Source organism: Microbacterium sp. NPDC028030 (assembly GCF_040637855.1).
GTDB lineage: Bacteria > Actinomycetota > Actinomycetes > Actinomycetales > Microbacteriaceae > Microbacterium.
Genome location: NZ_JBEZXF010000005.1, coordinates 1 through 56,591 on the forward strand (window position 1 = coordinate 1; position 56,591 = coordinate 56,591).

50 protein-coding genes and 1 tRNA gene (1 of these 51 running past the window's edge) are annotated in these 56,591 nt (G+C 69.6%); 27 read left to right on the plus strand and 24 right to left on the minus strand.

From position 1 onward, the window contains the following. Positions 1-372: hypothetical protein (locus AB0E56_RS18815; protein WP_359801543.1), on the minus strand; the 372-nt coding region annotated here is incomplete at its 3' end. 109 nt (positions 373-481) lie between these two features. Here AB0E56_RS18815 and AB0E56_RS18820 point away from each other — a divergent pair. From AB0E56_RS18820 to AB0E56_RS18830, 3 genes are read left to right on the plus strand one after another with little or no spacing between them, the layout of a single operon-like run. Continuing rightward, the gene (locus tag AB0E56_RS18820; protein ID WP_359801545.1) at positions 482-1,456 is read left to right on the plus strand and encodes an acetylxylan esterase; all 975 of its coding nucleotides are present in this window, start codon (positions 482-484) and stop codon (positions 1,454-1,456) included. Between the two features lie 44 nt (positions 1,457-1,500). Then, on the plus strand, positions 1,501-2,229 hold the full coding sequence (locus AB0E56_RS18825) for a response regulator transcription factor (RefSeq protein ID WP_359801547.1): 729 nt from the start codon (positions 1,501-1,503) through the stop codon (positions 2,227-2,229). A gap of 26 nt (positions 2,230-2,255) precedes the next feature. Beyond that, positions 2,256-3,749, plus strand: a complete 1,494-nt coding sequence (locus AB0E56_RS18830) for an ATP-binding protein (RefSeq protein WP_359801550.1) — start codon at positions 2,256-2,258, stop codon at positions 3,747-3,749. A gap of 142 nt (positions 3,750-3,891) precedes the next feature. On the opposite strand, the gene AB0E56_RS18835 is transcribed toward AB0E56_RS18830, so the two are convergent. The 7 genes from AB0E56_RS18835 to AB0E56_RS18865 all read right to left on the minus strand — a co-directional run bounded on the left by AB0E56_RS18835 (position 3,892) and on the right by AB0E56_RS18865 (position 10,670). After that, entirely contained in the window at positions 3,892-4,725 is an 834-nt protein-coding gene (locus AB0E56_RS18835) for a DUF559 domain-containing protein (RefSeq protein ID WP_359801552.1), read from the minus strand. 347 nt (positions 4,726-5,072) lie between these two features. Further along, on the minus strand, positions 5,073-6,647 hold the full coding sequence (locus AB0E56_RS18840) for a flavodoxin reductase (protein ID WP_359801554.1): 1,575 nt from the start codon (positions 6,645-6,647) through the stop codon (positions 5,073-5,075). 15 nt (positions 6,648-6,662) lie between these two features. Further along, positions 6,663-7,541: an FAD:protein FMN transferase gene (locus tag AB0E56_RS18845; RefSeq protein WP_359801556.1), complete on the minus strand. Its 879-nt coding sequence runs from the start codon at positions 7,539-7,541 to the stop codon at positions 6,663-6,665. Positions 7,542-7,554: 13 nt separating this feature from the next. Next, a complete protein-coding gene (locus AB0E56_RS18850) occupies positions 7,555-8,031 on the minus strand; it encodes a hypothetical protein (RefSeq protein WP_359801557.1) in 477 nt (158 codons plus the stop codon). Positions 8,032-8,124: 93 nt separating this feature from the next. Beyond that, the gene (locus tag AB0E56_RS18855) at positions 8,125-9,159 is read right to left on the minus strand and encodes a ribose-phosphate diphosphokinase (protein WP_359801559.1); all 1,035 of its coding nucleotides are present in this window, start codon (positions 9,157-9,159) and stop codon (positions 8,125-8,127) included. Between the two features lie 7 nt (positions 9,160-9,166). Next, on the minus strand, positions 9,167-10,597 hold the full coding sequence (gene glmU, locus AB0E56_RS18860; RefSeq protein ID WP_359801560.1) for a bifunctional UDP-N-acetylglucosamine diphosphorylase/glucosamine-1-phosphate N-acetyltransferase GlmU: 1,431 nt from the start codon (positions 10,595-10,597) through the stop codon (positions 9,167-9,169). Position 10,598: 1 nt separating this feature from the next. Next, a tRNA-Gln gene (locus tag AB0E56_RS18865) sits at positions 10,599-10,670 on the minus strand. A 112-nt stretch (positions 10,671-10,782) separates the two neighbouring features. Between AB0E56_RS18865 and AB0E56_RS18870 the strand changes: the two genes are divergently transcribed. Both AB0E56_RS18870 and AB0E56_RS18875 read left to right on the plus strand, forming a co-directional pair. Then, positions 10,783-11,280: a GNAT family N-acetyltransferase gene (locus AB0E56_RS18870; protein WP_359801561.1), complete on the plus strand. Its 498-nt coding sequence runs from the start codon at positions 10,783-10,785 to the stop codon at positions 11,278-11,280. A 7-nt stretch (positions 11,281-11,287) separates the two neighbouring features. Next, entirely contained in the window at positions 11,288-11,782 is a 495-nt protein-coding gene (locus AB0E56_RS18875; RefSeq protein WP_183150484.1) for a MarR family transcriptional regulator, read from the plus strand. A gap of 24 nt (positions 11,783-11,806) precedes the next feature. On the opposite strand, the gene AB0E56_RS18880 is transcribed toward AB0E56_RS18875, so the two are convergent. Further along, positions 11,807-12,283, minus strand: coding sequence for an Rrf2 family transcriptional regulator (locus tag AB0E56_RS18880; protein ID WP_359801564.1), 477 nt, complete (start codon positions 12,281-12,283; stop codon positions 11,807-11,809). A gap of 62 nt (positions 12,284-12,345) precedes the next feature. Here AB0E56_RS18880 and AB0E56_RS18885 point away from each other — a divergent pair, with 62 nt between their 5' ends. Next, the gene (locus AB0E56_RS18885) at positions 12,346-13,095 is read left to right on the plus strand and encodes an NAD(P)H-binding protein (protein WP_359801566.1); all 750 of its coding nucleotides are present in this window, start codon (positions 12,346-12,348) and stop codon (positions 13,093-13,095) included. 102 nt (positions 13,096-13,197) lie between these two features. Continuing rightward, positions 13,198-14,145: a pseudouridine synthase gene (locus tag AB0E56_RS18890; protein WP_359801567.1), complete on the plus strand. Its 948-nt coding sequence runs from the start codon at positions 13,198-13,200 to the stop codon at positions 14,143-14,145. Here AB0E56_RS18890 and AB0E56_RS18895 read toward each other — a convergent pair. The 4 genes from AB0E56_RS18895 to AB0E56_RS18910 all read right to left on the minus strand — a co-directional run bounded on the left by AB0E56_RS18895 (position 14,132) and on the right by AB0E56_RS18910 (position 18,687). Next, on the minus strand, positions 14,132-14,791 hold the full coding sequence (locus AB0E56_RS18895) for a methionine ABC transporter permease (RefSeq protein ID WP_359801569.1): 660 nt from the start codon (positions 14,789-14,791) through the stop codon (positions 14,132-14,134). The genes AB0E56_RS18890 and AB0E56_RS18895 overlap by 14 nt on opposite strands. Beyond that, complete coding sequence (locus tag AB0E56_RS18900) at positions 14,791-15,834, minus strand: methionine ABC transporter ATP-binding protein (RefSeq protein ID WP_359801571.1); 1,044 nt, start codon at positions 15,832-15,834, stop codon at positions 14,791-14,793. Before AB0E56_RS18900 ends, AB0E56_RS18895 begins: the two co-directional genes overlap by 1 nt. Before the next feature lie 98 nt (positions 15,835-15,932). Further along, positions 15,933-16,844, minus strand: coding sequence for a MetQ/NlpA family ABC transporter substrate-binding protein (locus tag AB0E56_RS18905; protein WP_359801572.1), 912 nt, complete (start codon positions 16,842-16,844; stop codon positions 15,933-15,935). Positions 16,845-16,950: 106 nt separating this feature from the next. Continuing rightward, complete coding sequence (locus AB0E56_RS18910; RefSeq protein WP_359801574.1) at positions 16,951-18,687, minus strand: Na+/H+ antiporter; 1,737 nt, start codon at positions 18,685-18,687, stop codon at positions 16,951-16,953. 114 nt (positions 18,688-18,801) lie between these two features. Here AB0E56_RS18910 and AB0E56_RS18915 point away from each other — a divergent pair, with 114 nt between their 5' ends. Genes AB0E56_RS18915 through AB0E56_RS18925 form a run of 3 tightly spaced genes read left to right on the plus strand, consistent with a single transcriptional unit; the run spans position 18,802 to position 20,264 of the window. Beyond that, positions 18,802-19,140 carry a metalloregulator ArsR/SmtB family transcription factor gene (locus AB0E56_RS18915; protein ID WP_359801575.1) on the plus strand — a complete coding sequence of 113 codons (339 nt, stop codon included), beginning with the start codon at positions 18,802-18,804 and terminating at the stop codon, positions 19,138-19,140. 3 nt (positions 19,141-19,143) lie between these two features. Beyond that, complete coding sequence (locus AB0E56_RS18920; RefSeq protein ID WP_359801577.1) at positions 19,144-19,638, plus strand: SRPBCC family protein; 495 nt, start codon at positions 19,144-19,146, stop codon at positions 19,636-19,638. Continuing rightward, positions 19,638-20,264 (plus strand): dihydrofolate reductase family protein, encoded by a 627-nt coding sequence (locus tag AB0E56_RS18925; RefSeq protein ID WP_359801578.1) that lies wholly within the window; start codon positions 19,638-19,640, stop codon positions 20,262-20,264. Before AB0E56_RS18920 ends, AB0E56_RS18925 begins: the two co-directional genes overlap by 1 nt. Here the strand turns inward: AB0E56_RS18925 and AB0E56_RS18930 are convergent. After that, complete coding sequence (locus AB0E56_RS18930; protein WP_359801579.1) at positions 20,245-22,083, minus strand: ABC-F family ATP-binding cassette domain-containing protein; 1,839 nt, start codon at positions 22,081-22,083, stop codon at positions 20,245-20,247. The genes AB0E56_RS18925 and AB0E56_RS18930 overlap by 20 nt on opposite strands. A 110-nt stretch (positions 22,084-22,193) precedes the next feature. Here AB0E56_RS18930 and AB0E56_RS18935 point away from each other — a divergent pair, with 110 nt between their 5' ends. Beyond that, positions 22,194-23,102 carry a spermine synthase gene (locus tag AB0E56_RS18935; protein WP_359801581.1) on the plus strand — a complete coding sequence of 303 codons (909 nt, stop codon included), beginning with the start codon at positions 22,194-22,196 and terminating at the stop codon, positions 23,100-23,102. A gap of 20 nt (positions 23,103-23,122) precedes the next feature. On the opposite strand, the gene AB0E56_RS18940 is transcribed toward AB0E56_RS18935, so the two are convergent. Beyond that, the gene (locus AB0E56_RS18940; protein ID WP_359801582.1) at positions 23,123-23,842 is read right to left on the minus strand and encodes an alpha/beta hydrolase family protein; all 720 of its coding nucleotides are present in this window, start codon (positions 23,840-23,842) and stop codon (positions 23,123-23,125) included. 103 nt (positions 23,843-23,945) lie between these two features. Here AB0E56_RS18940 and AB0E56_RS18945 point away from each other — a divergent pair, with 103 nt between their 5' ends. Further along, a complete protein-coding gene (locus AB0E56_RS18945; protein WP_359801583.1) occupies positions 23,946-25,262 on the plus strand; it encodes a DUF222 domain-containing protein in 1,317 nt (438 codons plus the stop codon). Positions 25,263-25,403: 141 nt separating this feature from the next. On the opposite strand, the gene AB0E56_RS18950 is transcribed toward AB0E56_RS18945, so the two are convergent. From AB0E56_RS18950 to AB0E56_RS18965, 4 genes are all read right to left on the minus strand, one after another. Then, positions 25,404-26,522: a sugar-binding protein gene (locus AB0E56_RS18950; protein ID WP_359801586.1), complete on the minus strand. Its 1,119-nt coding sequence runs from the start codon at positions 26,520-26,522 to the stop codon at positions 25,404-25,406. Positions 26,523-26,581: 59 nt separating this feature from the next. Then, positions 26,582-27,955 (minus strand): multiple monosaccharide ABC transporter permease, encoded by a 1,374-nt coding sequence (gene mmsB / locus AB0E56_RS18955; RefSeq protein WP_359801588.1) that lies wholly within the window; start codon positions 27,953-27,955, stop codon positions 26,582-26,584. Continuing rightward, complete coding sequence (gene mmsA, locus AB0E56_RS18960) at positions 27,952-29,472, minus strand: multiple monosaccharide ABC transporter ATP-binding protein (RefSeq protein ID WP_359801747.1); 1,521 nt, start codon at positions 29,470-29,472, stop codon at positions 27,952-27,954. The genes mmsB and mmsA overlap by 4 nt, the downstream gene beginning before the upstream one ends. A gap of 271 nt (positions 29,473-29,743) precedes the next feature. Beyond that, positions 29,744-30,757, minus strand: coding sequence for a LacI family DNA-binding transcriptional regulator (locus AB0E56_RS18965; protein ID WP_359801589.1), 1,014 nt, complete (start codon positions 30,755-30,757; stop codon positions 29,744-29,746). Positions 30,758-30,937: 180 nt separating this feature from the next. On the opposite strand from AB0E56_RS18965, the gene AB0E56_RS18970 reads away from it, so the two are divergent. From AB0E56_RS18970 to AB0E56_RS19035, 14 genes are all read left to right on the plus strand, one after another. Next, the gene (locus AB0E56_RS18970) at positions 30,938-32,422 is read left to right on the plus strand and encodes an amidohydrolase family protein (protein ID WP_359801591.1); all 1,485 of its coding nucleotides are present in this window, start codon (positions 30,938-30,940) and stop codon (positions 32,420-32,422) included. Continuing rightward, complete coding sequence (locus AB0E56_RS18975) at positions 32,419-33,750, plus strand: serine hydrolase domain-containing protein (RefSeq protein ID WP_359801592.1); 1,332 nt, start codon at positions 32,419-32,421, stop codon at positions 33,748-33,750. The genes AB0E56_RS18970 and AB0E56_RS18975 overlap by 4 nt, the downstream gene beginning before the upstream one ends. A 150-nt stretch (positions 33,751-33,900) precedes the next feature. Further along, positions 33,901-35,289: a serine hydrolase domain-containing protein gene (locus tag AB0E56_RS18980; RefSeq protein ID WP_359801594.1), complete on the plus strand. Its 1,389-nt coding sequence runs from the start codon at positions 33,901-33,903 to the stop codon at positions 35,287-35,289. After that, complete coding sequence (locus tag AB0E56_RS18985) at positions 35,286-36,194, plus strand: serine hydrolase (protein WP_359801596.1); 909 nt, start codon at positions 35,286-35,288, stop codon at positions 36,192-36,194. Before AB0E56_RS18980 ends, AB0E56_RS18985 begins: the two co-directional genes overlap by 4 nt. Before the next feature lie 103 nt (positions 36,195-36,297). Beyond that, on the plus strand, positions 36,298-37,893 hold the full coding sequence (locus AB0E56_RS18990; protein WP_359801599.1) for an ABC transporter substrate-binding protein: 1,596 nt from the start codon (positions 36,298-36,300) through the stop codon (positions 37,891-37,893). 20 nt (positions 37,894-37,913) lie between these two features. Then, positions 37,914-38,912: an ABC transporter permease gene (locus AB0E56_RS18995; RefSeq protein WP_359801601.1), complete on the plus strand. Its 999-nt coding sequence runs from the start codon at positions 37,914-37,916 to the stop codon at positions 38,910-38,912. Next, positions 38,912-40,846: a dipeptide/oligopeptide/nickel ABC transporter permease/ATP-binding protein gene (locus AB0E56_RS19000; RefSeq protein ID WP_359801603.1), complete on the plus strand. Its 1,935-nt coding sequence runs from the start codon at positions 38,912-38,914 to the stop codon at positions 40,844-40,846. Before AB0E56_RS18995 ends, AB0E56_RS19000 begins: the two co-directional genes overlap by 1 nt. Beyond that, positions 40,843-41,886 carry an ABC transporter ATP-binding protein gene (locus tag AB0E56_RS19005; protein WP_359801605.1) on the plus strand — a complete coding sequence of 348 codons (1,044 nt, stop codon included), beginning with the start codon at positions 40,843-40,845 and terminating at the stop codon, positions 41,884-41,886. Before AB0E56_RS19000 ends, AB0E56_RS19005 begins: the two co-directional genes overlap by 4 nt. 19 nt (positions 41,887-41,905) lie before the next feature. After that, positions 41,906-45,241: a serine hydrolase gene (locus AB0E56_RS19010; RefSeq protein WP_359801606.1), complete on the plus strand. Its 3,336-nt coding sequence runs from the start codon at positions 41,906-41,908 to the stop codon at positions 45,239-45,241. Beyond that, entirely contained in the window at positions 45,241-46,356 is a 1,116-nt protein-coding gene (locus AB0E56_RS19015; RefSeq protein WP_359801608.1) for a M20/M25/M40 family metallo-hydrolase, read from the plus strand. Before AB0E56_RS19010 ends, AB0E56_RS19015 begins: the two co-directional genes overlap by 1 nt. Continuing rightward, entirely contained in the window at positions 46,353-47,225 is an 873-nt protein-coding gene (locus AB0E56_RS19020) for a GNAT family N-acetyltransferase (protein WP_359801610.1), read from the plus strand. Before AB0E56_RS19015 ends, AB0E56_RS19020 begins: the two co-directional genes overlap by 4 nt. Continuing rightward, on the plus strand, positions 47,222-48,328 hold the full coding sequence (menC, locus tag AB0E56_RS19025) for an o-succinylbenzoate synthase (RefSeq protein WP_359801611.1): 1,107 nt from the start codon (positions 47,222-47,224) through the stop codon (positions 48,326-48,328). The genes AB0E56_RS19020 and menC overlap by 4 nt, the downstream gene beginning before the upstream one ends. A gap of 113 nt (positions 48,329-48,441) precedes the next feature. Beyond that, entirely contained in the window at positions 48,442-50,121 is a 1,680-nt protein-coding gene (locus AB0E56_RS19030) for a helix-turn-helix domain-containing protein (RefSeq protein WP_359801749.1), read from the plus strand. A 264-nt stretch (positions 50,122-50,385) separates the two neighbouring features. After that, positions 50,386-50,847, plus strand: a complete 462-nt coding sequence (locus AB0E56_RS19035) for an Lrp/AsnC family transcriptional regulator (protein WP_359801751.1) — start codon at positions 50,386-50,388, stop codon at positions 50,845-50,847. Between the two features lie 94 nt (positions 50,848-50,941). On the opposite strand, the gene AB0E56_RS19040 is transcribed toward AB0E56_RS19035, so the two are convergent. Genes AB0E56_RS19040 through rsmA form a run of 3 tightly spaced genes read right to left on the minus strand, consistent with a single transcriptional unit; the run spans position 50,942 to position 53,828 of the window. Continuing rightward, complete coding sequence (locus AB0E56_RS19040; RefSeq protein ID WP_359801613.1) at positions 50,942-51,874, minus strand: 4-(cytidine 5'-diphospho)-2-C-methyl-D-erythritol kinase; 933 nt, start codon at positions 51,872-51,874, stop codon at positions 50,942-50,944. A gap of 7 nt (positions 51,875-51,881) precedes the next feature. Further along, complete coding sequence (mgrA, locus tag AB0E56_RS19045) at positions 51,882-52,949, minus strand: L-glyceraldehyde 3-phosphate reductase (protein WP_359801616.1); 1,068 nt, start codon at positions 52,947-52,949, stop codon at positions 51,882-51,884. A 9-nt stretch (positions 52,950-52,958) separates the two neighbouring features. After that, a complete protein-coding gene (gene rsmA, locus AB0E56_RS19050; RefSeq protein ID WP_359801618.1) occupies positions 52,959-53,828 on the minus strand; it encodes a 16S rRNA (adenine(1518)-N(6)/adenine(1519)-N(6))-dimethyltransferase RsmA in 870 nt (289 codons plus the stop codon). Positions 53,829-53,882: 54 nt separating this feature from the next. On the opposite strand from rsmA, the gene AB0E56_RS19055 reads away from it, so the two are divergent. Then, entirely contained in the window at positions 53,883-55,169 is a 1,287-nt protein-coding gene (locus tag AB0E56_RS19055) for an MFS transporter (RefSeq protein WP_359801620.1), read from the plus strand. On the opposite strand, the gene AB0E56_RS19060 is transcribed toward AB0E56_RS19055, so the two are convergent. Both AB0E56_RS19060 and metG read right to left on the minus strand, forming a co-directional pair. Then, complete coding sequence (locus tag AB0E56_RS19060) at positions 55,148-56,041, minus strand: TatD family hydrolase (protein ID WP_359801621.1); 894 nt, start codon at positions 56,039-56,041, stop codon at positions 55,148-55,150. The two genes, AB0E56_RS19055 and AB0E56_RS19060, sit on opposite strands and share 22 nt — an antisense overlap. A 3-nt stretch (positions 56,042-56,044) precedes the next feature. Then, positions 56,045-56,591, minus strand: the final stretch of a protein-coding gene (metG, locus tag AB0E56_RS19065) for a methionine--tRNA ligase (RefSeq protein ID WP_359801623.1). The gene runs 1,031 nt beyond the window's last position; only the last 547 of its 1,578 coding nucleotides appear in the window; its start codon lies off the right edge, out of view; the stop codon is at positions 56,045-56,047.

Below are 56,591 nucleotides of genomic sequence, written 5' to 3' on the forward strand. Positions count from 1 at the left end.
GGCCCCGCGTCCGCGCGGGGGGGGGGGGGGCCCGCCAACCCCCCCGCCGGCGGCCCCCCCCCCGCGGCCCCCCACGATGGTGCCCCCGCCGTCCCAGCTGGCCTGGAAGAACGTCATCCGGTGGCTCTGGCCCACGAGCTGCGCGATCTGGGTGAAGACGAGGTTCGGCTTGTCGAGCCGGCGTAGCGCATCGGCGTAGCCGCCGCCCGTCGTGGTGAGCTGCGTGGCCGCCGCCGCCGCGGTACCGGTCTGCGACCCGAGCACCGGCGGAAGCACGCCCGCGATCACCAGCATCCGCAGCACCGACCGGCGACTCCACAGCGCGGGATTGTCTTCGGCATCGTTGCCAACAATTGAATCCATGATCCACATACTGCAATCGGTATGCGATCATGTCAATGGATGATCCATCACGCGACGACTCCTGTGCTTCCCCACCGGTAACGTCGACGGCACAGAGCACTGGGAAAGGACGCACGAGGTGACGGAGGATTCTCCCGAGGAGATGACGGAGTACTTGCTGAGCACTCTCCTGATGCCGCTCGCGCCACCGCCCGAGCCCGACGACTTCGACGACTTCTGGCGCGAGACGTTCCTCGAGTTCGGTGTCGGTCCGGTCTCCTGGGAGTTCACGCAGGACCTCGCGCCGACGCCGACGCACCGTGTCGCCGAGATCCGATTCCATTCCTCCGCCGAGGAGCGGGCCGCCGCGTACGCCATGGTTCCGCACCGGATCGCCGAGACGCGTCGGGGGCTCGTGGTCGGGCACGGATACGGCGGACGCACCGCCCCCGACCTCGACCGCGTGCCCGCGGACACAGCGGCGATCTTCCCCGTCGCACCCGGCACGCATGCGGTCGCCGACAGCCGCTTCCCCGCCCCGCCGGACGACCATGTGCTGGCCGGCATCGCGCACCGCGACACCTACTCGCATCGTTTCAGCGCCGCCGATATCTGGCGTGCCGCCACCGTCCTGCTCGACATGGTGCCCGCGGTGGCGGGAGCGCTGGACTTCAGCGGAGGGAGCTTCGGCGGCGGGATCGGAGCGATGGCGCTGCCCTGGGATGATCGCTTCCGCAGGGCCGCGCTGGATGTGCCGAGCTTCGGGAATCACGACGTACGGCTGTCGCGACGCTGCACCGGCAGTGGCGAGGCGGTGCGCCGACACCTGCGCGACCATCCCGAGGTGCGCCCCGTACTCGACTACTTCGACGCAGCGACCGCGGCGCGTCGCCTGCGCATCCCGGTGCACGTGAGCGCCGCACTGCTCGACCCCGCAGTCGACCCCCGGGGGCAGTTCGCCGTCTACCACGCACTGTCCGGCCCTCGCCGACTCGGGGTGCGCGCCGGCGGTCACCTCGCAGGACCGATCGGCGAACTGTCCGATCGGCTCGCGCTTCAGGACAGCGTCGACTTCCTCGCTCTCCCGGATGAACGGCTCTCAGACAACGCATAGCGATCTCCATAGAAATCACATAGGAGATTCCGCAGAATAGACGCATGACCAGCGACCTGCCCGACCTGCGCCGCCCTGACGGCTCCCCTTTGCGCATCCTCGCCGTCGACGACGAGCAGATGCTCACCGACCTCCTCGCGATGGCTCTGCGCATGGAGGGGTGGGAGGTGCGCACCGCCTCATCGGGGATGGAGGCGCTGCAGGTCGCCCGCGAGTTCGAACCCGACGCGCTCGTGCTCGACATCATGATGCCCGACCTCGACGGGATGTCGGTGCTCAAGCGTCTCCGCGAATCGGGCAACCTGGTCCCGGTGCTGTTCCTCACCGCGAAGGACGCCGTGGGAGACCGCGTCGCCGGGCTCACGGCGGGCGGCGACGACTACGTGACCAAGCCCTTCAGCCTGGAAGAGGTCATCGCCCGCCTGCGAGCGATCATCCGCCGCACCGGCCACGCCACCGCGGACGACGGGCAGTCGATCCTCCGCGTCGCCGACCTGACCCTCAACGAGGACAGTCATGAGGTGATGCGAGACGGCACCGAGATCGAGCTCACCGCCACCGAGTTCGAGCTGTTGCGCTACCTCATGCGCAACGAGCGCCGGGTGCTGTCGAAGGCGCAGATCCTCGACCGCGTCTGGAGCTACGACTTCGGCGGCAAGTCCTCGGTCGTCGAACTGTACATCTCGTACCTCCGCAAGAAGATCGACGCAGGGCGCGCCCCGCTGCTGCACACCGTGCGCGGCGTCGGCTACATGATCAAGGCCCCGCAGTGAGCTCAGCGACGATGATGAGACGGCCGATGAGCCTCCAGACACGGCTGATGACCGCCGTGATCGGGTTCGTCTCGCTGATCCTCATCATCGTCGCCATCATCACCAGTGCGACGCTCGGGAAGACGATGGAGGATCAGCTCGACCAGAAGCTGAACACCTACGCGCACCAGCTCGCCCGGCTGACCGAGGGCTTCGCGCCGTCCTCCGCGACCGCTCAGAACATCCTCACCGGCCCGTATTCACCTCCGGTCGGTCTGGTCTTCGTCGTCTCGAGCCCGGTCACCGGCTTCAGCGGGGCCGTCGTGACGAACACGTCGGAGGACGAGCTGAACGGTTCGCTCACGAGCCTCGACGGCACGCAGATCGCCGAGATCGCGGTCGCGCTCAACGGTGCATCCGTCGCCACGGTCTCCCTGTCCGACCTCGGCTCCTACCGGATGATGGCGGTGCCGGCGGGGAACGGCGTGACCGTCGTGACGGGTCTCCCCCGCGACGAGATCCAGAACCAGCTCGCGCAGCTGCTCACCGTGATCGCTCTCGCGACGATCGGCGGCCTGATCCTGCTGGCTCTGACCACGGCGATCACCATCAGGGTGAGCCTGCGTCCGCTCAGAGCAGTGGCGGTGACGGCCACCAGAGTCGCGAATCAGCAGCTCGACCGCGGAGAGGTCACCATCACCGAGCGGGTACCGGCTTCTGAAGCCGACCCCCGCACCGAGACCGGACTCGTGGGTGCGGCATTAAACAAGCTGCTCGATCACGTGAACACCTCGCTGGCCTCGCGGCAGAAGAACGAGGAGCGGATGCGCCGCTTCGTCGCCGACGCGAGCCACGAGCTGCGGACGCCGCTCGCGTCGATCCGCGGCTACTCCGAGCTGTCGCTGCGCGCCCTCCGGCAGCAGAGCGCCGAAGAGCAGAAGCCCGAGGTCATCGAGGGCACCACGTCGTCGCTGGAGCGCATCCAGGCGCAGTCGCTGCGGATGACCCGCCTCGTCGAGGACCTTCTGCTCCTCGCCAGGCTCGACGAGGGGCAGGAGCTCGTCTACGGCACGGTCGACCTCACGCAGCTGGCGCTCGAGAGCGTCTCCGACGCCCGTCCGACCGCCCCCGATCATCACTGGAACATCGAGGTCCCCGACGAACCCGTCACGATCGTCGGCGACGCTGGCCGGATGCACCAGGTCGTGACGAATCTGCTCGCGAACGCCCGTACGCACACGCCGGCCGGCACCTCGATCACCCTGAGCGTCGGGCGGGAAGGCGACGAGGCGGTGCTGCGCGTTCACGACGACGGCCCCGGAATCGACCCCGGCATCCGTGACGAGCTGTTCGCCCGCTTCGCGCGGGGCGACTCATCTCGGGCCCGTCAGACCGGTGGCACGGGACTGGGACTCGCGATCGCGAAGGCCATCGTCGAGGGGCACCACGGGTTCATCTCCGTGACGAGCGAGCCCGGCGACACGACCTTCACCGTGCGCGTCCCGATCACCCCGGCGCAGCGCGCGGACCCCGACGCCTGACGCCCCTCCCACCTCCCGTCCCTCCCGTACGGATGTCGGGAGGGTGCACGGATGTCGGACCGTGGAGGGCCATTCCTCCCGACATCCGTCCGCACTCCCGACAAGTGTGCGCGGGGTCGGCGAGGTCGGGGCGTCCGTCACGTCAGTGGCGCTCGCGCAGACGGGCGACGGCTGCGACGACCGCCGCCTCGACCGTCGGCCACGCATGGACGATCTGCGCGTAGTCGAAACGGAGCGTCTCGTAGCCGAGCGCCGATGCCGCCGCATCCCTCACCAGATCGCGATGACGAAGGGCGGCTCCCTCATGGTTGCCCTTCCCGTCGGCCTCGAGGATCAGGCGGCCGTCGAGCACGAAGTCGACCCTCCCCACGGTCGGGATGTGCACCTGGCACTCCAGACGGATGCCGCACAGATGCAGGCGCAGTCGGAGCAGCGACTCCAGCCCGCTGTCAGCGTCCGATCGCGCCAGATCGACGAGCCAGTGAGCGCGGGACGGCAGGCGCCTGCGGATCCGGCGCAGCGCCGCGGAGGGAAGCTTCCTCTGCGCCAGAGCGGACTCCAGCCCCGCGAAGAACGTCTCGTCGCCGAGGCACCGGTAGGCGTGGATCAGCACCTCCTCCAGCGGCGCGAGCCCGACGCCTGCCCGCCCCGCGTCATGGTGGGTCACGCAGGCGCATCCCTCGTGATGTCGACGCCCGTTGCCCCCGAGCCAGACGTGCGCGGGCCCCTCGGGACGCAGAACCCAGACACCGTGCAGGAGCAGGGCGTGGGCGCAGGTGAGCGCTCCCCCGTGCGCAGCAGCCTCCACGAGAAGCGGGTCCGCGTCGGGAACCGCGAAAACCCCGGCGCGAACGCGGAGCAGCGCCCCGGTGCGCACCTCGTCCGCGCACATCCGTCGAGTGATTCCGTACGACTGGAGCAGGGTTCCCCTGACGACACCGCCATGGCGGGCGGTCATGGATGCGGCACTGGGCATCCATCGATCCTGCATCGGCGCGGACGCGCGTCAGACTCCTGAGCGTGTGTTGTGGGGCGATTCGCTCCGCCCCTCGTGATGTGCAGGAGGAGACGCCCGCACACCTGTCGGACGAATGCACGGATGTCGGACCGGATCGCGGCGATTCCCTCGACAGGTGTCCGAACTCCCGACATGTGACCCGGGGGGGGCAGGGACCGGGGCGGGGCCGGGGCGGGGTCGGGGGGCGCCGCGGGGCAGGGGCGGGGGCGGGCCGGGCGGGGCGGGGGCCGGGGCGGGCCGGACGCGGCGGGGGCGGGCCGGGCGGGACCGGGCGGGGACGGGACGGGACCCGGGCGCGGCGGGGGTCAGTAGCCGGCGAAAGCGTCGGTCGTGAGGGTGCGGGCCTTCTGCATTGCGGGCGCGAGGTCGGCGATCAGTCGCGGAGGTCCGGAGATGAACGCATGGCGCGCGGTGATGTCTGCCACGGCACGCTCGAGCGTCTCCGCATCCAGGCGGGCTCCCTGCCCCCAGGACCAGTGCGCGGGAAGATCCGCGGGTTCGTCGCGGGTGAACACCACCGTGCGCACACCGGTCGCGGCGAGCTCGTCCCGGAACGCCAGCTCGGAGGCGTCGGATGCGACGTACACGAGCACCACGTCGCGATGCTGCCCCGTCGCCTGCAACTGCCGCAGCTGCGACACGAAAGGCGTCACGCCGATGCCCGCTGCGACCATGAGCACCGGCTGATCGCCCCGCGGCAGGATGAAGTCGCCCCAGGTGCCGGTGACGGCGAAGGTCGCGCCCGGCTCCGCGGCAGCGAGCGCCCGCTTGTAGCTCGATGGATGCTTCTGATCGCCGTTCTTGTACGCGATGCGCAGGGTCGGCAGATCGGCCGGCGCCGACACGATGCTGAACTCGCGGCGGGTCCCCCGTGCATCGGGCCGGTGATGCGGAACGTCGAGCTCGAGATACTGACCGGGGAGGAACCGCACGGTCCCCTTGGCCCGGAAGGTCAGCTCCTGCGCCGTCGGAGTCACGAACTCCCTGCGCTCGAGCACGAGACGCACCGACCCGCGCAGGGCGAAGGCGAACGCGACGAGGTTGCCGATCAGGAGGGCCCGCTCCTGCCCCAGGGTGAACAGCCCGGCGACGGCGATCGGCCATCCGGCGAGCAGCCCCACCACGACCGCCACCACGAGCTGCTGTCGGCGGCGCGGCGGGAGCGTGAGCGGCTCGGAGAGCATGAAGGCCCCGAGGAACAGGAACGGCGACTGGAGCACGGCGAACTGCAGGGCCGTCAGCAGGTCGAAACCGATGTCGAACTGGGTGGCCTGGACCGCCTGCCGCACCACGGAGGTCGCGATCGCGACCACGAGGAACAGCAGCACGACGCGCACCTTCTCGGTGCGCCACAGCACCGCCAGTCCGAGGACGGCGACGGGGATCGTGAGCACGGGAGTGCCGACCCACCACGACGAGGAGGTGCCGAGCCACTCGAAGGCGCCGAAAGCCCCGAGGATGGACACGACGGCGGCCCCGAACGCGGCGGGGTTGAAGATGTGGCGACCTCGCCAGGCGATCAGGTACTTCGACACGCTCGCCACAGCTCCCGCGAGCGCGAGGCCGAGGAGGGCGCCGAGTTCGAGCCCCGGGCGCAGGACGAACAGCAGGATGAGCGCGGTGACCAGCGATGATTCGATACGCCACGGAAGACGCAGGATCCGCTGTGCTCCGGCGTCCACAGCCGAGATGACGACCGCGAGCACCCCGAACGAGGCGACGAGTTCGAGCGGGGTGGGCGAGACGATGACGCCGAGCAGTGACAGCACGAGGGCGATCACGGCCAGAACGATGAGCGCGAACAGCACGAGTCGGTACATCGAGAGCGAGCCCAGTACCGCGAGGACCCGCTGGCGCGCGGCGGCGAAGGAGGTGATCACGTCGTCCAGTCTTTCCTAGTTCGGGGCCGAGGGGCGCGTCTTTCCGGTGAGGAACAGTTCGGCGGGGCAGCCAGGCGAGCGCTGCACCCGACCGTCGGTGCTCATGCGCACCCAGTGCACGCCCCAGTCCGCGGCGATCTCGGGGCCCCCGGGGAAGAAGAGCGCGGTCGCGACGGCATCGGCGGTCATCGCGTCGGGCGCGAGCGCCCAGGTCGCGGCCCAGGTTTGCACCGGAGCTCCCGTGCGCGCATCGAGCACATGGTGCAACCCGCTCCCCCACGCACGCCGGTTCACAGCCGATGCGCACAGCGCGCCGTCACGCACCTCCACCACGCCGATCGCCTTCGTCGGATCGTATGGATGCTCGAGCCCGATCCGCACCCCCGCACCGCGCACCCTGATGTCGCCGCCCGCATCGACCACGAGATCTCCCGGCACGCCCGACAGAGCGCTCAGGACCAGGTCGACGAGGCGACCCTTGCCGAGCGCTCCGACGTCGAGGAACGCCGGCGCCTCCGCCACGACCTCGGAGCGCGTCCACGAGACCCGCTGCTCCCAGTCCGCGGGAGAGCGCACGGGCTCCCCCGGCACGAGCGAGTACTCGGCGTCGTAGCCGAGCGCTGCGAGACTGTCCGCAACGAGGGGATTGACCGCGCCGTCGGTCGCCGCCGAAAGCGCGCGGTACGCGTCGAGCATCGGCCCGGCATCGGTGGATGCGAAGGCGCCTCCCGCGGTGCCGAGACGCGTGACCTCGGAGTCGGGACGGAACCGGGACCACTCCCGGTCGAACCGCTCGACCTCGGCGCTCACGGCCCCGCGATCCGCCTCCGTCAACGTCTCCGTCGACTCGACCTCCCAGTGCGTCCCGATCGCCTCGAAGCGCCAGCTCGCCATGGGCGTCAGGCGGCTATGCGGCCGCCTGCTCCTTGATCGACTCGACCGCGTCGTTGAACCCGCCGCTCGTGAGAGACGAGCCCGCGACGCGACTGACGTTCAGATCGTCGAGCGCGACGCCCTCGACCTCGGCGGCGATGCCGTCGATGAACTGGCCCTGGTACTGCTCGGTCTCGGGGGCCTGCGGGTCGCCCGTGACCTCGACGTCGGTGACCACACCGTCGGCGAGGGTCAGCGTGACGGAGATCTGCTCCACCGTCTCCGGAGTCTGGTACGAGCCGTCGGCCGTGTAGGTGCCGTCGGCGTATGTCGCGGTGGAGTCACCGCCTGAGGATTCCGAGGAGGAGGGGGCGTCCGACGTGCCCGCGCCGTCGTTCGACGAGTCTCCGGTATCGGCTGTGCCGGAGCAGCCGGCGAGCACGAGCATCCCGGCGATCCCGAGCAGCGCGGAACCCTTGCGGACAGAGGTCGGTACAGTCGTGCGGATCATGCTGGCCTCCCGGTGCGGTGTCTGTCGACGCGTTCGCCGATGCATTCGACCGTATGCACCGCGGCTATGCGCGGGCTGTGCCGTGACGATGAGTTACGCGTCGCCGCCGAACATGCTCGTGACCGAACCGTCTTCGAACACCTCGTGGATCGCACGCGCGAGCAACGGGGCGATGGGGAGGATGGTGAGCTTGTCCCACCGGCGCGATTCGGTCAGCGGGATCGTGTCGGTGATCACGACCTCGTCGATCGACGAGTCCTGGAGACGATCGGACGCCGGGTCGCTGAAGATCGCGTGGGTCGCCGCGACGATCACCCGGTGGGCGCCGTTCGCCTTGAGCGCCTGGGCCGCCTTGACGATCGTGCCGCCCGTGTCGATCATGTCGTCGACGAGAAGACAGGTGCGGCCGTCGACAGCACCCACGATCTCGTGCACGGAGACCTGGTTGGCGACCTTCGGGTCACGGCGCTTGTGGATGATGGCGAGCGGCGCGCCGAGGCTGTCGGACCAGGTGTCGGCGACGCGCACGCGACCCATGTCGGGCGACACGACGGTGAGGATCTCGCGGTCGGCCGGAGAGAGGGTCCGCTCGAAGTAGTCGAGCAGGACCGGCTTCGCGAACAGGTGGTCGACGGGTCCGTCGAAGAACCCCTGGATCTGCGCAGCGTGCAGATCCACGCTCATGACGCGATCGGCGCCGGCGGTCTTGAGCAGGTCGGCGACCAGGCGAGCGCTGATCGGCTCGCGCCCGCGGCCCTTCTTGTCCTGACGCGAATAGGGATAGTACGGGGCGACCACGGTGATGCGCTTGGCCGATGCGCGCTTGGCGGCATCGATCATGATGAGCGTCTCCATGAGCCACTCGTTGACCGGCTCGCCGAAGGTCTGGACGAGGAAGAGATCGACGCCGCGGATCGACACCTCGAAGCGGGCGTAGATCTCGCCGGAGGCGAAGGTGCGGTGCTCGACCGGAGCGATCTCGGTACCGAGTGCCTCGGCGACGGCCGCGGTCAGCTCGGGGTGCGAGCGCCCGCCCGCGACGACGAGCCGCTTCTTGGTCTTCGCGATGATGCCGGGGGCGACCCCGTTGTCGCGATCCAGATCGACCGTCTTCTTCTTCCGGGCCATGCTCCGCCTATTCCGCCGAATTCTCCCGAGCAGCGGCGTCCGCCGCACCCGTTCCTGCTCTGTTCTTCTCGACCCAGCCCTCGACATTGCGCTGGGGTGCGACGGTCATGGCCAGGGCTCCGGCCGGGACATCCTTGCGGACGACCGCGCCGGCGCCGGTCTTCGCGCCTGCACCAAGCCTAACGGGCGCCACGAGCACCGTGTGCGAGCCGGTGTGCACCTCATCGCCGATCTCGGTGCGGTGCTTGTTCACGTCGTCGTAGTTGGCGGTGATGGTGCTCGCGCCGAGGTTCACACCGCGGCCGATCGTCGCGTCGCCCACGTAGGAGAGGTGCGGCACCTTGCTGCCTTCGCCGATCTCGGCGTTCTTGGTCTCGACGTAGGCGCCGATCTTGCCCTTCGCGCCGAGGACGGTGCCCGGTCGGAGGAACGAGAACGGGCCGACCGTGGCCTCCGCGCCGATCACCGCGAGGGTCGCATCCGTGCGGCGGACGATCGCGTCCTCGCCGACCTCGCAGTCGACCAGTGTCGTGTCGGGGCCGATGACGGCACCGGGGGCGATCACCGTGGCGCGCAGGATCTGCGTGTTCGGGAGGATCGTGACGTCGGGCGACAGTTTCGCGTCATCATCGATCCAGGTCGTCGCCGGGTCGATGATCGTGACGCCCTCGAGCTGCCAGCGGCGCACGATGCGCTGGTTGAGCAGGCGGCCGACCTCGGCGAGCTGCGCACGGTCGTTGACGCCGAAGGTGACCGAGACGTCGGAGACGACGGAGGCGGCGACGCGGTCGCCGTCGCGGCGCAGCAGCCCGGGGACGTCGGTGAGGTACATCTCCCCCTGCGCGTTGTCGACGCCGACGCGCGGCAGGTACGTGCGAAGCGTCGCAGCGCGGAACACGTACATCCCGGCGTTGATCTCACGGACGGCGGCCTCTTCGGCGCTCGCGTCCTTCTGCTCGACGATGCGGTCGACCCCACCGTCGGCGTCGCGCACGACGCGGCCGTAGCCGGTCGGGTCGTCCACCAGTGCCGTCATCAGCGTGGCCGGCGCGCCGGATGCGCGATGCTCGGCCAGGAATCCGGACAGGGTATCGACATCGGCCAGCGGGCAGTCTCCGGAGAGCACCAGCACATCGCCGTCGAAGTCGTCGGGGAGGGCGTCGATCGCGACCTGCACGGCACGGCCGGTCCCGGGCACGTCGTCCTGGTCGATGAACACGGCATCCGGGTAGTCCTCGGCGAGCGCGGCGACGACCTGGTCGCGCTCGTGACGCACGACCACCTCGATGTGCGCCGCCTGCAGGCGTGCAGCCGTGGTGAGAACATGCCCGACCAGCGGGCGTCCACCGATCGGATGCAGCACCTTGGGCAGGCGCGACTTCATGCGCGTGCCCTGACCTGCGGCGAGGACGACGATGGCGAGATTGTTCCCAGTCATGCTCCGCCGCCAGGACTCGAACCTAGACCTCACAGCTCCAAAGGCTGTCGTGCTGCCATTACACCACGGCGGACCGCGCCGCCCGTGAGAGCACCGCGGGGTCAAGTCTGCCACGTCCCGGCCCGGGTTCTGCTGACACCCGATCCGTCACCGGCCGGAAACACGGATCTGGGATGCTGGCACCCATGAGCATCGTGATCGAGAAGGTGGAGAGCGCGACCCCTGCCCTGGCGGAGTTCCTGGTCGCCCATCATGCCGAGCTGGAGCACACGGCGCCCGCCGAGAGTCGTCATGCACTGGTGTTCGAACGTCTGCTCAGGCCGGGCGTGCGACTGTTCGCGGGCTTCGTCGACGGCCGCCCCGCCGCCACCGGAGCCCTCGCGGCCGTCGCTGAAGGTCACGAGGAGATCAAGTCGATGCGCACCGACCCCGCGCTGCGCGGCCGAGGACTCGGGCGGTCGATGCTGGCCTTCCTCCTCGCCGACGCGGAAGCTCGTGGCATCTCGCGGGTCTCCCTCGAGACCGGAAGCGCGGAGTTCTTCGTGCCGGCCCGCGCGATGTACGCGGCGGCCGGATTCCGGGAGTGCGGCCCGTTCGGCACCTACCTCCCCGACCCGTACAGCACGTTCATGACGCTCGAGCTCGCCGCAGCATCCCGCGCACCCCGCCCGCGCGCGCGATAATGGGCGGATGAGCGAGGTGGATGAGGTCGATCGGATCGTCGGCGCGTGGAACACGCAGCGCCCCGATCTCGACTTCTCCCCCCTCGAGGTGCTGTCGCGGATGGACCGGCTCTCGCGGCACCTCGATCGCGCGCGCCGCGATGTGTTCCGCCGTAGCGACCTGGAGCACTGGGAGTGGGACGTGCTCTCGGCGCTACGACGTGCGGGGGCACCGTTCCAGCTCTCCCCCAAGCAGCTGCTGCAGCAGACGCTCGTGTCGAGCGGCACGATGACCAACCGGATCGACAGGCTCGTGGGCCGACGCTTCGTGCGCCGCGAGGCCGATCCCGGGGACGGTCGCAGCGTGCTGGTGATCCTCACCGATGACGGACGCATCCGTGTGGACGCGGCGATCACGCGCCTCGTCGACGTCGAAGCCGACCTGCTGCAGGCCCTCTCGCGCTCGGACAGAGACCGCCTGGCCGGGCTGCTGCGCAAGCTGAGCCTGAGCTTCGACTCCTGATCTCAGCGAGCCGATGCGCCGGTCTCAGCGAGCCGACTGCAGGAGCAGACGACGGTTCTTCTCCAGGACTTCGGCAGGAAGACCGGCGACGATCTGGGCGACGGTGACACCCGAGAGCGACTCGCGCCAGGCGTCATGCGCACGCCGCATGACCGCGGCCAGCGCGCACGGCCGGGTGCAGTCCTCCGGGCGTGCCGCACCCCGTCCCTGCTGTCGCAGTTCGCGGCAGACGTAGGGGTCGGCGGCGCCGTCGACCGCGCCGATGAGTTCGAGGATGCTGAGCTGCTCGGGCTCGCGCGCGAGTCGGAATCCGCCGCGGGGCCCCGTGCTCCCGGTGAGGATGCCCGCCCGGACGAGTTTCGCGAGCTGCTTGGACAGATAGGGTCCGGGGACGCCGAAGTGCTCGGCCAACTGCGCTCCGGAGACCGTCGAACCCGCAGGAAGCTGCGCGATCACGGCGACGCTGTGCAGCACCCACTCGGAGGTCTCGGGGAGTTTCACTTGCCCATCGTATCCGCACCGCTCTATTGTGGACATGCAATATCCATGATTAAGGAGTGAGCATGCGCATCGCAGTGGCTGGTGGGACGGGAAGGATCGGGCGCCTGGTCGTGGCGCACCTGGATCGCGAAGGCCATGAGGCGGTCTCGCTGAGTCGAGGAGAAGGTGTCGACCTGCTCACAGGTGTCGGTCTCCGCCAGCGGCTGCAGGACGTGGACGCCGTGATCGACGCGACCAACCCCCCGGTCTCCGACATCGCCGACGCCGAGCACGCCTTCGCGACGATCACCCGCAACCTCCTCATCGCCAAGGCGGAGGCGGGCGTCGGTCATCACGTCGCCCTGTCGATCGCTGCACTCGATGACGTCGCCGGCAACGCACATTACTACGGCAAACGGGCACAGGAGCGCGAGGTCGCGGCCGGAGCGGTGCCGTACACGATCGTGCGAGCGACGCAGTTCCACGACTTCCCCGCCATGATCGCGGAGTGGACGGTCGTCGACGGCGAGGCGATCGTTCCGCCGCTGCTGCTGCAGCCGATCGCCCCGGCGGACGTCGCGGCGGCACTGGTCGATGCGGCCACGGCCGGACCGGTGTCGGGATCGTTCGACGTCGCCGGTCCCCGCACCGAAGACGCGGTCGACATGGCGCGACGCACGCTCGCCGTCCGCGGACAGGACCTGCCGCTGCGCGCCGCCTGGCGCGGCGCCGCACTGGGAGTCGAGTTCGCCGGCGAGGTGCTGCTCCCGGCCGCCGGTGCGCGCCTCGCGCCGACCTCTTTCGACGACTGGCTCGCCGCCGGAGCCCTCTGACGGCGCGGGCCGGTCGACGAGAGGACGATCGCCGGTCGCTTAGGGTGGAAGGATCCCGTTCGCGACCAGCGACGCCGTTCCCCCGGAGGCCGACCGATGGGCATGCCCTCTCCCCTCCCCGTGCGCGACGGCGTCGGAGCGACACGACTGCACGTGCCGTTGCGAGGCGGGTGGCCGACCGTGGCCGCGTACATGGTCGAGCGCTTCTTCCATCTCGACCCGGAGCGACTGCTCGAGCGCTTCGACCGCGGCGAGATCGTGACCGCCGACGGATCGGCCGTTCCCCGCGACGCCCCGCTGGGCAGCGTGGAGTTCGTCTGGTACTACCGCGAGCCCGCGGTCGAGACCCGCATCCCGTTCGAGCTCGAGATCCTGCACCAGGACGACCATCTCGTGGTGGTCGACAAGCCGCACTTCCTGCCGACGACGCCCGGGGGCAAGTTCCTGCAGAACTCGGCGCTGATCCGCCTGCGAAATCTGCTCGACAACCCCGACCTCGCACCGATCCACCGCCTCGACAGGGCGACGGCCGGGCTGCTGATGTTCTCGTCGCGCCCGGCGACCCGCGGCGCATACCAGCTCCTGTTCGAGAACCGCCGGGTGCAGAAGGTGTACGAGGCGGTGTCGGCCCTCCCCGACGGGCCCCTCCCCTCGTTCCCGGTCGTGTACCGGAACCACATCGAGAAGCCCCGCAGTCAGGTGCGCGTGCAGGTCGACGACGCCAAGGAGCCGAACGCCGAGACGCTCATCGAGCTGATCGACTCGGACGACCGTGTGGTGCATACGCTGCTGCGACCGCACAGCGGGAAGATGCACCAGCTGCGCGTGCACCTCGCCGCCCTCGGCATCGGCATCCTGAACGACCGCTTCTACCCCGAGCTGCTCGACGACCTGCCGGACGACTTCGACCGCCCGCTCCAGCTGCTCGCCAGAGAACTGCACTTCGTCGACCCGCTCAGCGGCGCGGACCGGGTGTTCACCACGCGGCGCGCCCTGCAGGAGGCACCGGGTGCACCCGTGCCGGGCGACGCCACCGTCAGCGACGCATGACCTTGCGCGCGAGCCGCGCCCCCAGCATCTGCACGAGGTGCACGAAGACCACGATCAGCACGATCGCCGTCCACATGACGACCGGCTCGAACTGACGGAATCCGTAGATCTGCGCGAACGCACCGAGACCGCCGCCGCCGATCAGACCCGCCATCGCCGTCATGTCGATCAGCGCGACCACGATGAACGTGTAGCCGAGGATCAACGGTCCGAGCGACTCGGGGATCGCGACCGTGAACAGGATGCGCCACGGGCCTGCGCCCATCGCGCGCGCCGCCTCGATCACACCAGGCGAGACCGACACCAGGTGCTGCTCGACGATGCGGCCGATCGCGAACGCGGCAGCCAGGGCGATGATGAACGCGCCGGCCGTCGTGCCGATGCCCACGCCGACAACGGCCCGGGCGAACGGCTGGGCGACGGCCACGAACAGCACGAACGGGATCGGACGGAAGAAGTTGACCCCCAGGTTGGCGATGAACGCGACGGGCTTGTTCTCGACGAGCCCACCGGGTCGCGTGACGTAGAGGATCACGCCGATCGCGAGGCCCAGCACGCCGCCGAGCACGAGCGCGAACGTCGTCATGTACAGCGTCTCGAGGGCGGCCGCCCACAGCTCGGGCCACAGTTCGTTCAGACGGTCCATCAGCGCGCCTCCTCTCCGGCGACCTCGGTGACTTCGACTCGCTCGCCGATACCCGCGAGTGCGCGGTCGATCGCGGCGGCGTCGCCGCGGATGGCCAACGTCAGGTGCCCGAAGGCCCGGCCGCGGATGTCGTTGATGCCGCCGAACACGAGCTCGAAGTCGAGGCCGGCGGCGGCCAGATCGAGGAACACCTGGGCCTGGGAGGAGTCGCCGTCGCGGAACGAGAACGTGACGAGGCGACCGCGATGCCGCTCCCGCAGCACCGCGAGCTCCGACGGCGACGGCACACCCTTCACGACCGTGCCGACGAACCGCTGGGACGCGGGATTCTGCGGCGCGGAGAACACGTCGAACACCTCGCCGTTCTCGATCACGCGACCGTTCTCCATCACGGCCACCCTGGTCGCGATGGTCTGGATGACGTCCATCTCGTGCGTGATCACCACGATCGTCACGCCCTGCTCCCGGTTGACGCGTCCCAGCAGGTCGAGCACCTCGTGCGTCGTCTGCGGGTCGAGCGCGCTCGTCGCCTCGTCGGCGAGGAGGATGGCGGGCTTGGTGGCGAGGGCGCGAGCGATGCCGACGCGCTGCTTCTGCCCACCGGAGAGCTGCTCCGGATAGGCCTTCGCCTTGTCGGAGAGCCCGACGAACGACAGCAGCTCCGTCACGCGTGCCTCGATGTCGGGCTTCGACCACCCGGCGAGGGTGAGCGGGTACGCGATGTTCGCCTTGACCGTCCGCGACGAGAACAGGTTGAACTGCTGGAAGATCATGCCGATGCCCCCGCGGACCCGGCGCAGTTCGCGCTCCTTGAGGGCGGTGATGTCGACGCCGTCGACGGTGATCGTGCCGCTCGTCGCGGCTTCGAGCGCGTTGATCAGCCGCACGAGCGTTGACTTGCCCGCACCGGAGTACCCGATGATGCCGAAGACGTCGCCCTTCTCGATCGAGAGGGTGACGTCATCCACGGCGACGATCTCGGCATCGTCACGCGTGCGGGAGGGATAGGTCTTGGAGACGTTCGTCAGGGTGACGATCGGCATGTGCTGCTCCGGTCTGCTTCGGGAACGAAGAATCGGGTGACGCGTGTCGCGCCACCCGATTCTCCCTCATCGGACGGGGGTGGAGTTCCCCTCGCCCGCTACTTGCTGTCTTCGGCGTCCGCCTGGACCTTCTCGAGCGATGCGACCAGGTCCTCGACCGGCGTCTGGAGCGCGACGGCCGTGCCGCCCGACGACTCGAGCAGGCCCTTCTGGACGGCCTCGTTCGTCTGGAAGATCTCGACGAGCTTGAGGTACGTCTCATTGTCGGCGTCTTCCGCGCGGGCGGCGAAGATGTTCACGTACGGCAGCGCGCTGGGGTCCTCGGGGTCGTCCTGCGCGATCGCGTCTTCGAACGTGAGTCCTGCGTCCTGCACGAAGTCGTTGTTGATGATCGCTGCGGCGACGTCGGGCAGCGACGTCGGGATGAGCGCGGCCTCGAGCGCCTTGACCTTGACCTTGGACTTGTCGGTGTCGACGTCGGCGAGGTCGGAGTACGGGGTGCCGCCGCTCTTGAGCTCGACGAGCCCTGCCTGCTGCAGCACGTTCAGCGCACGAGCCTGGTTGGAGGCGTCATCCGGGACGGCGACGGTCTCGCCCTCGGGGATGCTGTCGACGTCGTCGTACTTCTTCGAGTACAGCCCGAGCGGGTAGATCGCGGTCGATCCGATCGGGGTGAGATCGGAACCGGAGGCGTTGTTGTACTCGGCCAGGTACACGATGTGCTGGAACTGGTTGAGGTCGATCTCACCCTCGGTGAGAGCCGGGTTCGGCTGCTCGTAGGAGCCGAAGTCGACCAGTTCGACCGTGATGCCCTCGTCGGCGGCTGCCTCGACGAAGGCCGGCCACTGCTCGTCGCCCTTGCCGACGACGCCGACCTTGACGACCTCGTTCTCGGACGATCCGTCGCTCCCCGAGCCGGTGTCGGAGGCCCCCGTGGCGCAGCCTGCGAGCGCGACGAAGAGTGGGACCGCGGCGAGCGCGGCGATGATGGAGGTGGTGCGGCGTGACATGGGAAGGGGTTCCTCTCTTGGGGGACTCGAATACGTTAGACAGGCCGTGCCGCGCACGCGGAATCGTCTGTCACACGGCGTCACAGCCGGGACGCCCCGACGAGTTTCAGTCGTATTCCTCGATCCCCTGCAGGCGTACCTGCTCGAGGTCGAGTCGGGCGGAGATGCGCCGGACGACGATGTCGTCGACCGTCCCGGCGCCGCGCAGTCCCAGCAGCACTTCGCGCTTGCGGTCGATGAGGGCGAGCTTGAGGCGCGTGTGCTCCTCGTGCCGGATCAGCGGCGAGCGCTGGGCCAGATCGACGTCGGTCGATGTCGCGATGATCTGCAGTACCGTGCCGTCGGTGGCGTCGTCGTCCGTGGCCTGCGGGGTGCCTCCGCCGCCGATGCCGTACGGGTCGGGCTCGCCGAGCATGTCGTCCAACGCCTCGGCCTCCGCGTCGACCAGAGCCTGCTCCCGCGCGAGCGTGCGCGCGTTCGCGAACTCCAGCATCTGATACCCCTCCGAGCGCACGCGGTCGCGGACCTCCTGGCCGATCCCATGCTCGGCGGCGAGGTCGTCGAGGGCGGCGAGGGCTGCTCCGGAGATCGCGCGCTCGGCGAGTTCGTACTCCTCGTCCTCCACGTGGTCGACGGGGAACCTCGCCCACCGCACGGCGGCCGGCAGCAGGGGGCCCTGCACCAGGAGGCTCAGGAGGATGACGCCGGCGGTGACGAACACGATCTCATCGCGCCCGTTGATGGCACCGCCCTCCGTGACGCTGACGGGCACGGACAGCGCGATCGCCAGGGACACCGCACCGCGCATCCCCGCGATCGTGGAGACCGCCCTCGCACGGGCGCGGGATCCGGGCGCAGGCCGCGGACCGGACTGCCGCTGGAAGATCACGTTCAGCAGCTGGAACACGTACCGCACGACCAGCAGCGTCGCCCATACGGCGAGCGTGATGAGCACGAGCCGTCCGATCGCCGCGGCCGAGATCTCGTGCGCGACGTACTGGACTTCGAGGCCGATCAGCACGAACAGCGCGCCATTGAGCAGGAAGACGCCGAACGGCCACGCCGCATCGGCCTGCCGTCGGGACGAGGCCGTCGTGACCCGAGGCGACACGTACGCGACGATGAGCCCGGCCACTACGACGGCGAGAACCCCTGAGGCGTGCACCATCTCGGCGGCGAGGAACGCGGTGAACGGGATCAGCAGCAGAGCGACGTTGATCACGATCGTCGAGGACGTGCGGCGCAGGAGCAGGTAGCCGAGACCCGCGATCACCACACCCGCCGCGATACCGCCGACGTACGAGATCAGCACATCGAGCGTGACCGACAGCGGGGTGATCTGGCCGCCGAGCGCGAGCGACACCGCGATGGCGTACAGCACGAGGGCCGTGCCGTCGTTGGTGAGGCTCTCGGCCTTGAGCTTCATGAACATGCGCCGCGGGAGCAGTCGTCCGAGCGCCGCGACGGCAGTGGCATCAGGTGGCGCGACGGCTGCGCCGAGGATGAGGGCGATCTCCCACGGCATCCCGAAGAGCACGCCGATGCCGGCGACCGCGAACGCCGAGGCGACGACGAGCACCGTGCTCATCGGGAGGATGTAGCGGAAGTCCCGGCGGATCGACCGCAGCGATGTGGTCAGGCTCTCCCAGAAGAGCATCACCGGGAGGAACAGCAGCAGCACCGTCTCGGGCGGCAGCTGGACCTCGCGCAGCTGCGGGACGAAGCCCAGCAGCAGACCGAAGATGACCAGGACGAGGGGCAGCGCGAGACGCACGCGCGGGGCGATCAGGGTTCCGACGAGAATCGTGAGTCCGAGCAGGACTGTTACTTCGAGGCCTTCCATCCCTACCTCCCAACAGCGGTGAGAGAAGGATATTCCTCCGTCAGCCGATCTCTTCCGCCCAGTCGCCCTGAGTGCCGCTGGACATACTTTCCCATATGGGTATATGTTGCTGTCATGGCACGAGCAGCGACGACCTCGGATGTGTTCAATGCGATCGCCGAGCCTCGGCGTCGGCAGATCCTGACCCTGCTGCGCGACGGCGAACGAGCAGCGACAGCGCTGTCGGAGGACTTGGGCATGTCCCAGCCGGGCACGTCGAAGCACCTTCGCGTGCTCCGAGAAGTGGGCCTGGTCCGGGACCGCCGAGCGGGCAAGCAGCGCCTCTACGCCCTGGATGCCAGCGGCCTGCGAGCGGTGCACGAGTGGTCGGGCGGATTCGAGCGGTTCTGGAGCGAGAGCTTCGACCGACTGGATGCATATGTGCAGGAACTCAAGAACGAGAGGCAGGACTAGCGGATGCAGACGACAGGACGGGTGGCGCCGACCGCCGACCGGGAGATCGTGCTCTCGAGAGTGATCGACGCGCCTCGGGAGCTGGTGTTCGAGGCGTTCACCGAGGTGCGGCACCTCTCGCGATGGTGGGGTCCCACCGGCTTCACCACCACCACGCGATCATTCGAGTTCCGCGTCGGCGGCGAATGGGAGTTCGTGATGCACGGGCCCGACGGCACCGACTACCCCGAGTGGATCGCGTGGACCGAGATCGAGCCTCCGGCGCGGATCGCCCTGCGGCACGGTGAACATCGCGACGACCCCGACGCGTTCGAGTCGGTCCTCACCTTCACTGCGGACGGGGAGAAGACCCGGATCGAGATGCTCACCGTTTTCGCGACCACGGCGCTGCGCGACGCGGCGATCGAGAAGCACGGGGCGATCGAGGGCGGTCGACAGACGCTGGTGAGTCTGGCCGGGTACGTCGGCGAGCTCGTGCGGGATGGAGGACAGCACTGATGGCCGGCACCGTGTTCTTCAGCGTCTCGATGTCGCTGGACGGCTACATCGCCCCCGACTCCCCGGAAGAGCTGATGGGACAGCAGTGGATGGAGCTCCAGAAGTGGGTTTTCCGCCAGCGGCACTTCCGCGAGAACCTGAAGCTCGGCGACGGCGGCGAGGAGGGCCGCGACAACGACATCGTGCGCGAGACTTTCGAGCGCACCGGCGCGAGCGTGATGGGCAAGCGGATGTTCGACGCCGGCGAGCACGCGTGGCCGGACGATCCGCCGTTCCACACCCCGGTCTTCGTCGTGACACACGAGGAGCGTGCGCCGTGGGAGCGCCGGGGCGGGACGACGTTCCATTTCGTGAACGACGGCATCGAGGCGGCACTCGAACGTGCGCGTGCAGCGGCCGGCCCGCGGGACGTGCGTATCGCGGGCGGCGCCACGACGATCGTGCAGTGTCTCAACGCCGGCCTGGTGGACGAATTCCACGTCGCGCTCTCGCCTGTGCTGTTCGGCCGCGGTATCCGCCTGTTCGATGGCGTGGACCCGAAGCGGGTGGTTCTCGAACTGCGAGACGCGGAGCCTTCACCCCGCACCACGCACCTTCGCTATCGGGTCAGCCGATCTCCTCGGTGAGCTCGAACCAGCGCAGCTCCAGCTCTTCGATCTCGGCCTGCTGCTCGCCGATCTTCTTCATCCGCTCGCCCAGCCCTTCGTAGTCCGACTGATCGTGGTCGGCGAGGGCGCTCTTGGCGGCGTTGACCTGCTGGGTGAGCTTCTGGATGCGTCGCTCGAGGGCCGACACCTCCTTCTGCGCCGCGCGCAGGGCCGCTCCGTCCAGGCCCGTGGCGGCCGTGCTCGATGTCGCCGTCGCTGCGGCGGTCGCGGTCTGCTTCGGGGTCGCGGCGTCCTGCCGCTCCCGCAGACGCAGGTACTCGTCCACACCGCCGGGAAGGTGACGCAGGTGGCCAGCGCCGTCCGGACCGGGAAGGATCGCATACTGCTGGTCGGTGACCCGCTCCAGGAAGTAGCGGTCATGGCTGACGACCAGCAGCGTGCCCGACCAAGAGTCGAGCAGGTCTTCGATCGCGGCCAGCATGTCGGTGTCCATGTCGTTCGTCGGCTCGTCGAGGATCAGCACGTTGGGCTGTTCGAGGAGCACGAGGAGCAGCTGCAGACGGCGCTGCTGCCCACCCGAGAGGTCTTTGACCGGCGTCGACAGCTGTGCCGACGAGAAGCCGAGACGCTCCAGGAGCTGCCCGGGCGTGAGGTCCTGCGCCTTCGAGCCGGCGCCGAGCGTGTACGAGGTGCGCAGGCCGGAGATGACCACCCGCACCGGGTCCTTCCAGTACTGCTCGAGCTCGTCGAGACGCTGCGTCAGGGTCTTCACGTTCACGGTCGTGCCGCGCTTGACGCGACCCACCGTCGGCTCGACGGTGCCCGAGATGAGCCCGAGCAGCGTGGACTTGCCTGCGCCGTTCACCCCGAGGATGCCGGTGCGCTCCCCTGGTGCGATGCGCCATTCGACATCCTTGAGGACGACCTTCTCGCCCCCGTCCGCGGTGGGGTAGGTCACTCCGACATCGAGCAGATCCACCACGTCCTTGCCGAGGCGTGAGACTGCGAGCGACTGCAGCGACACCGTGTCGCGGATCTCCGGCACGTCGGCGATGAGCTCGTTCGCCGCATCGATGCGGAACTTGGGCTTGGCCGTGCGCGCCGGTGCGCCGCGCCGGAGCCACGCGAGCTCCTTCTTGGCCAGGTTCTGACGCTTCGCCTCGGTGGCGGCAGCCATCCGGTCGCGTTCGACGCGCTGCAGGATGTACGCCGCGTAGCCGCCCTCGAAGGGGTCCACGATGCGGTCGTGCACCTCCCACGTCTCGGTGCAGATCTCGTCGAGGAACCACCGGTCGTGGGTGACGACCATCAGGGCACCCGAGTTCGGCGACCAGCGCTTCTTGAGGTGCGCGGCGAGCCACGTGATCGCCTCGACGTCGAGGTGGTTGGTCGGCTCGTCGAGGGCGATGACGTCCCAGTCGCCGGTGAGCAGCTTGGCGAGGGAGACGCGACGGCGCTGGCCACCGCTGAGCGAGCCGATCTCGGCATCCCACGGCAGATCGGTGAGGAGCCCGTCGATCACGTCGCGGATGCGCGCATCGCCCGCCCACTCGTACTCCGGGGTGTCGCCGACGACGGCGGCGCTGATCGTCAGGTCGTCGGGAAGGGTGTCGGCCTGGTCGAGCACGCCGATGCGCGTGCCGCCCCGCACCGTGACGCGGCCCGAGTCGGGCTCTTTGATCCCGGCGAGCATCCCGAGGAGGCTGGACTTGCCGTCGCCGTTGCGGCCGACGATGCCGATGCGGTCGCCCTCCTCGATCCCCAGGGTCACGGAGTCGAAGACGACTCTGGTCGGATATTCGAGGTGCAGGGCTTCGGCCCCCAGAAGATGTGCCATGTTCCCTCAAGGGTAGTCGGGGATGACGGGCGCGACGGCCGGTTCCGCGGCAGGCGGACTCCGACCGACACCGCCCGACCTAAGATCGACGGGTGCCAAGGAATCGCCGGATGTTCTCGCTCATGCTCGACGACCGCGAGGCGAAGCTGGTGCAGTCGCGGAAGCGACCCGGTCGCTACGAACTCAGCGTCGACGGAATCCCGCAGTCGGTCGTCTCGATGACCGATCCCACGGCGCTCGACTACGCCTACATCCGGCACATCGCCAGGGCGATCGATGCCGCCGCTGAGCCGAGCGCTCCGCTTTTCACGGTTCATCTGGGAGCCGGAGCGCTCACCCTGGCGCGCTACGTCGAGGCGACGCGCACCGGATCGCCGCAGCTCGTGGTCGAGTTCGAGCCCGCCCTCTACGAAGCGGTGATCGCCGCACTGCCCCTGGCCGCCACCGCCGATCTGCGAGTCATCTTCGGCGATGCGCGGACGATCGCCGACGCAGAGCTTCCGCACGAGTCCCGGCCGTCGGTGCCGGCATCCCCCTCCCCCGTTCCCGGCGCCGCGACGGTCGGGCGCACCGCGGTCGACACCGAGTGGGTGGATGCGCGTTTCACCGTCGTCGATCTCTGGGATGCCGCCGTCATCCGCCACCGTGTGGCCAGCCAGGAGTTCTACCGCCGGGTCGCCGCACGCTCCGCCGCAGACGGAGTCGTGGCCGTGAATCTGCTCGACGGGCATCCGTTCGAGTATTCGCGGCGACAGACGGCCACACTGAACTCCATCTTCGCCCACATCGCCGTCGTCCTCGACGCAGAGCCGGACGATGACGAGGGACCGCTCGGCAACGTCGTGATCTTCGCGAGCGACGAGCCGTTGGACGTCGTGGCGACACCCGACCTCCTCGGCACACCGCGACCCCACATGCTCCACGATGGCGACCTGACGACATGGATCGCCGACGCGCGCATCATGACAGACGCCGACGGCACGGACTCCCCCGACCCCGACGACCCGCTCTGGGACTAGCGCTCCTCGGCGCGGCGGGCTCAGCCTCCGCCGAACATCTCAGGGAGCGACGCCGTGAACCCGTCGAAGTGGCTGTACCAGACGGTGTGTGCCGCACCCGGGATGCTGCGGACCTCGACACCGCTCTGCTCGAACCGGCGCACATCCTCGTCGGTGACCCAGGCGCTCGGATCGGCGCGGATCACGATCGACCCCGGCGCCGCCTCCCACGCCCGGTCTGGACCGCAGGAGACGGATGCCGAGGTCGCGGGGTCGAACCGCGCGGCAGCTCGAGCCTCCACCTCGGCATCCGTCTCCGAGTAGAACGGTCGGGTCGCTCTGAGCGCGTCCGGCGACATCCGCAGGAGCCTATCCTGCGCGTACGCGGCCGTGAGCGCTTGTCTATCGGCGCCCCCGGTGAGGGCGAGGGGCGCGTCGACATAGACGGTCCGTTCGGGCCGCAGCTGCACCGCGGCGGCAGCGAGCACCGTGGCCCCGTACGAGTGGCCGATGGCCTCGACCGGCTCGTCGGGAGCCAGAGCGCGCACGGTCGCCACGACGGCCGACGCCGCCCGCTCGATCGTGAGCTCCGGATCCCGGGGAGAGAGGCCATGGCCGGGAAGGTCCAGCGCGATCACTCGATAGCCGCGGTCCACGAGGCACGGGATGACGCGCCACCAGCTCTCGCTCGAACCCATGAGGCCGTGGAGCAGGACGGCCGTGCGGGGGCCTTCGCCGACGTCGAGTGCGTGGAGGAGCATCCGGTTCAGTCAATCACGGTCGTTATCGTTTCGTGACGATCTTACGGTGGGGAGCTTATCGAATCTTTCTTCGAATGTCTGTGACCTGTGATGGGCTGTCGTCATGACCGCACTGCTCGACGCGACCGACACCCAGCTGGCAATGCTCGCCGATCTGGTCGCGTCGTTGGAGGCCGCGGAGGCGACGCTGAGCAGCATGCAGGCGGCTCGCGACGGCATGCTGGCGATGGCCGGGCGCCTCGCCGTCGACATCGCGCGCGCGGGAGCGCATCCCGATCACGGCGACATGGCGATCCGCACGGTCGCGGCCGAGATCGGTGCGGCGCAGCATGTGAGCGACCGCACGATCGAGCGCCGGATGGCGGAGGCCTCCTGGCTGGTGGAGCGGTTCCCCACCGTGTGGCAGGCACAGGGCGACGGGCGGATCACCGCCGCGCACGCGCGGGTGATCGTCGAGGCGGGAGCACATCTCGACGACGACACCGACCGTGCCGCCTACGCCGCCGAGGTGATCGAGCTCGCCGTGCACGAGTCACCCAACAGGCTGCGGCGGATGGCACGGCGCATCGCGGAGCGGTTCCAGGAGCGCAGCATCACCGAGCGCCATCGCGATGCCCGTGAGTTGCGGCGCGTGTGGGTGAAGGATCTCGACGACGGGATGGCCGAACTCGGGGCGAGAGGTCCGGCCGTGCTGCTGCACGGCATGTTCGACCGGCTGTCCCAGATGGCGCATGCGGTGCAGGAGGAGAACGCCCGAGCGGCGAGGGATGCCGCCGCCACACTTCCCACCGACGACCGCACGGTCGACCAGTTGCGCGCCGATCTGCTCGCCGACCTCGTTCTCACGGGCACGCCTGCGGGGCACGAGACCGAGGAGGGTCTGCTCGGTGAGATCCGCGCCAGGATCGAGGTCACCGTGCCGGTGCTGACGCTGATGGACGACGACGCTCCGACGACGACGACGACGCCGCCGGCCGAACTCGACGGGACGATCCCCATCGACCTCGCGACCGCTCGCACGATGGCGGGTTCCGCGACCGGCTGGGACCGTGTGCTGACGCATCCGATCTCCGGTGCGCTGCTCGCGGTCGACCGTTACCGTCCGAGCGAGCAGCTGCGGCGACATCTGCGCGCGCGGGATCAGCGCTGCAGGTTCCCGGGGTGTGGGATCGCGGCGCGGAAATGCGACCTCGATCACACTCACGCCGCCTCGACCGGTGGGGCGACGTCGGACACGAACCTCTCCGCCTTCTGCCGCCGACATCACATGCTCAAGCACCACTCCCCCTGGAACGTCGACCAGCGCCCCGGCGGAGTGTTGAAGTGGACGAGCCCGACCGGTCGCACATACATCGACCGGCCGCCATTGCAGAACACGGTGACGTTCACTGCGGCCGATCCCGCACCCGTCCCGTTCTGAGACCCGTGTCGCCACGACGGACCGCCCGAGTCGGGAGACGACGAACCGCCCGGACCCGAAGGCCCGGACGGTTCGCATTTCCGTGAGGACGGTGTCGCGGTGCGACGGTGACGTGTCGCGCTGTGACGGTGTCAGTGCGTCTTACTCGTACGACTTCACGATCTCGAGGAGGCTCGGGACGTTGGCGTAGGCCTCGGCCGCGTTCTCCTTGGTGACGATGACCGGAGGCAGCAGGTAGGAGGGAACGACCTTGACGCCGTTGTCGTACTGCTCGGTGTCGTTGACGTCGACCTCTTCACCCTTCTGCAGCTGGCCGACCATCTTGATGGCCTGCTCCACGAGCAGCGTGGTGTCCTTGTTGATCGTGGAGTACTGGATACCCTCCATGATCGACTTGACCGACTCGACCTCGGAGTCCTGACCCGTGACGACCGGGACGTCCTTGCCCGCACCCTGCACCGACGTGATGATCGCGCGAGCGAGCGTGTCGTTCGGGGAGAGGACGCCGTCGAGCGCCTCCGAGCCGTACGTCGACGTGAGGATCGAGTCCATGCGGCGCTGTGCGTTCTCGGGCTTCCACCCCTCCGTCGCCGTCTGCGAGATCTCGGTCTGACCGGAGACGACCTTGAGCGTGCCATCGTCGATCTTCGGCTGCAGCACCTCCATGGCGCCGTTGAAGAACACCGCGGAGTTCGCGTCGTCGGGCGAGCCCGAGAACAGCTCGATGTTGTACGGAGCCTCGTGACCCGCGCGCTCGGCCAGGCCGTCGAGCAGCGCCTGCCCCTGGAGCTTGCCGACCTCGAAGTTGTCGAACGCGACGTAGTAGTCGACGGCCTCCGTGTTCTCGATCAGACGGTCGTAGGCGATGACGGCGACGCCGGCGTCGCGGGCCGCTTCGACCTGCGTCGCGAGCTGCTTGCCGTCCTTGGCACCGATGATGATGACCTTGGCGCCACCGGTGACCATCGCCTGGATCTGGTTCTGCTGCTCGGCGACCGTGTTGCTGGCCGGCGCGTACTGGACGTCCGCGTCGAAGCCCGCCTTCTTGAGGCCGTCCGTGAACAGCTGACCGGCGAGGACCCAGTTCTCCGAGGTCTTGTCGGGAAGGGCGACGCCGATCGTGGCATCGGCGGCGAAGCCCGAGGTCTCCTCTTCGCCCGATCCCGAACCCGTGTCACCGCCGCGCTCCGAGGAGCAGCCGGTGAGGGCGAAGGCGCCCGCGACGACAAGCGCTGTCGCCGACAGAAGAATCTTCTTCATGTGATCTCTTTCTCTGGTGTGTGAAGGTCTCGTCACGTGTGCGGTGCGCGAATCGACCCCTACTTTCCGCGCGTCTCTTCGACGGCGGGGGCTTCGTACTTCTGACTGGTGGGATAGTTCGTCTTGGTCGGGTCGAACGTATCGGTCGCCGGATCCTGCTTGCGGGCGGACCGGCGCGTCAGGAATCCGATGATCGAGGGGCGACCCTGCTGCTTGTTCCACACATCGACGCCGACGGCGAAGAGCAGCACGAGGCCCTTGATCATCGACACCACATCGGCGCCTGCGCCGAGCAGCGCCAGACCGTTGTTCAGGAACGCCATCACGAGACCACCGATGATCGAGCCGATCACGGTTCCGATACCGCCGGACACGGCGGCACCACCGATGAACACCGAGGCGATCGCGTCGAGCTCCCACCCGTTGCCGTCTTGCGGACCCGATGCCGTGGCCCTGGCGACGTAGATCATGCCCGCGAGCGAGGCGAGGACGGACATGTTCATCATCACGAAGAAGTCGACCCAGCGGTCCTTCACACCGGAGAGGCGGGCCGCCTGCCGGTTGCCGCCGACCGCATAGATGTGGCGGCCGAACACGGTGTTGTTCGTGATGAAGGAGTAGAGGATGACGAGCGCGAGCAGGATGACGCCCGAGATCGGGAAGCTGGTGCCCTCGCGACCCGTCGCGAACAGCCATCCGGCGACGAGGATGACGGCCGAGATGAGCACGACCTTGGTGACGCTCACCCACAGCGGCGCCATGTCGGCACCCATCTTGTGCTGGATGCGGCGCGTGCGGATCTCCCAGAACACGATCCACAGGGCGCCGATGAGCGCGAGGACCATGGTGAGCACGTTGAAGGGGACGGGGATGAACGGCAGCTCAGGCAGATACCCCGCACCGATGACCTTGAAGTCCTGCGGAACCGGCACGGACTGCGAGTCGCCGACCCACTGGTTCGCGCCGCGGAAGAACAGCATGCCCGCGAGTGTCACGATGAACGCCGGTACCCCGACGTAGGCGACCCAGAATCCCTGCCAGGCGCCCACCAGCACGCCGACACCGAGCCCCAGGAGGATGCCCAGCGGCCAGGGGAGATTCCAGTCGGCCATCGCCTTCGCCACCACGATGCCCGTGAACGCGGCGACCGAGCCGACCGAGAGGTCGATGTGACCCATGATGATGACCATCACCATGCCGATCGCGAGGATCAGGATGTACGAGTACTGGTTGACGACGTTGATCAGGTTGCCCGAGGAGAGCGTGAGGCCGGTGCCCTTGATGATCCAGGTCAGCACCTGGAAGACGACCAGGATCACGACGAGGCTGCCGAGGATGCCGAACTGACGGAGGGTCGACTGGCCTCCCCCGAACATCTTCGTGATGTCCTTGAAGTGGAAGCCGCGCTTCGCGGTCGTGGTGTCGGTGGTCATGCGGATGCTTTCTGGGTCGCGGAGGTCATGCTGCGCATGAGGTCCTCAGGTGTCGCCTGATCGGCCGGGATGCAGTCGGTGACCCGACCTTCGAAGACGGTGTAGATGCGGTCGGAGATACCGAGGAGCTCGGGGAGCTCGCTGGAGATGACGATGACGCCCTTGCCCTGGGCCGCGAGCTCGTTGATGATCGCGTAGATCTCGTACTTCGCACCCACGTCGATGCCGCGCGTCGGCTCATCGAGGATCAGCAGGTCGGGGTCGGTGAACATCCACTTCGCCAGCACGACCTTCTGCTGGTTTCCCCCGGAGAGCTTGCCGACACCCTCTTCGACCGAGGGCGTCTTGATGCGGAGGGCCTTGCGATAGCGCTCGGCCACCGAGAACTCCTCCCGGGAGTCGACGACGCCGTTGTGCGCGATCTTCGACAGCTTCGCGGCCACGATCGACCGCTTGATGGTGTCGAGCAGGTTGAGTCCGAGCACCTTGCGGTCTTCGCTCACATAGGCGAGCCCGTGCTTGATGGCCGCCGAGACGTCGTGCAGGGCGATCTCCTGACCGTCCTTGATCATCGTGCCCGACAGGAACGTGCCGTACGACCGGCCGAAGATGCTCATCGCGAACTCGGTGCGCCCCGCGCCCATGAGCCCTGCGATGCCGACGACTTCACCCCGACGGACGTTGATGCTCGAGCCCTTGACGACCATGCGCTCCGAGACGGTCGGGTGCTGCACCCACCAGTCCTTGACCTCGAAGAACACATCGCCGATCTCGGGCGTGCGGTCCGGGTACCGGCTCTCGAGCGAGCGACCGACCATGCCGCGGATGATGCGGTCTTCGTTGATCTCACCGCGCGAGATGTCGAGCGTCTCGACCGTGCGGCCGTCGCGGATGATCGTGATCTCGTCGGCGATCTGCTCGATCTCGTTGAGCTTGTGACTGATCATGATCGACGCGATGCCCTTGGCCTTGAGGCCGAGGATCAGGTCGAGCAGGTGCTGCGAGTCGTTCTCGTTCAGTGCGGCGGTCGGCTCGTCGAGGATCAGCAGCTTGACGTCTTTGTTGAGGGCCTTGGCGATCTCGATCAGCTGCTGCTTGCCGACCCCGAGGGTCTTGATCTGCGCGTCGGGGTCTTCGTTCAGACCGACACGGGCCAGCAGTTCGATCGTGCGTTCCTTCTGAGCCTGCCAGTCGATGCGTCCGCCGCGCTGGATCTCGTTGCCGAGGAAGATGTTCTCTGTCACGGAGAGCTCGGGGATCAGGGCGAGCTCCTGGTGGATGATCGCGATGCCCGCCTGCTCGCTGGCGACGATGTCCTTGAAGCGCTGCTCCTCGCCGTAGAGCAGGATCTCCCCCTCGTAGGTCCCGTACGGATACACCCCCGAGAGGACCTTCATGAGGGTCGACTTCCCGGCGCCGTTCTCCCCGCAGATCGCGTGGATCTCGGCCGCGCGGACGGTGATGGAGACGTCGGCGAGCGCCTTGACACCCGGGAACTCCTTGGTGATGCGGCGCATCTCCAGGATCGGGCCTGACACGGTCGGCAACGTTGCTGTGGTGCTCACGGATCTTTCCTCGCGACGTGCGGTCACCTTCGATGTGACCGTTCACATTGGTACATCGTCGTCTTCGAGACGACCTCTGTCAAGTCGGCGCCGGCAATTCGAATCCCTACCGTGACACTGCCGAGATCCGCATGTTCTCGGGCCTCCAAGCGACAGCAAGGATCGAAAGGATTCGAAAGCACGCGTGGTCATGGAACGACCATGGAGCGGGCAGAGGATCCCGTCAGCGCATCGCGGCAGATTCGCGCGCGCGCAGCAGGGTCTGGAGCGGGCCGAAATCCGGTGCGTCCTCGCCGCGGATCTGGGCGAGCAGGATGCGCACGGCACGGCGCCCCAGCTCGGGGAAGTCCTGGTGCACCGTGCTGAGCGTCGGCGCCACGTGGGCCGCCACCGGGATGTCGTCGAAGCCGATCACGCTCACGTCGTGCGGCACCCGCACCCCCGAATCACGGAAGCCGTGCATCAGCCCGATCGCCATGAGATCGTTCGCGGCGAACACGGCGGTGAAGTCGCGTCGCAGCGAGAGCTCCTTGCCCGCGAAATAGCCGAAGTCCGCCGTCCAGTCGCCGCGGATCGGCGGGAATGTCGGCAGATCGGCCTCCCGCAGACCGTCGAGGTACCCGCGCATGCGCGACTCCGCCTCGATCCAGTCCTGCGGACCCGCCAGATGCAGGATGTCGGTGTGGCCGAGTGAGATCAGGTGCTCCGTCGCCGCCCTGGCACCCGCGACCTGGTCAGCGGACAGGCTCACCCCGTCCGAACCCGACGCGGTCTGCAGCGTCACGAACGGCATGTCGACATTCATGCCCCGAAGGACATGGAACACGCGCACCTGCGGCGCGAGCACCACGATGCCGTCGACCTGCTCCCGCGAGAGCTGACGGACGGCGGTGCCGATGGCCTCGGGAGTCGTGTCGGCGAGGTTGAGCGTCGAGACCGAGTAGCCCTCCTCGCGGGCCGCATCCTCGATCCCGGCGATCGACGACGTGGGGCCGAACTCCCCGATCGTGGCGGACAGGATGCCGAGCATGTTGGACTTGCTGGTCACCAGGGCGCGCGCGGCGAGGTTCGGCCGATAGTCGAGGACCGAGATCGCGTCGAGCACCTTCGCCTTGGTCTCCGGGCGGATGCTCGGATGGTCGTTGAGCACGCGAGACACCGTCTGGTGCGAGACCCCCGCGAGTCGCGCGACATCGCGGATACTCGGCATCCGCGCGCGCTCGGAGGCAGTGGCCATCACGTGCCTCCTCGCTTGTGCACGGTCACATCGTCTCTTCATTATGTCCCGCGGCGCGCGCGCATGCACGTCTCGGGGGCGCGGAGGGCGCCGGGAGGGTTGTGCTGTCGCACCGGAATCACCCCCGCCTTTCGTCGAGCGGCACCGGACCGCCCCTCCCCTGCATGGCATCGTGGCGGCGTGGACACTCTGCTGCGCGGCGGGCGCGTCATCGACCCGAAGACCGCGACCGACCGGGTCGCCGACCTCCTGATCGCCGATGGACGGATCGCCGCGATCGGCGACGACCTCGATGCACCGCGAGGCGCCGACATCGTGGACGCCGCCGGGCTGATCGTCGGACCGGGGTTCATCGACCTCCACAGTCACGTGCACTCGATCGCGGGACAGCGGCTCCAGGCGATGGACGGCGTCACCACGGCGCTCGACCTCGAAGCCGGGCTCATGCCCATCGCCGAAGCCATGGCTCGCGCGGCAGCCGACGGTCGGCCGGTGAACTACGGCTTCTCGGCCTCCTGGTCGCAGGCCAGGGCCTACGCGCACCTTGACCGCGTTCCCGTCGCGGACTTCACCGCCTCGATGGACCTGCTCGCCAAGCCCGACTGGCAGCGCTCCTCCTCCCCCACGGAGCGCCGCCGCTGGCTCGGCCTGCTCGAGGACGAGCTCGGCGCCGGCGCCCTCGGCATCGGCGTGCTCATGGGATACGCGCCGCGCTCCGATCCCGACGAGTACCTGGAACTCGCACGGCTCGCCGCCGCCGCGCACGCCCCGACCTTCACGCATGTGCGCGAACTGATCGAGGCCGACCCCCGCACGCCCATCGACGGCTCGGAGGAGCTGGTCAGGGCCGCCGGCGAGACCGGTGCAGCGATGCACCACTGCCACGTCAACAGCACATCGCTCCGGCACGTGGACCGCGTGCTCGCACTGCTCGACCGCAGCCGTGCCGCCGGGTCGCGGGTGACCGTCGAGGCCTACCCCTACGGCGCGGGCAGCACCGCGATCGGGGCGTTCTTCCTCGCCCCCGAGAAACTCGCGGGCCTCGGCATCACGCCGCGCTCGCTCGTGCTGGTCGACACCGGCGAGCGGATCGCCGACGAGGCCCGTCTGCGCGAGGTGCGCGCGACCGACCCCGGCGCGACCTGCATCGTCACGTTCCTCGACGAGGCCGATCCCTTCGATCGCGCGCACCTGCACCGTGCGCTGGCCTACCCCGACGCGATCGTGGCGAGCGACGCGATGCCGATCTCCTGGTCAGAGGGTGACGGACGGACGGTGTACGAGCAGCGCGACTGGCCGCTGCCCGCCGGGGGCCACACCCATCCCCGCACCGCAGGCACCTTCGCGAAGTCTCTGCGCCTGATGGTGCTCGAGAGCGGCACGTGGACCTGGCTCGAAGCGTTCCGGCGCTGCTCGCACCTGCCGGCGCGCGTTCTCGACGAGGTGTCGTCAGGGATGCGCACCAAGGGCCATCTCGGGATCGGCGCCGACGCGGACGTCGTGGTCATCGACCCCGCCACACTGACCGACCGCGCGACCTACGCCGACCCGACGCGGCCGTCGCGCGGCATCCGCCAGCTGTACGTGCACGGCACAGCGGTCGTGCACGCGGGAGAGATCGTGACCGATGCCCTGCCGGGGCGCGCGGTGAGAGGAGACGCATGATGAATGAGGAGCTGCAGGAGTTCCTGGACGCGACCGCCGCCGAACTCGGGGTCCCCGGTGCCGTGGTCGGCGTCGTCGACGGAGACCACGACCTCGTCGCGACCACCGGGGTCGCCGCCGTCGACACCGGTGCACGGGTGACCGAGCGGACGCTGTTCCAGATCGGGTCCACGTCGAAGACCTTCACCGGCACCGTCGCGATGCACCTGATCGAGAAGGGCGAGCTCGACCTCGAGACCCGCGTCGCCGACGTGCTCCCCGGCTTCCGCCTGGCCGATACGGAGGCCCTCGACGCGCTGCGGGTACGACACCTCCTCACCCATTCCGGAGGCTTCCTCGGCGACGCCGACGAACAGCCGGGCTGGGACGACGACGCGCTCGCCCGCAACATCGCGGGGTACGCGGACCTCCCGCAGTTCTTCGCTCCCGGCACGATCGCGTCGTACAGCAATGCGGGTATCCGGCTGCTCGGCCGCATCATCGAGGTGGTCACCGGCGAGCCTTTCGAGCAGGCCGTGCAGCGCGTGATCCTCGACCCGCTCGGGATGACCGAGACGTTCTTCTTCCCCTGGGACGTGATCGGCCGACCGCACGCGGTCGGCCATGTCCCCGGCGAGGACGGCGCGATGACGACGTTGCCCTCCTGGCCACTGACCCGCGACATCGGACCGGAGGGCGGCATCGTGTCGTCGGTGCGCGACCAGCTGACGTACGCACGGTTCCAGATGCGCGGCGAGAGCGCCGGCTCCGCCCCGGTCACCACGGCGACGCGCCTGTTGATGCAACAGCCCCAGCTGACCGCGGGGCCTCCCGTCGACGCGATCGGCTTCCCGTGGCTGCTCTCGCGCCACGGATCGGCCAGGGTCGTCAAGCACGGCGGGAACATCGCCGACACGCAGCTGAGCGAGTTCGTGCTCGCACCGGACGAGGACCTCGCGATCACGGTGCTGACGAACAGCGGCAGCGGCAAGGCGCTCGGCGCGAAGGTGACCGACTGGTGCTTCGCGCACCTGCGGGGCATCTCCCCCTCCGCGGAGCAGGCCGACCTGCGTCCGGTGGAGAGGCTCGACGAGGTCGTCGGTCGATACGACGCCGGTCAATGGCACTACGACGTCACGCGCGTCGGCGACGCCCTGGAGTTCAACATGGTGCTGCGGGAGGACATCGCCGCGCTCGGCATCCCGCCGCGTCCACCCCTGCGTCTGCGCGTGCGGTCGGACGGCGCGCTCGTCACGGACACGGACCAGCCCGTCGGGCGCCTCCTCGACACCACAGAGGGCGGCCCCGAGCTGCTCCACCTGGGTCTGCGAGCGGTCAGACGACGCTGAGGACCGCGCTTCGTCCGACACGACCAACGTCGAGCCAAGTCTCGTCCGGGCCGACCAACGCCCCCGCGAAACACCCGAATAGTCTCGGCCCATCGCCGTCACCCGATCGACGGCAAGCGGGACGAACCATTTCGACGAAGAGGAGCGCACGTGTCCGACCTGAACGAAATCGGCAGCTGGGTGCAGGAGAACCTGCCCACGTTGCTCGCCGACGCGCACATCCCCGCGGCATCCGTCGCGATCCTGTCCGGTGGCGAGATCTTCACCGCCGCCACCGGCATCCTGAACCGCAACACCGGCGTCGAGGCCGATGAGGACTCGGTCTTTCAGATCGGCTCGATCACCAAGACCTGGACGGCGACGCTGATCATGCAGTTGGTCGACGAGGGGCGCCTCGACCTCGACGCCCCGGTGCGCGACACGGTCCCCGCCTTCGCGATCGGCGACGACGCCGCCGCGAGCGCGATCACGACCCGACAGCTCCTCAGCCACGTCGGCGGCTTCGAGGGCGACCTCTTCAACGACACGGGTGTGGGCGACGACGCGGTGGAGAAGTATCTGGCGACGATCGCCGACGCCCCGCAGCTCTTCGCGCCAGGAGAGCGCTTCTCCTACAACAACGCGGCGTTCGTCGTCCTGGGCCGTATCGTCGAGGTGCTGCGCGATCTGCCGTACGACCAGGCGCTGCGCACGCACCTGATCGCCCCGCTCGGCCTCACCCACGTGGCCACCACCGCGGCGGAGGCGATCATGTTCCGCGCGGCGCTCGGGCACATCCCCGCGGAAGGCAGCGACGAGCCGGTCGCGGCGCCGGTATGGAGCCTGGTGCGCTCGAACGCCCCCGCCGGTTCGATGCTCGCCATGACCTCACGCGACCTCGTGACGTACGCGCGTATGCACCTGGACGGCGGTACCGCTGCCGATGGCACCCGCGTGCTCTCCGCGGAGAGCGTCGCAGCGATGCAGGAGCGGCAGGTGGAGCTTCCCGAACTCGGGCTGATGGGCGATGCCTGGGGCCTCGGCTGGGAGATCTTCGACTGGGACGGCGGGACGGTGATCGGGCACGACGGCGGCACGATCGGGCAGAACGCGTTCCTGCGGATGGTGCCGGGCGCCGGCGTCGCCGTCGCCGTGCTGACGAACGGCGGACAGACCGTCGACGCGTATCACGCGATCGTGTCGAAGGTGCTCGCGGCGCTCGCGGGCATCACGGTGCCCGCCCTGCCGACCGTTCCGGAGGCGCCCGTCGCCATCGACCTCGACCGCGTGCTCGGCACGTACTCGTCGTCCGTCTCGGACTCGACCGTGCGTGTGGACGACGACGGACGGGTGTGGCTCGAACGCACCATGAAGGGCATCTTCGCCGAACTCGGCCCTGCCCCCGAGCCCGTCGAGCTCGTCGGCTGGTCCGGCGACACCCTGCTCCCCCGCAAGGCCGAGCACGGGATGCGCATGCCGCACGCCTTCGTCGGCGATGACGGCAGCGGACGCGCACTCTACCTGCACACGGGCCGCGCGGATCGGCGGATCGACGCATGAGTGGTGCCACCGCGGTTGCTCCGGCCACCGCGGAGATCGCCGACATCTTCGCGGATGCGGGAGCGAACGGGTTCCTGCATGCGCGGGAGATCGGCGCCCCCGACGCCGCCGAGGTGACGCACGGCGCAGACGAACCGGTCGTCCTCGCGTCGGTCTTCAAGATCCTGGTGCTCACCGCCTATGTGCGGGCCGTCGCCGCCGGCGAGCTCGACCCGACCGGTCGCACGACCGTGACGGCGCGCTACCGCATCGGCGGCGTCGGCACGGCCGGATTCGCCGACGACGTCGAGGCCAGCTGGCGCGACCTGGCCCTGAACATGATGACGATGAGCGACAACGCCGCAACCGACGTGCTCTACCACCGGCTCGGCGCCGACGCCGTGAACCGGGTGATCGCCGACCTGGGGCTCGACGGCACCCGACTGATCGGCTGCTGTGAAGACCTGTTCGCCTCCGTGGTGACAGACCTCGGCGGCACACCGGACAGCGACCTGGACGAGCTGATCGGCAGTGCGACTCCGGAGCAGATCCTGGCGCTCGATGCGGTGCACCCCGTCCGCACCTCGCACTCCACCCCGCGCGATGTCACGACGCTGCTGAACGCCCTGTGGACCGACGCGGCGGCTCCTGCGGACGCCTGCCGCCAGGCCAGGGACATCATGGCCCAGCAGATCTGGCCGCACCGGCTCACCTCGGGGTTCCCGAACGGAGTGCTCATCGCCGCCAAGACGGGCACGCTTCCCACCTGGCGCAACGAGGCGGGCGTCGTCACCTACCCCGACGGCCGTCAGTACGCGGTCGCCGTGTTCACGCGCGCGACCTCCCTCGCCGACCGGCAGCCCCTGGTCGACGCCTCGATCGGCCGTGCGGGATTCGCCGCGGTCGAGCACCTGCGCACGCGCTGATCCCCTCACCCGCCGCTCGCACCCCATCGCTGTAGATCACTCATCCCAGACACTGCACTCATCCCAGACACTGCACCATCACAGACACTGCTGGAGGCTTCTGATGCGTTCTCGTACCCCGCTGGTCGCCCTGCTCGCCGTCACGGCCCTCGCCCTGACATCCTGCGCCGCGAGCGCTCCCCCCGGAGGCGGTGACAGCGCCGAGGGCGTCCTCGCGGACGGCAAGACCTTCACCTCGGTGATCTCGACCGATCCGGGCAGCCTCGACCCGTTCATCACCGTGATGTCGGTCGCCCGCTCCATCGACCGCTTCGTCTACGGGCGCCTGGTCGAGACGACGGAGGACGGCTCGATCGTCTCCGGTCTCGCCGAGTCCTGGGAGGCCGACACCACCACGGCGACCTTCACCCTGCGCGACGGCATCACCTGTGACGACGGCACGCCGCTGACCGCCACCGACGTCGCAGCCAACATCACGCACATCGGCGACCCCGCCAATGGCTCGCCGCTGATCGGCCTGCAGGTGCAGCCGGGGACCACCGCCGTCGGCGACGATGCGGCCGGCACCGTGACGGTCACGAGCGGACGCCCCGACTCGTTCCTGCTCGAGAACGTCGGCAGCGTGTCGATCGTGTGCGGCACCGTGATCGACGACCCGGACGCCCTCGCCAAGGGCGAAGGATCGACGGGCATGTTCACGATGACCGAGATCGTGCCGAACAGCCAGTACACGCTCACCCGCCGCGACGACTTCACGTGGGGTCCCGGCGACTGGGATGCGACGCAGAAGGGCCTGCCGGACACCGTCGTGTTCCGGGTGGTCCCCAACGAGACCACCGCCGCGAACCTGCTGCTCTCCGGCGAGGTCAACGCCGCGCTCGTGATAGGCCCGGACAGCGCGCGCATGGAGAGCGCCGGTCTGTACCACACCGATCTCCAGACGCCGGGCGGATCGTTCACCTTCAACCAGGCCGAAGGCCGGCCCACGGCCGACCAGGCGGTGCGCGACGCGCTCATGCAGGCCGTCGACCTCGAGCAGATGCGTCAGGTCATCGGCAGCGGCAAGGCCACGGTGCCGACCGGCCTGGTCACCGTGTCGCCGAACCCGTGCCGGGCCGACACCGTGTCGGGCCACCTGCCGGAGTTCGACGCGGACGCCGCTGCGGCCGCCCTCGACGACGCCGGCTGGTCGGCAGGCTCCGACGGGGTGCGCAGCAAGGACGGCGAGACGCTCACCCTCCGGATGATCTACTCCTCGCAGCTCGGCGACGCGGGCAACGCCGCCGCCGAACTCGCACAGTCGGCATGGAAGGACCTCGGCGTCGACATCACGGTCACCGCGGTCGACTCCCCCACCTTGAGCGAGGTGCTCTTCTCCACCGGCGACTGGGACATCTCCGCCGCGCCCCTCACAGTCAACCTGCCGAGCATGCTCGTGCCGTTCTACTCGGGTCCGACCCCGCCGAACGGCACCAACTTCGCCTCGATCGACAACGCCGACTACACGGCTGCCGTCACCGCGGCGTCGCAGAAGCCGGGCACCGAGGGATGCGACGAGTGGTCGGCCGCCGAGGTGGCGCTGTTCGAGACCACCAGCGTCGTCCCGTACGCGAACATCGTGCGCTCGACCTTCGCGCAGAAGTCGACCTTCACCGAGAGCGACGGGATCGACCCGACGTCGATCCGGATGTTCGAGTAGCAGAGAGCCGGAGGCAGCCGATGGCCAGCACCACCGCCACGCAGGCGATACTGATCAGATCCGCACGGTCGGACAACCCCTGGGTGTCCTTCCTGGTCCGTCGCGGAGGGCAGTTCGTGCTCTCGGTGTGGGTGCTGGTCACGGCTGCCTTCCTCATGATCCACCTGGTGCCGGGAGACCCGGTGCGAGCGGCTCTCGGACTCAACGCCCCCGCCGAGCTCGTGGAGGCCAAACGCGCGGCTCTGGGGCTGGACCAACCGCTCATCGTGCAGTACTTCCGCTACATCGGCGGCCTGTTCACGGGCGACATGGGGTCTTCGATGATCACCAGTCAGCCCGTGTCCGAGATCATCTCCACCCGACTCCCGGCGACGTTGCAGCTCGCCCTCCTCGCCGTGCTGCTGGTGCTCCTGGTCTCCGTGCCCCTCGGGGTCACGATGGCGGTGGCGACCCGCGGCGGCCGGCGTCGAGGACTCGAGCTCGCGTTCGCCGCCGGCTCCGTGATCCTCGCCGCTATCCCCGAGTTCCTCCTCGCCGTCGGCCTCGTCTACGTCTTCGCGGTCTCCCTGGGCTGGTTCCCGGTCGCCGGCAACACCGCGCCGTTCGCTCTGGTCCTCCCTGTGGTCGCCCTCGCCGTCGGACCCATCGCGGTGTTCTCGCGCATCATCCGCGTCGAGGTGCTGTCGGTCCTCGGCCAGGACTTCATCCGCACCGCCAGGGCGAAGAGGCTCGCCCCGCACCGCATCTACTCTCGCCACGCCCTGCCGAACGCGATGACGGCGACGCTCACCCTCACCGGCCTCCTGCTGACGGGCATGGTCGCGGGAACGGTGCTGGTCGAGAACGTGTTCGCCTGGCCGGGCCTCGGAACGATGATCGTCCAGTCGATCCTCACCAAGGACTACTCGGTCGTGCAGGGCATCGTGCTCGTGTACGGCATCGGGGTGCTGCTGGTGAACCTGGTGATCGACGTGATCCTCGCGCTCCTCGACCCTCGATCCACCATCCGGGAGGCATGATGTCGGCACGCACCGCCTGGTCGGGCATCGTCCGTTCACCCCTGGGACTGACCGCGCTCAGTCTGTTCCTGCTGGTCGCCCTCACCGCGATCTTCGCACCGATCATCTGGGGTGCTCAGGCCGAGCAGGTGAACCCCGCCGAGATCACGCAGGGGCCGAGCGCGGCGCACCTGCTGGGCACCGATACGCTCGGGCGCGATGTGCTCGCGCGGGTCCTGGTGGCGACCCGGCTCTCGGTCGTGCTCGCCGTGCTCGCGGTGATCATCGGCGTCGTCGCAGGGACCCTGCTGGGAACGGCGCCCTCCGTGCTCCCGCGGTGGGCGGGGCGGCCGATCGTCGGATTCGTGAACATCGCGGTCGCCTTCCCCGGGCTCCTGCTCGCCCTGTTCTTCGCGGTGATCTTCGGGGTCGGCACGACCGGATCGGTGCTGGCGATCGGCTTCGCGATGGCGCCGCAGTTCGCCCGGCTGACCCAGACCCTCTCGGCCGCGATCGCAGGACGCGACTTCATCTCCGCCGCGCAGGTGGCCGGGGTGTCCCGCGTCCGCATCCTGATCCGGCACATCCTGCCGAACATCGGCGAGCCGCTCATCGTCAACGCGACCGTCGCCGCCGGATCCGCCCTGCTCGCCTTCGCCGGCCTGTCGTTCCTCGGACTCGGCGTGCAGGTGCCGGCATACGACTGGGGCCGCCTGCTCGGAGAAGGCCTGAATCGCATCTACCTCAACCCCGCGGCGGCCCTGGGTCCCGCGGTGGCCGTGGTGATCGCCGGACTCGCGTTCAACCTCCTCGGCGAGACCGCAGCGGCCGCCCTCGGCGGGCGTTCGGCTCGTCGGCGGCACGCTCTTCCCGCTGTCGCGTCATCGTCCCCACGCGCCGACGCCCCTCAGCCCGCGCAGGTCGACGGCGACGACGTGGTGCTCCTCGTCGACGACCTGCGCGTCTCCTTCCCGACCCCAGCCGGATGGGTCACGCCGGTGCGCGGGGTGTCGTTCGCGATCTCGCGCGGCGAGGCCATCGGCGTGGTCGGCGAGTCGGGCTCCGGCAAGAGCCTGACCGCTCTCGCGGCCGCCCGACTGATCGAGCGACCGGGGCACATCGACGCCGCTCGCCTGGACTTCTGCGGCACCTCGCTGCTGACCTCGCCGGACCGCGCGATCCGCAGCCTTCTCGGCACCTCGCTCGCGATGGTCTTCCAGGATCCGATGACGTCGTTCAACCCGACCAGGCGGATCGGCTCGCAGTTGGCGGAGGCCGCGTCGGAGCATCAGGGCATGAGCCGCCGCGACGCCATGACGCGAGCGGTCCAACGGCTGCAGTCGGTGCGGGTGCCGGCGGCCGCCCGCCGCGCGCACCAGTACCCGCACGAGTTCTCCGGTGGCATGCGGCAGCGCGCCATGATCGCGATGGGGCTCATGAACCATCCGCGTCTGATCATCGCGGACGAGCCGACCACCGCGCTCGACGTCACCGTGCAGCGCCAGGTGCTCCAGCTGCTCGCCGGTGTGCGCCGTGACACCGACGCCGCGATCCTGCTGATCAGCCACGACATCGCGGTCGTGGCGCAGACCTGTGAGCGCGTGCTGGTGATGTACGCCGGCCGCATCGTCGAGGATCTGCCCGCCGCCGCCCTGCACACGGGGGCGCAGCATCCGTACACACGGGCGCTCCTCGAGGTGGTGCCCGAGCTCGACGCGGATCGGGATGCGCCCCTCAAGATGATCCCCGGCCGCCCACCGGCGCCCGGCGCCTTCCCACCCGGATGCGCGTTCGCCGATCGCTGCCCCCTCGCCTCGGCGGTCTGCCGCGAGCGCGACCCGGAGCTCGCCGCCGCGGGCCCTGGGCACCGCGTGGCGTGCTGGCATCCGGTGGACGACCGCGTCGCCGCTTCCGCGGCGCAGGCACAGATCGAGGAAGAGACGGTCCCCCGATGAGCGAACTCCGCTTCGATCGTGTCAGCGTCCGCTACGGCACGCACCGCTCCGGTCTCACCGCCGTGGACGACGTGGGCCTCACCGTGCCCTCCGGGTCCGTCGTGGGGCTCGTCGGCGAATCCGGGTCGGGCAAGTCCACCCTCGCCCGCGCGGCGATCGGACTCGCACCGATCAGCGAAGGGGCCATCACGCTCGACGGCGCCGACGTCCGCGGGTTCCGTCGCCGCCGCCCGATCCAGATGGTCTTCCAGGACCCGTTCTCCTCCCTCGACCCCCGGATGACGATCGGGGAGTCGATCGCGGAGGCCCTCCCCCGCGACGTGCGGGGCACCAGAGCCCGCCGGGCCGAGGTCGCACGGCTGCTCGACCTGGTGAGCCTCGACGCGGATCGAGCACAGTCGCTGCCGGCGGCCCTCTCCGGCGGTCAGCGCCAGCGCATCGCCCTCGCGAGGGCTCTTGCCGCCCGCCCGGAGGTGGTGATCGCCGACGAGATCACCTCGGCGCTCGACGTCTCGGTGCAGGGGTCCGTGCTCAACCTCGTGCGCGAGCTCCGCGGCGAGCTCGACCTGACGATGCTGTTCATCTCGCACAACCTCTCGGTCGTGCGCTACCTGAGCGACCACATCGCCGTGATGTACCTGGGGCGGATCGTCGAGGTCGGCCCGACCGAGCAGGTGCTCGCCGACCCGCAGCATCCGTACACCCGCGACCTGCTGCAGGCGGCACCGACCAGGCACGGGAACCTCCTCGCGGTCGATCCGCTCGCGCCCGTCGACGTCGAACCGGCCGACCCGCACGCCCCGCCGAGCGGATGCCGCTTCCACCCGCGGTGCCCCATCGGCCCCGCCGCGCGGCCCGATCGACAGATCTGCGTCCTCACGGAGCCGCCGCGGCCGACGGGAACGGTCGGAGCCGCATGCCACTTCGCCGGCTCCGGTCCGGACGCCGCGCTGGGGACTGTGCCCTCGCCCCAAAGCACCCTCCTGGTTTCGGCCGCCGACACAACACGCTCCCCGCACTCTGCGGACACAGTGAACTGACCATCCGATTGGAGCCCTCATGAATCGCCTCACCGTCGACGACCTGCTCTCCCTCCGCTCACCCGAGCAACCCGCACTGTCGCCCGACGGTTCCCGCGTCGCGTACGTGCTCCGCGCGACCGACCGCGACGGCGATCGCGACACCCGCGCGCTGTGGCAGGTGCCGACCTCCGGAGGCGACGCCGCCCCCCTCACGCACGGGACGGCGGACACGACTCCGGTCTGGAGCCCCGACGGCGCGCAGCTCGCGTTCCTGCGCGCACAGGACGGCCCTGCGCAGATCTGGCTGCTCCCGGCAGCGGGAGGCGAGCCGCGCGGCCTGACGACTCTTCCGCTCGGCGCCGGGACTCCGGTGTGGAGCCCGGATGGCGCGCGCATCGCCTTCGCGGCCCCCGTCGACACCGCGGCCCTCCCCGGGGAGAGCGCCGACACCATCCTCGCACGGCGTTCCGCACCGGCGGCGACCGACCGTCTGGGGTACAAGGCCGACGGCGCGGGCAACCTCGGCACGCTCGTGCAGCAGTTGCACGTGCTCGACGTCGCGTCGGGAGCGGTCACCGTGCTGACCCGCGGTCGCGCGCACGCCACCGACCCGTTCTGGTCGCCCGACGGCACGCAGCTCGCCTTCTCGTCCAGCCCGGACGACGACGCGGATCTCACCATGCGGATCCCGGTCTTCGTCGTCTCGTCGACCGACCCGAACAGCGCTCCGGTGCGGATCAGCGCCCCCGACGTGCAGGCCTCAGCCGTCGGCTGGACTCCGGATGGGAGCCGGGTGATCGCGGCGGGGCGCACCGACACCGAGGTGGGAAACGCCGACCTGCTGCTGTTCCCGCTCGACGGCGGCGAGGTGCGGAACCTCACCGGATCGCTCGACCGCAACGTGATGCCCGGCGGACCCGGATACCCGGGCGGCATGCCGCAGTTCACCGACGACGACACTCTGGTCTTCTGTCTGCGCGACAACGGGTACTCCCACCTGTACCGCATCCGCCTCGACGGGTCGGACGCCGTCCCCCTGATCGACGGCAGCGGCAACGTCTCGGGGCTGTCGGTGTCCGGGACCTCGGCCGCGGTCGTCGCCGCCTCGTCCGACTCGTTCGGCGACGTCGCCCTGGTCGACCTGGCCGACGGCACGCAGAGAACCCTCACGGCGTACGGGACCCCGGAGTTCGACCTGGTGCCCGCCGAGGAGCGGCGCTTCACGATCTCCGACGGCACGGTCGTGACGGGGTGGCTGCGCCGCGATCCCGACGCGACCGGACCCCTCCCGCTGCTGCTGGACATCCACGGCGGACCCCACAACGCGTGGAACGGAGCGGCCGATCTGATCCACCCGTACCACCAGGTGCTGGCGCGCCGCGGGTGGGCGATCCTCACGCTCAACCCGCGCGGCAGCGACGGCTACGGCGACGCGTTCTTCTCCGCCGTGTCGGGCGGCTGGGGTGTGAACGACGCGAACGACTTCCTGGAGCCGATCGATGAGCTCGTCGCCGAGGGCATCGCCGACCCGGCACGGCTGGCCGTGACCGGCTACAGCTACGGCGGCTTCATGACCTGCTTCCTCACCTCGCGCGACGATCGGTTCGCGGCGGCGGTCGCCGGCGGCGTGGTGACGGATCTCTTCTCGATGGGCGGCACCTCGGACTACGGACACTTCCTCGCCGAGAAGGAGAACGGCGGCCTGGCCTGGCGCGACGAACAGCGGATCTCGGCGCAGTCGCCCTTCACCCGGGTCGACCAGGTCACGACGCCGACCCTGATCCTGCACGGCGCCGCAGACGAGCGGTGCCCCGTCGGCCAGGCGGAGCAGTGGTTCACGGCACTTCGCGAGCGCGATGTGCCGACGCGCCTGGTGCTGTACCCCGGAGGGTCGCACCTGTTCGTGCTCTCCGGGAAGCCTTCGCACCGCGCGGACTTCTCGCAGCGCGTGATCGACTGGGTGGAGCAGTACGCACCTCCCGCGGGCAAGCCCGCCCGGGCGCGCCTCGACGCCCGGCACTGGCAGCAGCGGCTGAGCGCCCTCGCCACCGCGCACAAGGTGCCAGGGGCGACGCTCGGGATCCTCCGGCTCGGTGAGGAACCGGTATATGCGCATCACGGCATCCTCAACGCCCGCACGGGGATCGAGGCCACCGACGACTCCGTGTTCCAGATCGGCTCGATGAGCAAGGTGTGGACGACCTCGGTGGTGATGCGACTGGTCGACGAGGGCAAGCTCGACCTGGATGCGCCGATCGTGGAGTACGTCCCGGAGTTCTCCTCCTCCGACCCCGAGGTCACCCGCACCGTCACGATGCGCCACCTCCTCACACACACCAGCGGGATCGACGGCGACGTCTTCACCGACACCGGCCGCGGCGACGACACCCTGGAGAAGTACGTCGCCCTGCTCGACGGTGTGGCGCAGAACCACCCGCTCGGTGCCACGATGTCGTACTGCAACTCGGGCTTCGTGCTCGCCGGGCGCGTGATCGAGAAGATCACCGGCACCAGCTGGGACCAGGCGATGCGCGACCTGCTCATGACCCCACTGGGACTCACGCACTCGACCACCCTCCCCGAGGAGGCGATCATGTTCCGCGCGGCCAGCGGCCACACGGGCGTCGACGACGACGGAGAGCCCACCCTCGCGCCGGCATGGATGCTGCCACGGGCGATGGGACCTGCCGGACTCGTCAACTCCACGACGGCCGATGTGCTCGCCTTCGCGCGCATGCATCTGACCGGGGGGCTCGCCGCCGACGGCACACGCGTGCTGTCAGAGGAGAGCGTGCGACGGATGCAGCAGCGCGAGGTCGACATGCCCGATCCGTACTCGCTCGGCGACGCGTGGGGCGTCGGCTGGATCCTCTTCGATTGGGACGGCCGCCGGCTGTACGGCCACGACGGCAACACGATCGGACAGGCCGCGTTCCTGCGCATCCTTCCCGACGAGCAGGTCGCGGTCACGCTGCTCACCAACGGCGGGAACACGCATGACCTGTACATCGAGCTCTTCGACGAGATCTTCGCCGAGGTCGCCGATGTGCACCTTCCGGTCGGTCTCACGCCACCCGAGGAGCCGTTCGAGGACGACTTCTCCGACTACGTCGGCGTGTACGACCGTTCGGGCGTCCGCACCGAGATCTTCGCGGAGGACGGCGGTCTGCGCATGCGGACGACCTTGAACGGCCCGCTCGCCGCGCTCCTCCCCGACCCCGTGCAGGAGCATCCACTGGTGCCGGTGCGCACGGGCGAGTTCGTGATGCGGCCGGAGGGCGAACAGAACTGGAACGCCGTCGTCTTCTACTCGCTGCCCAGCGGCGAGCGCTACCTGCATCACGGTGTCCGCGCCGCGCCGAAGGTGTCGTGATGATCGTGCAGGCCGGCCAGGACCTCGACGTGGTCCTGACCGACATCGAGACCCTCGTCTCGTGCGAGTCGCCATCGGACGATCTCGCAGCCGTCGCGCGCAGCGCCGACGTCGTGGCCGCTCTCGGTGAGCGCATGCTGGGCGTCGCGCCGGAACGGATCGTCCTCGAGGGGCGGACGCACCTGCGCTGGCGGTTCGGCGACCCCGCCGTGCTGGTGCTCGGTCACCACGACACCGTGTGGCCGCTGGGGTCTCTCGACCGGCTGCCGTTCGACGTCTCCGACGGAATCCTCCGCGGGCCCGGCTGCTTCGACATGAAGACGGGCGTCGTCATGGCCCTGCACGCGGTGGCCGCGCTGCCGGACCGCACGGGCGTCAGCATCCTCATCACGGGCGACGAAGAGCTCGGGTCGCCGAGCTCACGCGGGCTGATCGAGCAGGAGGCCCTCGGCTGCGCCGCGGTGCTGGTGCTCGAGGCCGCCGCCGACCGTGGTGCCGTGAAGATCGCCCGCAAAGGGGTGTCGCTGTATCGGGTGCACGTCGAAGGCCGAGCGGCACACGCCGGACTCGAACCCGAGCGCGGCGTGAATGCCGCCGTCGAAGCAGCCCATCTGCTGCTCGCGGTCGCCGCCCTGGGCGACGCCGCCGCGGGCACGAGCGTCACACCGACGCTCCTGAGGGCCGGGAGCACCACCAACACGGTTCCCGCCGCGGCGGAGTTCGCCGTCGATGTGCGGGTGCGCACCGTCGCGGAGCAGGACCGGGTCGACGCGGCGATCCGCGCCATCGCCCCCACGCTCCCCGGCGCCGTGATCCGGGTGGAGGGCGGCGCGAATCGTCGGCCGATGGAGCCTGAGTCCTCCGCCGCGCTCTTCGCCGAGGCGGTCGCGATCGCCGAGGCCGCCGGACTCACACCGTTCGACGGCGTCGCGGTCGGCGGGGCATCCGACGGCAACTTCACCGCCGGTCTCGGCGTGCCGACCCTCGACGGGCTGGGCGCCGTCGGCGGTGGAGCGCACGCCGACGACGAGCACGTGATCGTGGCGATGATCCCGGAACGCATCGCGCTGCTGCACGGGCTGCTCTCCGCGGCTCTGCCGGGAGGGAGGGCATGAGCATGACGGACGCCGCGGCGTACAGCGCCTCACCGCAGGAGGCAGCGGATGCGGCGAGCGCTGCGGCGGCCACGGCCGGCGTGGAGATCCGCCTGCTCGGCGACGTGGACGAGTTCACGCGGGTCGCCGACCTGTTCCAGCGCATCTGGACCAAGCAGGGCGAGACCTCGCCCGTGAACGTCGAGACCCTGCGCGCCCTGTCCAAGGCGGGGAGCTACGTGGGGGGTGCGTTCGAGCACGACGAGCTCGTCGGCGCGTGCTTCGGATTCTTCGCGGCGCCGGATCAACGCGCGCTGCACAGTCATATCGCGGGTGTCTCACAGCGGATGCGCGGCCGCAGCGTCGGCTTCGCGCTGAAGGTGCATCAGCGCGCCTGGGCGCTGGCGGAGGGGCTCGACGAGATCTCCTGGACCTTCGATCCGCTGATCAGCAGGAACGCCCATTTCAACCTCGTGAAGCTCGCCGCGACGCCCACGTCGTATCACCGCAACTTCTACGGGCACATGGCCGATGCGCTCAACGGGGCGGACGACACCGACCGGATGCTGGTGACCTGGTACGTCCGCGACCCGCTGGTCGTGGCGGCATGTCACGGCGAGCCCGCCCGCCCCGACGCGCGCGTCGCGGCGGAGCCCCTGCTGAGCGTGGGCGACGACCTCGGGCCGCTCCGGCATCGCACCGACGCCAGGATCGTGCGGGTGGCGCTGCCGCGCGACATCGAGTCGCTGCGTCTCACGGAGCCGGCTCGTGCGACGGCGTGGCGCCTGGCGCTGCGCGACACGCTCGGAGCCCTGCTGGAGGGCGGAGGGCGCGTGCTCTCCTTCGACCGCTCCGGCGCGTACACCATCGACAGAGGAGAACAGGGATGAAGCTCACCGGATTCGAGCTGCGCGTGATCGAGATGCCGTTGGTGTCGCCGTTCCGGACGTCGTTCGGGGTGCAGACCGTGCGGGAGGCGCTGGTGGTCCGCGCGGTCACCGACGAGGCCGAGGGCTGGGGCGAGGGCGTGGCGATGAACGACCCGCTGTACTCGTCCGAGTACGTGGCGGCGAGCGTCGACGTGATCACCCGGTTCCTGCTGCCTGCCCTCACGCAGGTGCAGGACCTCGACGCCGCGGGGGTCGCGCCGGCCCTCGCCAAATTCAAGGGACATCGCATGTCGAAGTCCGCCGTCGAGCTGGCGGTCCTCGACGCCGAGCTGCGGGCCTCCGGCGTCCCCCTCTCGCGGGAGCTGGGCGCCGTGCGCGATCGGGTCGATTGCGGCGTCTCCGTGGGGATCATGGACTCGATCCCCGAGCTGCTCGACGCGGTGAGCGGCTACCTCGACGAGGGGTACGTGCGCATCAAGCTCAAGATCGAGCCGGGGTGGGACATCGAGCCGGTGCGTGCGGTGCGCGAGCGCTTCGGCGACGACGTGCTGTTGCAGGTCGACGCGAACACCGCGTACCACCGTAGCGACGCCCGGCACCTCGCCAAGCTCGACCCGTTCGATCTCCTCCTCATCGAACAGCCGCTCGACGAGGAGGATCTGCTCGGCCACGCCCAGCTGGCGAAGGCCATCACCACCCCCGTCTGCCTCGACGAATCGATCGTGTCGGCCCGCGCCGCCGCGGATGCGATCGCCCTCGGCGCCTGCTCGATCGTGAACATCAAGCCGGGGCGGGTCGGCGGGTACCTCGAGGCTCGTCGCATCCACGACGTGTGCGCGGCGAACGACATCCCCGTGTGGTGCGGCGGGATGCTCGAGACCGGGATCGGCCGCGCCGCGAACGTCGCGCTCGCGGCGCTGCCCGGCTTCACGCTCCCCGGCGACACGTCCGGCTCCGGTCGCTACTACGCCACCGACATCACCGAGCCCTTCGTCGTGGAGGACGGCACGCTCACGGTCCCGACCGGCCCGGGCATCGGAGTCACCCCGGATACCGACACCCTGGACGCCGTCACCGTGCGCACCGAATGGGTCACCCTCTGAGCGGGGACTGAAACCCGATCGAACCTGTCGGGCACGACGAAGAGTCGCTACGATTTCGTCGTGCCCCACAGATCCGCGACGCCCCCACGCCGCCTAGCCTGGGCCTCGTGCTCATGCCAGTGACGACGAAGCCCAGGGCCAGCCTCGGCCGGGTGATCGAAGACCTCGGCAACACGCTGCTCGAGGTCGTGAGCGGCGCGGTCGACGACGACACCGAGATCGAGACGGTCGTCATCCACGACGTCCTCGACGATGCGATGCCGATGCGCGGCGCCCTGGTCCTCGGCGTGGGACTGAGCGACCCGGAGGAGATCGCCGAGCTGCTGCGCACCCTGGCGGATCAGCATGCGTCCGCCCTCGTGCTGCGGGCACCGGTGCGCGCCGAGCAGCCCGTGCGCGAGGCCTCCGTGTCCACAGGCATCCCCGTGCTGTCGCTCACCCGCGGAGCATCCTGGGCGCAACTGGCCGCGATGCTGCGCTCGCTGATCGCGGAGGGCGACGTCGGCGATCAGGGCGCGACGACGCTCGGCGGCATGCCGTCAGGCGACCTGTTCGCGCTGGCCAACGCGATCGCGACCCTGCTGAACGCCCCTGTCACGATCGAGGACCGCAACTCGAGGGTGGTCGCGTTCTCCGGCCGGCAGCATGAAGCCGACCCGGCGCGCATCGAGACCGTGCTCGGACGTCAGGTGCCCGAGCGCTTCGCACGGCAGCTCGAGGAGCGCGGCGTCTTCCAGGAGCTGTACCGAAGCGAGGATCCGATCGATGTCGTCCCGGTGCACAACGCGGAGGGGCTTCCGTCGTTCCCCCGCGTCGCCCTGGCGGTGCGAGCCGGCGACGAGATCCTCGGATCGATCTGGGCCGCGGTCCAGGAGCCGCTCTCCCCCGATCGCGTGCAGGCGCTGAAGGACTCCGCCGGCCTGGTCGCCCTGCACATGCTGCGGCTGCGGGCGGGCGCCGATGTCGAACGTCGCCTGCGTGCCGACCTGCTCGCCACGATCCTCGAGGGCGGGCCGGGGGCCGCCGACGCCACGGCCCGATTGCGTCTCAGCGACCACCGCTGCGTCGTGCTCGCCCTGTCGGCCGTCGAGGAGATCGGCGACGAGCCATCGGCAGGAGCACGCGGCGTGGCCGAACGGCAGCGGATCGCCGACGCCTTCGCCGTGCATCTCGGCGCCGTCTACCTCCGCTCGGCCGTCGCCGTGATCGGCAACGTCGCGTACGCGGTCGTCGGCATCCGCCCGGAGCAGGGCGAAGGCGACGCGGGGGTCGAGCACAGCGATGCGGACAGCCGAGCCGCACGCGTGGCTCTCGACTTCCTCGGCCGGCTCGGCGCATCGGGAGACATCCGGATCGGGGTGGGCACGGTGGCGGACGACGCCTCGAGCATCCCCGCGTCCCGCGCCAACGCCGACCGCGCTCTCCGCGTGGTCCGCCAGGCCCCGGCACGCGAGCCGGTCGCCCGCTTCACGGCCGTGCAGATGGAGGCGCTCCTGGTCGAACTCGGCGACCTCGTCCGCGCGCGGGGCGATCAGCCGACGGGACCCGTCGCACAGCTTCTGGCGCAGGACCGGGAGCGTGGCACGCACCTCGTCGAGACGTTGCGGGCGTGGCTCGACGCGTTCGGCGACGTGGCGGTGGCCGCCGCCCGCGTGTACACGCACCCGAACACGTTCCGCTACCGGCTGCGCCGGCTGTCGGAGATCAGCGGACTCGATCTGACCGATCCCGAAGCCCGGTTCTCGGCCATGGTCCAGCTGCGTCTGCTCGTCCCCCGCGAGGGAGACGCGTAGAGGGCGACGGGTAGACGAGGGACAGCGCCCGCCCCGTCCCTCCGGGGGACGGGGCCGGGCTGAGGCTCGTGGCCCGTCGCCGTCGACACCCGACATGGGCTGCTCGTGGCCGTCCGGTCGAGTGCGCGTGATGCCCGCTCATGACCGGCATCCTGCGTATCTGACACATATCTCAACACACGCCGGTCATTCAGACCATAGAGTGGGTTCTGACTGATCGATCCGATCAATCGCGACGCGGCACAGAAGGTGACGGTGATCGAAATGGCCAACCTCGACGAGACCGACCGGAGGATCCTCGGCGTGCTCGACACCGACCCGCGTCGCCCGGTCGCGCTGATCGCCCAGGACCTGGGTCTCGCCCGCGGCACCGTGCACGCCCGGCTCGACCGGCTCGAATCGGGCGGCTACCTCCGCGCGCACAGCTCACGCATCCTCCCCCAGGCGCTCGGCCGAGGCGTCGCGGCCTCGATCCTCGTCGAGCTCGACCAGCATCAGATCACGGCGGCCATCGATGCCCTGAGCCGCGTCCCCGAGGTTCTGGAGTGCTTCGCGCCCGCGGGCGACACCGATCTGCTGCTGCGCGTCGTCGCGAAAGACCCCGACGACCTCTACCGGGTGGCCGAGGTCGTGCGCCTGTGCCCCGGCATCCTCCGCACCTCCACGAGCCTCTTCCTCCGGGAGGTCATCCCCTATCGGGTCAGCGCCCTCCTGCAGGCGGAGTGATCTGCGAGGCAGGCCCGTCTCAGCCGATGCTGCGCGCCCCGGGAACGGGACCGTGCACGTGCAACCGAGTGGTCTGCAGGGCAGGCCAGCGGTCTCAGCCGATGATGCGCGCCCCGGGAACCGGGCCGTGCACGTGCAGCGGATCGAGCCCGGTTTCGCGGAGTGTGGACTGCACGTGCTGCGCGGTCTCCGGATCGGGGCAGAGCAACGCCACCGTGGGCCCCGAGCCCGACACGATGCCCTGCAGAGCGCCGGCGAGGACGCCCTGACGGATGGTCTCGGCGAGATCGGGCCGCTCGTACAGCGCGGCAGCCTGCAGGTCGTTGAAGAGAGTGTCGGCCAGCTGCGCGGGGTCGCCGGACCTCAGCGCCTGGAGCACCGGGATCGGCACGTCGAGCGACAGGGGCGGGTCGTCGGCGAGCGCTCCCTCCTCGTCGCGCAGGATGTCCAGCCGCTCGTAGACCACGGGCGTCGACAGCCCCTGCTCGCTGGGCACCAGGATCCAGTCGAAGCGCCCCCGTGCGAGTGCCGGGTTGAGCTGATCGCCGCGCCCCGTGCCGACCGCGGTCCCGCCGTGCAGGGCGAAGGGCACATCCGCGCCGAGACGTGCGGCGAGGTCGTGCAGCCGTGCCGCCGACAGGCCTGTGCCCCACAGCGCGTCGCAGGCGACGAGAGCGGCCGCCGCATCCGCAGACCCTCCGCCCATGCCCCCGGCGACCGGGACGCTCTTGCGGATCTCGAGCGCGACGCCCCCGGGGTGCTCCACCGCGGCGGCGAGCAGCTTGGCGGCCCGCATCGCGAGGTTGCGGTCGTCGAGCGGCACTTCGCCCATGTCCTCGTATCCGGAGACCGTGAGAGAGAAGTCGTCGGAGGGACGCGCGATCACGTCTTCGTAGAGCGAGACCGCCTGGAACACCGTCGCCAGCGCATGGTAGCCGTCGTCATGCCGCCCGCCGACGCCGAGGAACACGTTGATCTTCCCCGGAGCGCGTACGTGCACGGATTCGGTGGACGCGGCCTGACTCATGATCGGGTCACAGCTCCGAGGACTTCGCCCACAGGTTCACGTCGATGGCTCCGGAGAGCTCGTCGATCCTGGCCAGTTCCTCGGCGGCGAACGCCGGACCGTTCACCGCCGCGATGTTCTCGTCGAGCTGCTCCGGTCGCGAGGCGCCGATCAGCGCGGAGGCGACGACCGGGCTGCGCAGCGTCCACTGCAGCGCGAGCTGCGCCAGCGACTGACCGCGCCCCTGTGCGACCTCGTTCAGTGCGCGCAGCGACTCGACGGCCTCATCGGTGAGCTTGCCGTCCGGCAGAGAGCCGCGCTTCTGCGCCCGCTCCGCCGTGCCGTCGCCGAGGTACTTGTCGGTGAGGAGTCCCTGCGCCAGCGGCGTGAACGCGATCGCGCCGAGCCCTGTCTGCTCGAGGGTGTCGGTCAGGCCGTCTTCGATCCAGCGGTTGAGGATCGAGTACGCCGGCTGGTGGATGACGAGCGGCGTGCCGAGCTCCTTCGCGACGGCGACGGCCTCGGCGGTGCGCTCGGCGCTGTACGAGGAGATGCCGACGTAGAGGGCCTTGCCCTGGCGGACGAGCGTGTCGAGCGCGCCCACCGTCTCGGCGATCGGGGTCACGGGGTCGACGCGGTGCGAGTAGAAGATGTCGACGTAGTCCAGGCCCATGCGGGTGAGCGACTGCTCGGCGCTCGCGAGGATGTACTTGCGGCTCGCGAAGTCGCCGTACGGTCCTGGCCACATGTCCCAGCCCGCCTTCGACGAGATGATCAGCTCGTCGCGGTAGGGACGCAGGTCTTCGGCGAAGATGCGTCCGAAGTTCTTCTCGGCAGACCCGTAGGGCGGGCCGTAGTTGTTCGCGAGGTCGAAGTGGGTGATGCCACGGTCGAAGGCGTGCCGCAGCAGCGCGCGCTGGTTGTCGAGCGGGATGTTGTCGCCGAAGTTCCACCACAGCCCGAGCGAGATGGGGGGCAGGTACAGACCGGAGGTGCCGACCTGGCGGTAGGCGAACTGCTGGTAGCGGCTCTCGTCCGCGGCGTACGGACGGTGCAGCTCGGGGACATCGGGGCGGAAGCGCGGGGAGTCGGTCACGGTGCCAGATTAGCCGCTGACGCCGGAACCCTCGATCGCCGTTGCGTGCCGGGCGATCCGCTGGTAGTCGTCGACCGTGAGGTCCTCCCCGCGCGCGGTGGGTGCCACCCCGGCGGCGGTCAGCACCTCGGTCGCAGCGGCGGAGCTGCCGAAGATGCCGGACAGCGCCTGACGAAGCATCTTGCGGCGCTGGTTGAAGGCGGCATCGACGATCTGGAACGTGCGACGCCGCTCGTCCTCCGAGCCGCGCTCCCCCTCGGAGCGGTCGAAGCCGACGAGCAGGCTGTCGACGTTCGGCACCGGCCAGAACACCTGGCGCGACACGGTGCCCGACAGCTTCCACTCGCCGTACCAGGCGGCCTTCACGCTGGGGGACCCGTAGATCTTCGAACCCGGCTTCGCGGCCAGCCGCTCGGCGACCTCGGCCTGGACCATCACGACGCCGCGCTGCAGGTACGCGAAATTCTCGAGGAAGTGCAGCAGGACGGGCACCGAGACGTTGTAGGGCAGATTGGCGACGAGGACCGTGGGCTCACCCGGAAGCTCCGTGATGCGGAGGGCGTCGGCGTCGACGACCGTGAGCCGGTCGGCCTCGACCCCGTGCTCTGCGGCGGTCTGCGGCAGGCGCGCGGCGAGGCGGTGGTCGATCTCGACCGCGGTGACGGAGGCCCCGGTCTCGAGGATCGCGAGAGTCAGGGAACCGAGCCCAGGACCGACCTCGACCACGCGCTCGTGCGGCCGGACGTCGGCTGCCTGGACGATCTTGCGGACCGTGTTTGCGTCGGTCACGAAGTTCTGGCCGAGCTTCTTCGTCGGGGTGACGTCGAGCTCGGCGGCGAGGCGGCGGATCTCGGAGGCGCCGAGCAGGGTGACGGTCATCCGTCCATTCTCCCCTACTCTCCGGATGTCCCCGTGACTCAGTAACCTTCTCTGGTGCCCTCCCTCGGTGAACTCGTCGCGCCCCGTCGCATGGGTCGCGATTTCCGCTGGCTGCTCGCCTCATCGTGGACGAGCAACATCGGCGACGGCGTCGCACTCGCTGCTGCGCCCCTGCTCATCGCATCGATGACCTCATCGCCGATCCTTGTGGCGGCGGGCGCGATCTTGCAGTTCCTGCCCTGGCTGCTGTTCGGGCTGCACGCCGGCGCCATCGCCGACCGCTTCGACCGTCGACGCCTCGTCATGGCCGCGAACGCCGCACGCGCCGTCGTGCTCGCCGCGCTGTGCGTGTTCCTGGTCACCGGCGTCGCGAACATCTGGATCGTCCTCGCGGTCGCCTTCCTCTACGGCACGGCCGAAGTGTTCGTCGACACGGCGGGCAGCACGCTGCTGCCGATGCTCGTGAAGCCCGCCGATCTCGGCACCGGAAACGCACGCCTTCAGGCCGGGTACCTCGTCGCGAACCAGTTCGCCGGCCCTCCGCTCGGCGCCTTCCTGTTCGCCGCGGGCACGGCATGGCCCTTCCTGCTCGAGGTCGTGTGCGTGACCCTCGCCGTGGTGCTGATCTCACGCATGGCGAAGACTCCGGTGCCTCCGCGGGAGACCGGGGCCCACCCGCCCGTGCACACCGACATCGCCGAGGGCCTGCGGTGGCTGTGGCGCAACCCGCCGGTGCGGATGCTGGTGCTCATCATCCTGGTCTTCAACGTCACGTGGGCGGCTCCGTGGGGCGTGCTCGTCCTGTACGCCACCGAGCACCTGCAGATGGGAGCGGTCGGCTACGGCGCACTGACGACGGCGTCCGCAGCCGGCGGCATCCTCGCCACGCTCAGCTTCGGCTGGCTCGAGCGCCACGTCTCCTTCGCGACGCTCATGCGCATCGTCCTGTCGCTCGAAGTGCTCATGCACCTGGCGTTCGCGCTCACCACGACGGGAGGGGTCGCGCTCATCATCATGTTCTTCTTCGGCGCGTACGCGTTCGTGTGGGGCACGATCTCCACGACCGTCCGACAGCGCCTGGTCCCCGCCGAGCTGCAGGGCCGCGTCGCCTCGGTGAACATGGTCGGCGTGTTCGGGGGCATGGTGATCGGCCAGGCGCTGGGCGGAGTGATCGCGCAGCTGTGGGGACTCACGGCCCCGTGGTGGTTTGCGTTCGGCGGCGCCGCGATCACCCTGATGCTGGTGTGGAAGCCGATCTCGCAGATCGTCAGCGCGACGCCGGTCGCCGAGACCGGGCCCGAAGACGTGGACCCCGAGCGTCAGTCGGCGAAGGAGCCGTAAACGCGCAGGGTGTTGTCGGCCAGCTGGGCGCAGAGCTCGTCGACGTCGATGCCGAGCTCGGCCGCCATGAAGCGCACGGTGATCGGCACGAGGTAGGGCGCGTTCGGACGTCCCCGCAGCGGCACCGGAGTGAGGAAGGGGGCGTCCGTCTCGACGAGGATGCGGTCGAGCGGGGTGACCTTCAGCGCGTCCCGCAGGTTCTGCGCGTTCTTGAACGTCACGTTGCCGGCGAACGACAGGTGGTAGCCGGCATCCGCGCAGATCCGGGCCATCGCGTCGTCGCCCGAGAAGCAGTGGAACACGGTGCGGTCGGGAGCACCGACACGGGTCAGGGTCTCGAGCACCGCATCGTGCGCATCGCGGTCGTGGATCTGCATCGCGATGCCGTGCTTCTTCGCGAGGTCGATGTGCGCCTCGAACGATGCGAACTGCGGCGCTCGGCGTTCGGGCTCCGTCCGGAAGAAGTCCAGCCCCGTCTCGCCGATCGCCCGGGTGCGGGGGTGCGCCGCGAGCTCGTCGATCACCGCGATCGCGTCGTCCAGGCCCACCCCGCCGAGCCTGCCCTGCTCCGCATAGGTCGGAGCGTCGTTGGGGTGGATCGCGACGGCGGCGAGCACGCGCGGGTCGGATGCGGCGGCCTCGACCGCCCAGCGCGACGACTCGATGTCTCCTGACGACTGCACGACCCCGGCGATGCCGACGGCCGCCGCCCGGTCGAGCTGCTCCGTCAGCGACAACGGTTCATCGCCGTCGACGATCTCGAGATGCGCATGGTTGTCGTACACCGGAACCGTCAACGGCTCGGGAGCCGCCGGATACTTCAGGTCCTTGCGTCCGTCGCCGTCACGGCGCTGCACATACGTCCCCGCCATCGTTCAGGCCGTGGACTCCACGCGGGGGAAAAGCGGCGCGAGGCCGTTGACGCTGGTCCCCGGCTGCAGCACGCCCCAGGCTCCCGCCTCCCGGATCGGCTGATCCTGCAGACGTCCGAGCGTCTCGGCGGCGCCGAGCGCGATCCACAGCTTCTCGGTCGACTGCGGCATCACCGGCGAGAGCAGCACGGCGAGAGCCCGCAGCCCCTCGGCGCACGTGTACAGCACGGTGCCGAGGCGTGCGCGCTGGTCCTCATCGCGGGCCAGAGCCCACGGCTCATTCTCTGTGATGTAGCCGTTGAGCGCGTCGACGATCGTCCAGATCGCCGAGATGGCCTCGTCGGTGCGGAACTGCGCGACCGCGGCATCCGCGTTCGCCGCAGCATCCGCCACGATCTTCTGGATCGCGAGGTCGTTCTCGGTGTACTCCGCAGCGGGCGGCACGATGCCCTCGAAGTACTTCTCGACCATCGCCGTGGTGCGCGAGGCGAGGTTGCCGAAGCCGTTGGCGAGCTCGGCCTGGTAGCGGGCAGACAGGTCTTCCCACGAG

What these genes read in the sequence shown, in the direction of transcription:
- AB0E56_RS18920 (WP_359801577.1), top strand. Translation starts at nt 19,144, where the DNA reads ATGCAGACGACAGGACGGGTGGCGCCGACCGCCGACCGGGAGATCGTG.
- AB0E56_RS18855 (WP_359801559.1), bottom strand. Translation starts at nt 9,159, where the DNA reads ATGGCCCGGAAGAAGAAGACGGTCGATCTGGATCGCGACAACGGGGTC.
- AB0E56_RS18985 (WP_359801596.1), top strand. Translation starts at nt 35,286, where the DNA reads ATGAGTGGTGCCACCGCGGTTGCTCCGGCCACCGCGGAGATCGCCGAC.
- AB0E56_RS18930 (WP_359801579.1), bottom strand. Translation starts at nt 22,083, where the DNA reads ATGGCACATCTTCTGGGGGCCGAAGCCCTGCACCTCGAATATCCGACC.
- AB0E56_RS18940 (WP_359801582.1), bottom strand. Translation starts at nt 23,842, where the DNA reads ATGCTCCTCCACGCACTCGACGTCGGCGAAGGCCCCCGCACGGCCGTC.
- mmsB (WP_359801588.1), bottom strand. Translation starts at nt 27,955, where the DNA reads ATGACCACCGACACCACGACCGCGAAGCGCGGCTTCCACTTCAAGGAC.
- AB0E56_RS18825 (WP_359801547.1), top strand. Translation starts at nt 1,501, where the DNA reads ATGACCAGCGACCTGCCCGACCTGCGCCGCCCTGACGGCTCCCCTTTG.
- AB0E56_RS18990 (WP_359801599.1), top strand. Translation starts at nt 36,298, where the DNA reads ATGCGTTCTCGTACCCCGCTGGTCGCCCTGCTCGCCGTCACGGCCCTC.
- mmsA (WP_359801747.1), bottom strand. Translation starts at nt 29,472, where the DNA reads ATGCGCCGCATCACCAAGGAGTTCCCGGGTGTCAAGGCGCTCGCCGAC.
- AB0E56_RS19040 (WP_359801613.1), bottom strand. Translation starts at nt 51,874, where the DNA reads ATGAGTCAGGCCGCGTCCACCGAATCCGTGCACGTACGCGCTCCGGGG.
- AB0E56_RS18895 (WP_359801569.1), bottom strand. Translation starts at nt 14,791, where the DNA reads ATGGACCGTCTGAACGAACTGTGGCCCGAGCTGTGGGCGGCCGCCCTC.
- AB0E56_RS18845 (WP_359801556.1), bottom strand. Translation starts at nt 7,541, where the DNA reads ATGGCGAGCTGGCGCTTCGAGGCGATCGGGACGCACTGGGAGGTCGAG.
- AB0E56_RS18890 (WP_359801567.1), top strand. Translation starts at nt 13,198, where the DNA reads ATGCCCTCTCCCCTCCCCGTGCGCGACGGCGTCGGAGCGACACGACTG.
- AB0E56_RS18830 (WP_359801550.1), top strand. Translation starts at nt 2,256, where the DNA reads ATGAGCCTCCAGACACGGCTGATGACCGCCGTGATCGGGTTCGTCTCG.
- AB0E56_RS18905 (WP_359801572.1), bottom strand. Translation starts at nt 16,844, where the DNA reads ATGTCACGCCGCACCACCTCCATCATCGCCGCGCTCGCCGCGGTCCCA.
- AB0E56_RS18910 (WP_359801574.1), bottom strand. Translation starts at nt 18,687, where the DNA reads ATGGAAGGCCTCGAAGTAACAGTCCTGCTCGGACTCACGATTCTCGTC.
- AB0E56_RS19035 (WP_359801751.1), top strand. Translation starts at nt 50,386, where the DNA reads ATGGCCAACCTCGACGAGACCGACCGGAGGATCCTCGGCGTGCTCGAC.
- AB0E56_RS18945 (WP_359801583.1), top strand. Translation starts at nt 23,946, where the DNA reads ATGACCGCACTGCTCGACGCGACCGACACCCAGCTGGCAATGCTCGCC.
- AB0E56_RS18925 (WP_359801578.1), top strand. Translation starts at nt 19,638, where the DNA reads ATGGCCGGCACCGTGTTCTTCAGCGTCTCGATGTCGCTGGACGGCTAC.
- AB0E56_RS19015 (WP_359801608.1), top strand. Translation starts at nt 45,241, where the DNA reads ATGATCGTGCAGGCCGGCCAGGACCTCGACGTGGTCCTGACCGACATC.
- AB0E56_RS19000 (WP_359801603.1), top strand. Translation starts at nt 38,912, where the DNA reads ATGTCGGCACGCACCGCCTGGTCGGGCATCGTCCGTTCACCCCTGGGA.
- AB0E56_RS19060 (WP_359801621.1), bottom strand. Translation starts at nt 56,041, where the DNA reads ATGGCGGGGACGTATGTGCAGCGCCGTGACGGCGACGGACGCAAGGAC.
- AB0E56_RS19005 (WP_359801605.1), top strand. Translation starts at nt 40,843, where the DNA reads ATGAGCGAACTCCGCTTCGATCGTGTCAGCGTCCGCTACGGCACGCAC.
- menC (WP_359801611.1), top strand. Translation starts at nt 47,222, where the DNA reads ATGAAGCTCACCGGATTCGAGCTGCGCGTGATCGAGATGCCGTTGGTG.
- AB0E56_RS18965 (WP_359801589.1), bottom strand. Translation starts at nt 30,757, where the DNA reads ATGGCCACTGCCTCCGAGCGCGCGCGGATGCCGAGTATCCGCGATGTC.
- AB0E56_RS19020 (WP_359801610.1), top strand. Translation starts at nt 46,353, where the DNA reads ATGAGCATGACGGACGCCGCGGCGTACAGCGCCTCACCGCAGGAGGCA.
- AB0E56_RS18875 (WP_183150484.1), top strand. Translation starts at nt 11,288, where the DNA reads ATGAGCGAGGTGGATGAGGTCGATCGGATCGTCGGCGCGTGGAACACG.
- AB0E56_RS18850 (WP_359801557.1), bottom strand. Translation starts at nt 8,031, where the DNA reads ATGATCCGCACGACTGTACCGACCTCTGTCCGCAAGGGTTCCGCGCTG.
- AB0E56_RS18950 (WP_359801586.1), bottom strand. Translation starts at nt 26,522, where the DNA reads ATGAAGAAGATTCTTCTGTCGGCGACAGCGCTTGTCGTCGCGGGCGCC.
- AB0E56_RS18885 (WP_359801566.1), top strand. Translation starts at nt 12,346, where the DNA reads ATGCGCATCGCAGTGGCTGGTGGGACGGGAAGGATCGGGCGCCTGGTC.
- AB0E56_RS19010 (WP_359801606.1), top strand. Translation starts at nt 41,906, where the DNA reads ATGAATCGCCTCACCGTCGACGACCTGCTCTCCCTCCGCTCACCCGAG.
- AB0E56_RS18835 (WP_359801552.1), bottom strand. Translation starts at nt 4,725, where the DNA reads ATGCCCAGTGCCGCATCCATGACCGCCCGCCATGGCGGTGTCGTCAGG.
- AB0E56_RS18995 (WP_359801601.1), top strand. Translation starts at nt 37,914, where the DNA reads ATGGCCAGCACCACCGCCACGCAGGCGATACTGATCAGATCCGCACGG.
- AB0E56_RS18975 (WP_359801592.1), top strand. Translation starts at nt 32,419, where the DNA reads ATGATGAATGAGGAGCTGCAGGAGTTCCTGGACGCGACCGCCGCCGAA.
- AB0E56_RS18870 (WP_359801561.1), top strand. Translation starts at nt 10,783, where the DNA reads ATGAGCATCGTGATCGAGAAGGTGGAGAGCGCGACCCCTGCCCTGGCG.
- AB0E56_RS18915 (WP_359801575.1), top strand. Translation starts at nt 18,802, where the DNA reads ATGGCACGAGCAGCGACGACCTCGGATGTGTTCAATGCGATCGCCGAG.
- glmU (WP_359801560.1), bottom strand. Translation starts at nt 10,597, where the DNA reads ATGACTGGGAACAATCTCGCCATCGTCGTCCTCGCCGCAGGTCAGGGC.
- AB0E56_RS19030 (WP_359801749.1), top strand. Translation starts at nt 48,442, where the DNA reads ATGCCAGTGACGACGAAGCCCAGGGCCAGCCTCGGCCGGGTGATCGAA.
- AB0E56_RS18900 (WP_359801571.1), bottom strand. Translation starts at nt 15,834, where the DNA reads ATGCCGATCGTCACCCTGACGAACGTCTCCAAGACCTATCCCTCCCGC.
- rsmA (WP_359801618.1), bottom strand. Translation starts at nt 53,828, where the DNA reads ATGACCGTCACCCTGCTCGGCGCCTCCGAGATCCGCCGCCTCGCCGCC.
- AB0E56_RS18935 (WP_359801581.1), top strand. Translation starts at nt 22,194, where the DNA reads ATGTTCTCGCTCATGCTCGACGACCGCGAGGCGAAGCTGGTGCAGTCG.